This is a genomic window from Actinoallomurus rhizosphaericola (assembly GCF_024055675.1).
Lineage (GTDB): Bacteria > Actinomycetota > Actinomycetes > Streptosporangiales > Streptosporangiaceae > Actinoallomurus > Actinoallomurus soli.
The window spans coordinates 1-57,671 of record NZ_JAMXMW010000030.1 but is presented as its reverse complement, the minus strand read 5'-3'; the positions used below and the strand labels follow the sequence as shown (position 1 = coordinate 57,671).

At 68.4% G+C, this 57,671-nt stretch carries 57 protein-coding genes and 2 pseudogenes; 33 read left to right on the top strand and 26 right to left on the bottom strand.

Translation table 11 applies throughout. The features are described 5' to 3' along the window. Window positions 1–82: 82 nt before the first annotated feature. On the bottom strand, window positions 83–3,208 hold the full coding sequence (locus NE234_RS41210) for a CHAT domain-containing tetratricopeptide repeat protein (protein ID WP_252786600.1): 3,126 nt from the start codon (window positions 3,206–3,208) through the stop codon (window positions 83–85). 613 nt (window positions 3,209–3,821) lie between these two features. On the opposite strand from NE234_RS41210, the gene NE234_RS41205 reads away from it, so the two are divergent. The 3 genes and pseudogenes from NE234_RS41205 to NE234_RS46195 all read left to right on the top strand — a co-directional run bounded on the left by NE234_RS41205 (window position 3,822) and on the right by NE234_RS46195 (window position 5,365). Further along, the gene (locus NE234_RS41205; protein WP_252786599.1) at window positions 3,822–4,769 is read left to right on the top strand and encodes a hypothetical protein; all 948 of its coding nucleotides are present in this window, start codon (window positions 3,822–3,824) and stop codon (window positions 4,767–4,769) included. A gap of 89 nt (window positions 4,770–4,858) precedes the next feature. Beyond that, a pseudogene (locus NE234_RS41200) lies at window positions 4,859–5,089 on the top strand (transposase); the annotation flags it as partial. 81 nt (window positions 5,090–5,170) lie between these two features. Next, entirely contained in the window at window positions 5,171–5,365 is a 195-nt protein-coding gene (locus tag NE234_RS46195; RefSeq protein WP_406567137.1) for a tetratricopeptide repeat protein, read from the top strand. 31 nt (window positions 5,366–5,396) lie between these two features. Here the strand turns inward: NE234_RS46195 and NE234_RS41195 are convergent, their stop codons facing one another. Further along, a complete protein-coding gene (locus NE234_RS41195; RefSeq protein ID WP_252786598.1) occupies window positions 5,397–6,182 on the bottom strand; it encodes a hypothetical protein in 786 nt (261 codons plus the stop codon). Between the two features lie 119 nt (window positions 6,183–6,301). Here NE234_RS41195 and NE234_RS41190 point away from each other — a divergent pair, with 119 nt between their 5' ends. Together NE234_RS41190 and NE234_RS41185 are read left to right on the top strand one after the other, a co-directional pair. Next, on the top strand, window positions 6,302–6,541 hold the full coding sequence (locus NE234_RS41190) for a winged helix-turn-helix domain-containing protein (protein ID WP_308206997.1): 240 nt from the start codon (window positions 6,302–6,304) through the stop codon (window positions 6,539–6,541). Between the two features lie 83 nt (window positions 6,542–6,624). After that, the gene (locus NE234_RS41185) at window positions 6,625–7,167 is read left to right on the top strand and encodes a kinase (protein WP_252786597.1); all 543 of its coding nucleotides are present in this window, start codon (window positions 6,625–6,627) and stop codon (window positions 7,165–7,167) included. 58 nt (window positions 7,168–7,225) lie between these two features. Here NE234_RS41185 and NE234_RS41180 read toward each other — a convergent pair whose 3' ends face one another. From NE234_RS41180 to NE234_RS41165, 4 genes and pseudogenes are all read right to left on the bottom strand, one after another. Next, a complete protein-coding gene (locus tag NE234_RS41180) occupies window positions 7,226–8,083 on the bottom strand; it encodes a thermonuclease family protein (protein WP_252786596.1) in 858 nt (285 codons plus the stop codon). 511 nt (window positions 8,084–8,594) lie between these two features. Further along, entirely contained in the window at window positions 8,595–9,104 is a 510-nt protein-coding gene (locus tag NE234_RS41175; protein WP_252786595.1) for an NUDIX domain-containing protein, read from the bottom strand. Window positions 9,105–9,535: 431 nt separating this feature from the next. Beyond that, window positions 9,536–10,275, bottom strand: a pseudogene (locus tag NE234_RS41170) (IS5 family transposase). 181 nt (window positions 10,276–10,456) lie between these two features. After that, a complete protein-coding gene (locus NE234_RS41165; RefSeq protein WP_252786594.1) occupies window positions 10,457–10,783 on the bottom strand; it encodes a histone-like nucleoid-structuring protein Lsr2 in 327 nt (108 codons plus the stop codon). 335 nt (window positions 10,784–11,118) lie between these two features. Here NE234_RS41165 and NE234_RS41160 point away from each other — a divergent pair, with 335 nt between their 5' ends. The 17 genes from NE234_RS41160 to NE234_RS41080 all read left to right on the top strand — a co-directional run bounded on the left by NE234_RS41160 (window position 11,119) and on the right by NE234_RS41080 (window position 26,894). Then, window positions 11,119–11,739, top strand: coding sequence for an ATP-binding protein (locus NE234_RS41160; protein WP_252786593.1), 621 nt, complete (start codon window positions 11,119–11,121; stop codon window positions 11,737–11,739). Window positions 11,740–12,507: 768 nt separating this feature from the next. Continuing rightward, entirely contained in the window at window positions 12,508–13,740 is a 1,233-nt protein-coding gene (locus NE234_RS41155; protein ID WP_252786592.1) for a helix-turn-helix domain-containing protein, read from the top strand. 135 nt (window positions 13,741–13,875) lie between these two features. Beyond that, window positions 13,876–14,676 (top strand): SAM-dependent methyltransferase, encoded by an 801-nt coding sequence (locus tag NE234_RS41150; RefSeq protein WP_406567139.1) that lies wholly within the window; start codon window positions 13,876–13,878, stop codon window positions 14,674–14,676. Further along, on the top strand, window positions 14,669–14,992 hold the full coding sequence (locus NE234_RS41145) for a hypothetical protein (protein ID WP_252786590.1): 324 nt from the start codon (window positions 14,669–14,671) through the stop codon (window positions 14,990–14,992). Before NE234_RS41150 ends, NE234_RS41145 begins: the two co-directional genes overlap by 8 nt. A gap of 7 nt (window positions 14,993–14,999) precedes the next feature. Further along, window positions 15,000–15,203 (top strand): hypothetical protein, encoded by a 204-nt coding sequence (locus tag NE234_RS41140; RefSeq protein WP_252786589.1) that lies wholly within the window; start codon window positions 15,000–15,002, stop codon window positions 15,201–15,203. A 182-nt stretch (window positions 15,204–15,385) separates the two neighbouring features. Next, window positions 15,386–16,327 (top strand): CPBP family intramembrane glutamic endopeptidase, encoded by a 942-nt coding sequence (locus NE234_RS41135; protein ID WP_252786588.1) that lies wholly within the window; start codon window positions 15,386–15,388, stop codon window positions 16,325–16,327. Continuing rightward, complete coding sequence (locus tag NE234_RS41130) at window positions 16,324–18,468, top strand: tetratricopeptide repeat protein (RefSeq protein WP_252786587.1); 2,145 nt, start codon at window positions 16,324–16,326, stop codon at window positions 18,466–18,468. The genes NE234_RS41135 and NE234_RS41130 overlap by 4 nt, the downstream gene beginning before the upstream one ends. 336 nt (window positions 18,469–18,804) lie before the next feature. After that, a complete protein-coding gene (locus tag NE234_RS41125; protein ID WP_252786586.1) occupies window positions 18,805–19,863 on the top strand; it encodes a glycosyltransferase in 1,059 nt (352 codons plus the stop codon). A 2-nt stretch (window positions 19,864–19,865) separates the two neighbouring features. Beyond that, complete coding sequence (locus NE234_RS41120) at window positions 19,866–20,912, top strand: thymidylate synthase (protein WP_252786585.1); 1,047 nt, start codon at window positions 19,866–19,868, stop codon at window positions 20,910–20,912. Then, on the top strand, window positions 20,909–21,457 hold the full coding sequence (locus NE234_RS41115) for a nucleoside-diphosphate kinase (protein ID WP_252786584.1): 549 nt from the start codon (window positions 20,909–20,911) through the stop codon (window positions 21,455–21,457). Before NE234_RS41120 ends, NE234_RS41115 begins: the two co-directional genes overlap by 4 nt. Beyond that, entirely contained in the window at window positions 21,454–22,692 is a 1,239-nt protein-coding gene (locus tag NE234_RS41110; protein ID WP_252786583.1) for a radical SAM protein, read from the top strand. The genes NE234_RS41115 and NE234_RS41110 overlap by 4 nt, the downstream gene beginning before the upstream one ends. Window positions 22,693–22,721: 29 nt before the next feature. Beyond that, complete coding sequence (locus tag NE234_RS41105; protein WP_252786582.1) at window positions 22,722–23,384, top strand: 3'-5' exonuclease; 663 nt, start codon at window positions 22,722–22,724, stop codon at window positions 23,382–23,384. A 1-nt stretch (window position 23,385) separates the two neighbouring features. Further along, a complete protein-coding gene (locus NE234_RS41100) occupies window positions 23,386–23,652 on the top strand; it encodes a hypothetical protein (RefSeq protein ID WP_252786581.1) in 267 nt (88 codons plus the stop codon). Between the two features lie 470 nt (window positions 23,653–24,122). After that, a complete protein-coding gene (locus tag NE234_RS41095; protein ID WP_252786580.1) occupies window positions 24,123–24,590 on the top strand; it encodes a hypothetical protein in 468 nt (155 codons plus the stop codon). Window positions 24,591–24,857: 267 nt separating this feature from the next. Beyond that, complete coding sequence (locus NE234_RS41090; RefSeq protein ID WP_252786579.1) at window positions 24,858–25,121, top strand: hypothetical protein; 264 nt, start codon at window positions 24,858–24,860, stop codon at window positions 25,119–25,121. Window positions 25,122–25,295: 174 nt separating this feature from the next. Continuing rightward, complete coding sequence (locus NE234_RS41085) at window positions 25,296–25,541, top strand: hypothetical protein (RefSeq protein WP_252786578.1); 246 nt, start codon at window positions 25,296–25,298, stop codon at window positions 25,539–25,541. 336 nt (window positions 25,542–25,877) lie between these two features. Continuing rightward, window positions 25,878–26,894: a hypothetical protein gene (locus NE234_RS41080; protein WP_252786577.1), complete on the top strand. Its 1,017-nt coding sequence runs from the start codon at window positions 25,878–25,880 to the stop codon at window positions 26,892–26,894. Between the two features lie 299 nt (window positions 26,895–27,193). Here NE234_RS41080 and NE234_RS41075 read toward each other — a convergent pair whose 3' ends face one another. From NE234_RS41075 to NE234_RS40985, 19 genes are all read right to left on the bottom strand, one after another. Then, entirely contained in the window at window positions 27,194–28,030 is an 837-nt protein-coding gene (locus NE234_RS41075) for a hypothetical protein (protein WP_252786576.1), read from the bottom strand. Window positions 28,031–28,088: 58 nt separating this feature from the next. Then, window positions 28,089–28,748, bottom strand: a complete 660-nt coding sequence (locus NE234_RS41070) for an HK97 family phage prohead protease (protein ID WP_252786575.1) — start codon at window positions 28,746–28,748, stop codon at window positions 28,089–28,091. Between the two features lie 214 nt (window positions 28,749–28,962). After that, on the bottom strand, window positions 28,963–30,270 hold the full coding sequence (locus NE234_RS41065; RefSeq protein ID WP_252786574.1) for a pentapeptide repeat-containing protein: 1,308 nt from the start codon (window positions 30,268–30,270) through the stop codon (window positions 28,963–28,965). 152 nt (window positions 30,271–30,422) lie between these two features. Continuing rightward, complete coding sequence (locus NE234_RS41060; RefSeq protein ID WP_252786573.1) at window positions 30,423–30,626, bottom strand: hypothetical protein; 204 nt, start codon at window positions 30,624–30,626, stop codon at window positions 30,423–30,425. After that, window positions 30,623–30,955, bottom strand: coding sequence for a hypothetical protein (locus NE234_RS41055; RefSeq protein WP_252786572.1), 333 nt, complete (start codon window positions 30,953–30,955; stop codon window positions 30,623–30,625). Before NE234_RS41055 ends, NE234_RS41060 begins: the two co-directional genes overlap by 4 nt. A 202-nt stretch (window positions 30,956–31,157) precedes the next feature. After that, window positions 31,158–31,685 (bottom strand): hypothetical protein, encoded by a 528-nt coding sequence (locus NE234_RS41050; RefSeq protein ID WP_252786571.1) that lies wholly within the window; start codon window positions 31,683–31,685, stop codon window positions 31,158–31,160. A 9-nt stretch (window positions 31,686–31,694) separates the two neighbouring features. After that, entirely contained in the window at window positions 31,695–31,931 is a 237-nt protein-coding gene (locus NE234_RS41045; protein ID WP_252786570.1) for a hypothetical protein, read from the bottom strand. Between the two features lie 765 nt (window positions 31,932–32,696). Continuing rightward, window positions 32,697–33,002 carry a phage terminase large subunit family protein gene (locus NE234_RS41040; protein ID WP_252786569.1) on the bottom strand — a complete coding sequence of 102 codons (306 nt, stop codon included), beginning with the start codon at window positions 33,000–33,002 and terminating at the stop codon, window positions 32,697–32,699. Beyond that, window positions 32,977–33,234: a hypothetical protein gene (locus tag NE234_RS41035; protein WP_252786568.1), complete on the bottom strand. Its 258-nt coding sequence runs from the start codon at window positions 33,232–33,234 to the stop codon at window positions 32,977–32,979. The genes NE234_RS41040 and NE234_RS41035 overlap by 26 nt, the downstream gene beginning before the upstream one ends. 199 nt (window positions 33,235–33,433) lie before the next feature. Then, entirely contained in the window at window positions 33,434–36,469 is a 3,036-nt protein-coding gene (locus NE234_RS41030) for a BTAD domain-containing putative transcriptional regulator (protein ID WP_252786567.1), read from the bottom strand. Further along, entirely contained in the window at window positions 36,466–36,918 is a 453-nt protein-coding gene (locus NE234_RS41025) for a pilus assembly protein TadG-related protein (RefSeq protein ID WP_252786566.1), read from the bottom strand. The genes NE234_RS41030 and NE234_RS41025 overlap by 4 nt, the downstream gene beginning before the upstream one ends. Window positions 36,919–36,924: 6 nt before the next feature. Continuing rightward, window positions 36,925–37,386: a TadE/TadG family type IV pilus assembly protein gene (locus NE234_RS41020; protein WP_252786565.1), complete on the bottom strand. Its 462-nt coding sequence runs from the start codon at window positions 37,384–37,386 to the stop codon at window positions 36,925–36,927. After that, window positions 37,383–37,727 carry a hypothetical protein gene (locus tag NE234_RS41015; RefSeq protein ID WP_252786564.1) on the bottom strand — a complete coding sequence of 115 codons (345 nt, stop codon included), beginning with the start codon at window positions 37,725–37,727 and terminating at the stop codon, window positions 37,383–37,385. Before NE234_RS41015 ends, NE234_RS41020 begins: the two co-directional genes overlap by 4 nt. 66 nt (window positions 37,728–37,793) lie before the next feature. Then, window positions 37,794–38,018, bottom strand: coding sequence for a hypothetical protein (locus NE234_RS41010; RefSeq protein ID WP_252786563.1), 225 nt, complete (start codon window positions 38,016–38,018; stop codon window positions 37,794–37,796). A gap of 30 nt (window positions 38,019–38,048) precedes the next feature. Beyond that, window positions 38,049–38,942, bottom strand: coding sequence for a hypothetical protein (locus NE234_RS41005; protein ID WP_252786562.1), 894 nt, complete (start codon window positions 38,940–38,942; stop codon window positions 38,049–38,051). Further along, window positions 38,939–39,844 (bottom strand): type II secretion system F family protein, encoded by a 906-nt coding sequence (locus NE234_RS41000; protein ID WP_252786561.1) that lies wholly within the window; start codon window positions 39,842–39,844, stop codon window positions 38,939–38,941. The genes NE234_RS41005 and NE234_RS41000 overlap by 4 nt, the downstream gene beginning before the upstream one ends. Beyond that, complete coding sequence (locus NE234_RS40995) at window positions 39,832–41,259, bottom strand: CpaF family protein (RefSeq protein ID WP_252786560.1); 1,428 nt, start codon at window positions 41,257–41,259, stop codon at window positions 39,832–39,834. Before NE234_RS40995 ends, NE234_RS41000 begins: the two co-directional genes overlap by 13 nt. Next, window positions 41,256–42,002 carry a hypothetical protein gene (locus NE234_RS40990; protein WP_252786559.1) on the bottom strand — a complete coding sequence of 249 codons (747 nt, stop codon included), beginning with the start codon at window positions 42,000–42,002 and terminating at the stop codon, window positions 41,256–41,258. The genes NE234_RS40995 and NE234_RS40990 overlap by 4 nt, the downstream gene beginning before the upstream one ends. Before the next feature lie 41 nt (window positions 42,003–42,043). Then, the gene (locus NE234_RS40985; RefSeq protein WP_252786558.1) at window positions 42,044–42,634 is read right to left on the bottom strand and encodes an SAF domain-containing protein; all 591 of its coding nucleotides are present in this window, start codon (window positions 42,632–42,634) and stop codon (window positions 42,044–42,046) included. Window positions 42,635–44,480: 1,846 nt separating this feature from the next. Here NE234_RS40985 and NE234_RS40980 point away from each other — a divergent pair. Both NE234_RS40980 and NE234_RS40975 read left to right on the top strand, forming a co-directional pair. Further along, on the top strand, window positions 44,481–47,405 hold the full coding sequence (locus NE234_RS40980; protein WP_252786557.1) for an AfsR/SARP family transcriptional regulator: 2,925 nt from the start codon (window positions 44,481–44,483) through the stop codon (window positions 47,403–47,405). Window positions 47,406–48,237: 832 nt separating this feature from the next. Next, on the top strand, window positions 48,238–48,558 hold the full coding sequence (locus NE234_RS40975) for a hypothetical protein (RefSeq protein ID WP_252786556.1): 321 nt from the start codon (window positions 48,238–48,240) through the stop codon (window positions 48,556–48,558). A gap of 620 nt (window positions 48,559–49,178) precedes the next feature. Here NE234_RS40975 and NE234_RS40970 read toward each other — a convergent pair. Next, the gene (locus NE234_RS40970) at window positions 49,179–49,370 is read right to left on the bottom strand and encodes a hypothetical protein (protein ID WP_252786555.1); all 192 of its coding nucleotides are present in this window, start codon (window positions 49,368–49,370) and stop codon (window positions 49,179–49,181) included. A 402-nt stretch (window positions 49,371–49,772) separates the two neighbouring features. Here NE234_RS40970 and NE234_RS40965 point away from each other — a divergent pair, with 402 nt between their 5' ends. From NE234_RS40965 to NE234_RS40920, 9 genes are all read left to right on the top strand, one after another. Beyond that, entirely contained in the window at window positions 49,773–50,858 is a 1,086-nt protein-coding gene (locus NE234_RS40965) for a DeoR family transcriptional regulator (protein WP_252786554.1), read from the top strand. 96 nt (window positions 50,859–50,954) lie between these two features. Continuing rightward, window positions 50,955–52,217, top strand: a complete 1,263-nt coding sequence (locus NE234_RS40960; RefSeq protein ID WP_252786553.1) for an AAA family ATPase — start codon at window positions 50,955–50,957, stop codon at window positions 52,215–52,217. A gap of 56 nt (window positions 52,218–52,273) precedes the next feature. Further along, the gene (locus NE234_RS44890) at window positions 52,274–54,103 is read left to right on the top strand and encodes a VWA domain-containing protein (protein ID WP_256530218.1); all 1,830 of its coding nucleotides are present in this window, start codon (window positions 52,274–52,276) and stop codon (window positions 54,101–54,103) included. A gap of 112 nt (window positions 54,104–54,215) precedes the next feature. Further along, on the top strand, window positions 54,216–54,611 hold the full coding sequence (locus tag NE234_RS40945) for a hypothetical protein (protein ID WP_252786552.1): 396 nt from the start codon (window positions 54,216–54,218) through the stop codon (window positions 54,609–54,611). Window positions 54,612–54,758: 147 nt separating this feature from the next. Continuing rightward, window positions 54,759–55,241 (top strand): hypothetical protein, encoded by a 483-nt coding sequence (locus tag NE234_RS40940; RefSeq protein WP_252786551.1) that lies wholly within the window; start codon window positions 54,759–54,761, stop codon window positions 55,239–55,241. Further along, entirely contained in the window at window positions 55,238–55,627 is a 390-nt protein-coding gene (locus NE234_RS40935; RefSeq protein ID WP_252786550.1) for a hypothetical protein, read from the top strand. The genes NE234_RS40940 and NE234_RS40935 overlap by 4 nt, the downstream gene beginning before the upstream one ends. A gap of 244 nt (window positions 55,628–55,871) precedes the next feature. Continuing rightward, the gene (locus NE234_RS40930) at window positions 55,872–56,237 is read left to right on the top strand and encodes a helix-turn-helix domain-containing protein (RefSeq protein ID WP_252786549.1); all 366 of its coding nucleotides are present in this window, start codon (window positions 55,872–55,874) and stop codon (window positions 56,235–56,237) included. A gap of 461 nt (window positions 56,238–56,698) precedes the next feature. Next, complete coding sequence (locus NE234_RS40925; protein ID WP_252786548.1) at window positions 56,699–57,058, top strand: DUF317 domain-containing protein; 360 nt, start codon at window positions 56,699–56,701, stop codon at window positions 57,056–57,058. 274 nt (window positions 57,059–57,332) lie between these two features. Beyond that, window positions 57,333–57,671: helix-turn-helix domain-containing protein (locus NE234_RS40920; RefSeq protein WP_252786547.1), on the top strand; the 339-nt coding region annotated here is incomplete at its 3' end.

Here is a 57,671-nt window from a genome sequence, read left to right as displayed (position 1 = left end):
AAGATCATCCCAATGTCGGTTTTGGGCTTGCTTGGGCTGGACCTCGTATTCGTTGGACTGGGTTGCCTGGGCTTCACCTGGTCTATGCGCCCGCGTGCAGATGGGCGGCCCACAGTGAGGGGGTGGCGGGGAATTTGGCGCGTATGGACCGGACGGCGTGGTGCAGGGCGTGGGCTGCCTGGCCCAACTCGATGATGGGGCCGTGCGCGGTGCTGGTCGTGAGGGCGGTGTAGAAGGCTTTGGTGATCTGGGCGGCGATGGTGTCGTTGATGGCCCACAGGGTGCCGATGACGTGGGGGTATCCGGCGAGTTGGAATGCTGAGGTCAGATGGATTGCCTCGTCGATGAGCTCGGTGTTGGTGGTCAGGGCGGTTTCGCAGGCGGACAGGTAGGCGAGTTGCGCGTGGTCGAGGCGGACGGGGGCGAGGGCGGCGACGGTGAGCGGGGCGGTGTGGTGGTCGTGCAGGAGCAGACGGCTACGGGAGGGGTCTTCGGGGTCGTTGACGCCGTGGCAGGCGAAGTGCGCGATCGAGCAGGCCGGCAGCAGGTCCAAAACGTTGGCCTTGGTCGGCAAAGTGGTCGCGGCGACTGCGCCGGTAGCGGTCTGGGGCGGGGTGCCGGAGGAGCCGAGGTCGGGTTCGATAAGGGTGGCCGAGCCGGGCAGACGGGTGGCGAGCATGCGGGCCTCCTCCGGCACGTAGTCCAAGCGGCCGGGGACGCCGGGTGTGGTGGGCATCGCGACGATCAGCGCTCGCCCTGCGACGGCCGGGCCGGCGGTGGAGAAGTGTCGGCGGGCGTGGCGCAGGGCGCTGATGGTGGGGGTGTAGGAGGAGATGACCCGGTCCATCACGGCGCGGGCGGCGGGATCGGGCGTGGTGGTGTGGTGGCCGGCGGCGTGCAGGGGCAGCAGGCCCAGTAGTCCCCCGGGAGCCCACCACACCCTCCGCCAGGATTGGTGCGGTGCTGGCGGGTGGTGGTGGCCCAGCGCGTCCAGGACGGGGCCGGCGGCGTTATCCCATAGCCACCCCAGGACCTGATTCAACTGCAGTTGTGCCGCTTGGCGGTCCTGTGAGGTGCGCCCGTGGCCGGTGGCGTGCAGAGCTCGGTGGAAGGTGTTGATCTGGTCGATCAGCGTGTCGATCGGCAGGCCGGGCAGGGGCAGGTGGGTGATGCCGTCCTGGGTGAGTAGAAGAGCGTCGCTGCGGTAGCGGCTCACGTTGAACGCCACAATCGGGCCGTGGCTGGCCTGGGCCAGGAGTTCGCTGGTGGCAGGGGGCAGGGCGAAGGAGGCGAACCCCTCCAGGGCCCGGATCCGGGTCAGCAGGCCGGTGAATTCCTCGGCCAACTGCCGCCGGTCATTCGCTGCACGGTCAGACCCCGTACCGGCACCGGTACCGCCGATGGCTGGGGCGAGAGCGGGGGCGTCGGAGACCTGATCGAGCAGGTCACGCAATTGGGTGAAGCGTGCGGCCAGGTTGGGATGGTGTTCGGTGAGATCGCTCAGATCGCCGCGGGTGTGCAACGCCTGGCTGAGCAGCACCGCACGGCCGGCCTCCAGCAGCCGCAGCGCCACTGCTGCGCGCTGGGATGCGGGTGTAGTGGGATCGTTCAGTGCCAGCGCGGCGGCGTCCGCGGCCAGCCCGGCGAACCTGCCGATCGCATGCTGCTGGTCACCACGCTCCAGCCGACGCGGGGCCACTTCGGGCAGTAGCCATACCGCGCGTTCCAGCAGCTTGGCCGCCCGACCGGGTTCGGATCGTGCAGACAACGCCGCAGCCGCACGTGCCGCACGTATACGCAATGACGGCGGCGCCGAATCAACCTCAGCTGCGAGCGAATGAGCGGACAACGCCGCCTCTAGATCGTCCTGCGCGCCTGTCCGCTCAAACCGGCTCCGCAGCGCGTTCCCCAGGTTGTTCAGGCGCCTCGCCCGGTTGGGGTGGTCGGTGGGGGTGGCGGCCACCGCCTCCTGCCCGACCTGGATCGCGGCATCCAGGTCCGCTAGTGCTTCCGTCCGCTCGAACCGGACCTGCAGCGCACCCCCCAGGCCATTCAGGTACATCGCGCGGTTGGGGTGGTCGGTGGGGGTAGCGGCCACCGCCTCGCGAAAGGAGTCGATCGCGGTGTCCAAGTCCGCTAGCGCCCCCGTCCGCTCAAACCGGCGCTTCAGCGCACCCCCCAGGCCATTCAGGTGCGCCGCGCGGTCGGGGTGGTCGGTGGGGGTAGCGGCCACCGCCTCGCGAAAGGAGTCGATCGCGGCCTCCAGGTCCGCTAGCGCCCCCATCCGCGCAAACCGGACCTGCAGCGCACCTCCCAGGTTGCTCAGGTGCACCGCGCGACCGGGGTGGTCGGTGGGGGTGGCGGCCACCGCCTCCTGCCCGACCTGGATCGCGGCCTCCAGGTCCGCTAGCGCCCCCGTCCGCTCAAACCGGACCCCCAGCGCGTTCCCCAGGTTGTTCAGGCGTCCGGCCCGGTTGGGGTGGTCGGTGGGGGTAGCGGCCACGGCTTCGCGAAAGGTGTCGATCGCGGTGTCCAGATCCGCTAGCGCCCCCGCCCGCTCAAACCGGGCCCGCAGCAGGGCCCCCAGGTTGCTCAGGTGCGCCGCGCGGTCGGGGTGGTCGGTGGGGGTGGCGGCCACCGCCTCCTGCCCGACCTGGATCGCGGCCTCCAGGTCCGCTAGCGCCCCCGTCCGCTCAAACCGAACCCCCAGCCCGAACCCTAGGTTGCTCAGGTACATCGCCCGGTCGGGGTGGTCGGTGGGGGTAGCGGCAAGAATGCGTTGCCACAGTTCTACGCTGGCCGAAAGCAGAACTTGATCAGCGCGGCCGAGCGTCGACTGGAGCGCCGCGGCGATGGGGGCGGCTCGGTCGGCGAGGAGAGCCAGGAGCGGCGCGGGTAGCTGCTCAGGTTCAACGCCGGCGGCGAAGCAATGGGTGAGCAGATCAACTGCGGCGTGCAGATCGTGCTGGTCTTGGCCTTCGGGAAGTGCCTGGTAGCGGTACCAGTGGAGCCAGCCGAGCAGATATCGAGACTGCAGGTCACTATCGTTCTCTGAGAGCAGGCTGGTGAGCCTGTGCGCGTCTTGGACGGCCTCGGGTTCCAGAACCGGTGTCGGGTCCTGGGATTCCTCGACCCGGGCCAACCGGGCCGCCACCGCGGCCTGCAGCGCAGCACGCGGTTCACGGGCGTGTTCCTGTTCTGCCTCCACATGCCTCTCCCCGTGCCCGCCGGGCCGACCCGGCGCCCTTTCCGCCTCCGGTGAGGCTAGTCACCCCATTGCCGATCCTGGGGCGTGTTGCCGGGGATAAGGTCACGATGGCCGCACGTGGCCGAATCGCTGCCCGGCGAAGGGCCTCACAATGCCGGTTCGCCTGAACGTCACTGGTGCTTGGAGGTCGGATTGACATCACCATCACGAGCCGCTCGAACCGCAACCGGCCTGGGATATGTGTGCCGGCACCTGGAGGAGCTACGCGCCATACTCGGCGATGACGGCACCGACCCGTCCTCCCCGTTGCAGCGACTCCTGACAGCACTCGCCTCCCCGCATGGGCAACCCCGCCAGGAGGCCCTCCAGCAGATCGCTGAACTGCTGGAGGAGGTTCACTCGGCCGTTCAAGGTGCCGGTGACCCACTCGGGGTCTACGGGTACGGCCAAGGCCGCGGTGGCGAGCCGACCGGGCTGGAAAGCCTGGAAATCGTCTACCGGTGCCCGATGGGATGGTGCGCGGGACGGCCCAGCAGCGAGGTGACCGAAACCCGGCCGACCTGCTCGGTCAGCCCAGACCACCGCCAACTCGTCCGAGAACGGCTGCCCTGACATGGGCGGACTACTGAGCGAGCTCGGAAAGAAACTCGCCGAACGGTGGCTGTCACTGCTCGTGCTACCCGGGGTGCTATATCTGGCCGTGGCCGCCGCCGCCCGCACCCTCGGGTGGCGCCACGCCCTGGACATCGGCCTGCTCACCCGGCAGATCACCGCTCACGCCAAGACACCCGCCGCGACCAGCACCGGCGGGCAGGTCATGCTGCTGGCCACCATCGTGATCGCAGCCGCCGCAGCCGGCGTCGCCGCCCAAGCGGCCGGCGCCTTCCTCGAACGCCTCATCCTGGCCGCACGATGGCTCACCTGGCCGGCTCCCGCACCCGCCCTGATCGGCTGGTGGGTCCGCCACCGACGTCAACGCTGGGACGAAGCAGACCGCATCCACCACGCCCAGTACCAGCTGGCCCTGGCTCCCGACCCCGCCGACCGTCCCGACCCCGCGATCCGGCACACCGCCGCCGGCATCCGGGCACGCATCGCGGTCGAGCGGCCAGAACGACCCACCTGGAGCGGAGACCGGATCCAGGCCGCCGCACTACGCCTGGACCGCGACCACCACCTCGACCTGGCCACCTGCTGGCCCTACCTGGAACTCACCCTCCCCGACACCGTACGCACCCAGATCACCGACGCCCGCACCGCGCTCAGCCGCGCCACCACCCTGGCCGGCTGGGCGATGCTCTACGCGCCGCTGACCTGGTGGTGGTGGCCCGCCATCCCCCTGACCACCATCATCGCGGCCAGCGCCCGCCACCGCATCCGCACCTGCGCCGACACCTACGCCCGCCTCATCGAGACCGCCACCCGCCTGCACACCCCCGCGCTCGCGACCCAGCTTGGCATCGACCACACCGGACCCCTCACCCCCGAACTCGGCGCCGCCCTCACCCGACATCTACGCACCCAACTCCCACCCCCCACCACCCCGACCGACACCAACTGAACCGCCATCACCAGGCCGGTCCACCGGACAGCTACCTCACGGCGACGTCTCCACGCCGGGCCGACCGGGAATCCGGGGCGTTTTTTGGGCCCCCGGAACGGCTGAACAAGGAGATCCGCCGACGCACCGATGTGGTCGGGATCTTCCCCGACCGGGCAGCGATCATCCGGCTGGTCGGCGCGGTCCTGATGGAACAAACCGACGAATGGACCGAAGCCCGCCGCTACATGGGCCTGGAATTCCTCGCCAAAGCCCGCCTACGACTCGTGGGTGGCGAAACACCGGACGAGAACCCGGCTCCGCAGGCGATCACCGCTTAACCTGCAGAAACAGGATCACGCGAAGGCCGACTCATACACCACCCGCGTGGACGTGACCCGATCCTTGCCGCCCGAGCGCGAGTGCTGGGCGAAGATCCCCCCGACACGTTGACCTCGCGGATCACCCTGGCGATCGCACTTCGAGCGGCGGGTGATCTGAGGCGGGCGGTCCCGCTGTTCGAGGTGGCCCTGGCGGACTGCGTGCGGGTGCTGGGCAATGATCATCCGATCACCAGGACACTCCACAGCCACCTGAAGTCGGTGGCCGGGCGATAGGCGTGACTCGATCTACCGCAAGAAGATCGAGTCAGTTGTGCCCGCTCAGTTCGTCCGGATCGCTGGTAATTCGGAAAACGCCCGGACGAATCTCCTGAGACTGCTCGCGAACCCGCTCGGCGATACCGGATGGCCACACCGTATCCGCGTCCCATATCACATTGGACAGTGCCTCCTCTTCCTGCAGGGCTAGTTGCGACATATCGACGCCGGATACATCGATGTGGGCTAACTCAAGATAGGCGATGACGTCAGATACGCTATGAAGGTTCTCCCGGAGTTTCTGGCCAAGGGAGCGGAAGGAATCGCAGGCGCGCTCGAATGAGCTGCCGAGGGGGTAAGGTTCACGAGCGATCCTGTTGGCGCCCTCGCTGATTATTGCCATGGCGAGAGCGCGGCCGAGGACGCGGCCGACGTCACCATCGAGTGCACGGCTGAGATCATTGTCGATGTCACCGGCGAGCCTATGGGCGCGGCTCAGAGCGCGTTCGAGGCCGAAGGCGTGCTCGCGGACGACGATGATGTCGATGGCACGGTCGAAGTCGGCATCAAGGGCGGTGCGAATGTGCTGGGCGAGCTCATGGCCGCGGGCCAGAGGGCTGACCAGGCGACGGATGTTGGTGAACGCGTAGAGGAGCTTAGCGGCGCTCGAGGCGTCGATGCCGGCAGTGCGGAGGGTGCGAGTGTCGATGGCCCTAGCAGTACGCTCGAAGCAGTTCTCGAGGAACATGGCGCTGGCAAGGACGGTATCGAGACCGTCGGTGAGCTCGTGGGCGCGGCTGCGAGCGTAGGTAAAGATGGAGTCAGGACGGTCCATGTATCGATCTTAGGATAACGAGTCGGCCACCTGCCCTGCCGGGAATGCAGGTCCGACTGAGCTTTCGTAGACGGCGTAGTCGGCGCACAAGCCTTCTCCCGCCGTTTACTGTGCTGCATGTGACCGAGGCAATACAGTACGAGTACATGCGGGTCGCTGACGTCGTCGCCGCCCAGATCACCGAGGGGACGCTGCAGCCGGGCGTTCGGCTGCCCGGCGAGCGGGAGATGGCCGCCGCGCATGGAGTGGCGCTAGGGACAGCGCGTCGAGCTCTACGAGAGCTACGCGACCGCGGACTGGTGAAAACGTTGCCGGCGAAAGGCACCTACGTCACGGCGACCGCTGAACCAGCGCGCTGATCGGGCGGGGATGGGCTGTTAGCGTCAGCGGCGTGCTTGGCCACGGAGCAGGGCCGCCCTCGGACGACCGAGATTCGACGGTCTTGCCAGCGCTGATCGTCCTGCGGGGGAACTCAGGGGCAGGCAAGACGAGCGTCGCCCATGCGGTGCGGGCGGCTTATGGCCGCGGTCTGGCGATCGTCAGCCAGGACGTGATACGGCGCCAGATACTGCGCGAGCATGATGTGCCCGGCGGGGTGAACATCGGGCTGATCGACACGATCACCCGCCATGCGCTCGGAGCCGGCTATCACGTGATCCTCGAAGGGATCCTGGCCGCCGAGCGCTACGGGCCCATGCTGCAGGAGCTGCGACGCGACCACCCGCGCAGCGCCTGGTACTACCTGGACGTCTCCTGGCCAGAGACACTCCGCCGGCACGCAGGACGGCCGCAGCGAGCAGACTTCGGGGCCGAGCAGATGCGGGACTGGTACCGGCCGCTGGACCTGCTGCCCGACCGGTGCGAGACGGTGATCGCCGAGACCAGCACTCTTGAGGTCACGGTCCGGCAGATCATGCGCGAAGCGAGCCTGACGCCGTCCTACGCCACACCGCCCGACGACGGCCCCGCAGAATCCCGCGAATAGGGGGACGCTCGCGGAAACGGCCCCCCTTTGTGGCGGCTAAGGACTGCGCGGCTGCGCCTCATGCCTCGATGAACACGAGCTCCTCCGGCGGATGGGTGAGCCGCACGGTCTGGCCGGTCACCTCGACGACCGTGTCGAATCCCGTGGCGTGGGTGTCGGGGATGATGATGAGCCGGTCACCGCGGCTGGCGAGGAAGTTCGTGAAGCCGTCGAGAGACATGCTCCCCGCACCGAGGGCGAGGTAGTCGACGAGGCGGCGGAACAGCTTCGGCAAGATCACGAGCTGGTCGTCCAGGTCGGTGATGCTGGAGATGGTCGCGCCACTCGTCGTCGCGTCCTTCTGCCAGATGCCGGTGCCGGCGGCGCGGGCGGTCTGGGCGGCGCTCATCAGTTCGGCGCGCAGGTCTGGGTACAGCTGGCTGTAGAACGTCGGATATACCAGCCCCTCGGCGAGGAGCTGATGATTCACGCTGCCCTGGAGGATCTCCGTGGTCACGTACACCGAGCTCAAGTCGGCCTGGTCGGATTCCCCCGCGTAGACGAAACAGACCGGCCGGCCGTACTTGTCGGCGAACCGCGTGAGGATGTAGCCCGGCGTCTGGTCCGGGGTAGCGCTGGTGATCGTCTCGCCGTCGCGCTGGATGCCGGTGAAGCCGAGCAGGCCAAGCAGCCGGTCGGCGGCGGCGTGCGCGAGGTCGAGGGGCTGGTGCTGGGTCGTCCCGCTCCGCGGGGTGTAGTGGGTCTCCAGTGCGTCGATGGCGTCCAGGCGCAGCTGCACACTGCCGACGGCGGACAGATGGGCACTCAGGTGCAGCGTGGTGAACGCTTCCTTATCGTCGGGGTAGAAGTGGATGGAGTCCCCGTCGGGCTGGCTGTGCAGGATCTTGAACTGGCCCTTGACCAGACTCAGCGACATCGGTGCCCCCTCTTTCGTCTCGTCACCGCCTCCGGTGACGAGAGGTGCGTCCAGGCTGGACTCTTCTGAGTCAAGCAGGGCACCGTAGTAAACGCCGCTATCTCAGCTGGCGTGCCGTGGCCGGAAACGGTCCAGGATGCCGCGGCGAACATCCGACAGCTTTGGCCGCATCGACGATCGGCCCGCTGCGGCCGCGCGGGCAGTGCCTTAATCGATGAACTGCGGCCCGTGGCATCCTCGACGTCCCAGGGTCGTTGCCACGCCAGCCCTGTGCCCTCGTCCGCCGCGGCGAACAGGCGATCGCCTGCCGCTTGAGGTCGCCCCAGAGGGCGCGACCGCAATTCGAGCCGTGCAGCGGACGCCCTCGGGGTTCCGCTCGAGAACACCTTCGTGAGAGCCAAGACCAAGCGCCTCCGATCGGTGGAGGTGACTCGCTGGGTCGGCCGCGCGGGCCGGAACTACCGCGCGCAGGTGGAGGCCACCTTCGCAGGTGTGTCGGAAGGGTCGTGCGTCAATCGACGTAGCCGGTCGGTTCCGACGAGCCGACCTGCACGCCCCAGGCCTCCTCGGCGATACGAGCCGCCAGCTTGACCTGGGCGACCGCAGGCTCACCCCAGCCCAGCACCTCGGGGGCCTCCGCCAGCGACGTCATCAGCCGGCGGTACGTCCGGCCGCTGGCCGGGTCGGGTTGGCGTTCTTCGAACGCGCCGATCAGCCCGACCATCCGGACCTGCGCGTAGGGCGCGCGGCGTGACCGGTGGACCTCCTGATACCCCAGGTAGACCGCATCGCTGACGACGACCTGGTTCTCTTCGAACGCCTCGCGGACCAGCGTGTCCACCAGGTCGCCGTCGAACGATTCGGGCGTGCCGCCTGGCAGGTTGAACTTCCCCTGATCGTTTTGGATCAAGACGCGGCCGGTCTTCGGGCAGATCAGATACCCATAGACCTGGGTGATCTCCAGCCCTTCAGCGACAGGGGCCTCGTGCCAGAAGTACTTCGCGGCGGCGTCGGGAGTCATTCCCCGCACATTAGCCAGCAGCAGGCCGGGCCGTCCGCTCAACGCACCGTGCGGCAGCAAGCGGCCGAGCCCAGCGCCACTCGACGTTCACAGCGCCGCTCGACGCCGACTCGGCAAGGTCCCGGCCGCCCGACGTCCTGAATTGCCAGACCTACGAGACAGTGGGCAACCAAAAGGATCATCCGCCCGGCAAGCCGCCGCTCACCAAGACCTGCACGCCGGGCGGAACCTGCCGGAAGAACCGTCCTGTCGCTTCGCGTCCCCCCTACACGCCTCCAGTACATCGGCCACCAGCACCATCTGGCATGCGTCTGAGGACCTGCGTCGGCAAATTCGGCTCCCTAACGGCGCCGCGTCCTCCAGCGCCGCCTGGTTTTTTCACCGAGGAGACGGCCGCAGCAGGAGTGGGCTAAGAGGTACTAACAAAAAGATCAGCGGACCAGGCGCCGCCAGCAGATGATGGCGGCGGCCAGGGTCATGAACGCCTCGTGGATGTCATCGCGGATCTCCCAGCGGATACGCAGGCGACGGAACCAGTGCAGCAGGCCGATCGTGCGTTCCACGACGTAGCGGTGGACGCCCAGCCCAGAGCCGTGGGCGGTGCCGCGCCGGGCGATCACGGGTTTGATGCCCTTCTTCCAGACCTTGCGCCGGTATTTGTCGTGGTCGTAGCCGCGGTCGGCGTACAGGCGCTCGGGCCGGCGGCGGGGCCGTCCGACGCGCCCGCGTACCGGTGGGATCGCCTCGATCAGCGGCATGAGCTGGGTGACGTCGTTGCGGTTGCCGCCGGTCAGGCTGAGGGCCAGCGGGATGCCGCCGGCTTCGGTGATGACGTGGTGTTTCGAGCCCGTCCGTGCGCGGTCGACCGGGCTCGGTCCGGTTTTGGGCCGCCCTTGAGCGCGCGCACGTGCGAGCTGTCGATCACCGCCCGGGACCAGTCCAGCTTCCCGGCGGCGTGCAGTTCGGCCAGCAGCACCTGGTGCAGGCGATCCCACACCCCAGCCTCGTGCCATTCGGCCAGGCGGCGCCAGCAGGTCATCCCCGACCCGAACCCCAGCTCCTGGGGCAAGAACTCCCACGCGATCCCGGTATGCAGCACGAACAAGATCCCGCACAGCACCTTGCGGTCATCCAGCCGCTTGCGGCCCGGGTGGCGGGTACGCCGCTCCACCTTCGGCAACAACGGCTCGATCCGCTCCCACAGGCTGTCCCGCACGATCCACGGCGGCTGCTCGCCCTTCCTCACGGAAGATGATCAAAGCTGTCCAGCAGCAGCCGTGGGACCGAAGTGATCATTTTGTTAGGACCTCTAAGGGCGCCAAGAGCCGCCCTCGTGCGGACGTCCTCGGGTGTCAGTGGGCTCGCTCGTACTCTTCGACGACCGTCGCCGGAATACGACCGCGTTTGCTGACCTCGATCCCATGAGCCTTCGCCCACGCGCGGATGTCCGCGCTGCGCTGGCGGCTGGAGGCGGCACGGCCTCGAGGACGCCGGACACCACCGCCACCGGCCCGCCGCCCGTTCTCCATGAACGGCGACAGGCGATCACGCAGTATTCCCGCGTTCTCGGCGCTGAGGTCGATCTCGTAGACGATTCCGTCGATAGCGAATGAGACCGTTTCTTCCGCTTCACTGCCATCCAGATCGTCGATAAGTCGTTTAAAGACCTGCTCGGCCATGCTCATTCCCTCCTTGCACGGGTTTCCGTTAATGATTGTAGCCAATGTAGTAGCGCAGGTTGTATCCGGGGCGTGGATAAGAACCACCGATCATACTTCGGAGGCGCGACCCCACTTGCGCACTGTACGCGATCAGAGTAACTCAGCAACTAAAGCAAGAGTGACGACTTCCCGGTTCAAGGCCACACCATAGAAGAAGAGGTAACCGATGCCTGGGAACAGGAGTCAGTGCGACTGGCGATTTCCCGGCGTCGGAGCGACGGTCTATTCGTGCGCCATTGCAGGTAGCGGATGGCGCTCCACGAAACCTTCGCCAGCAAAGGAACCGATCAACGATGGCCGTCACGAACTCCTCAAGCCCTGAGCCAGAACCGGAGCACCCCTCGTCCCGGGACAGCGTCCGCAAGCCCGGCAATGGCGACCGGTCCGAACGAAAGACCCTGCCACCGGCCGCTACGACGATATGGCGGCGCAAGTGGATCCCCTTGAGTGGCCGGGTGACGCCTCGACAGCCCGGCGTGCTGTGCTGGCGACGCACGTTCGCCGGCATCCCACAGCAGGTGAGCGCCGCACGCCGGTTCACTCACTCGCTGCTCGCCGATACGTCCGCAGCCGACGATGCGGCCTGGGTGACCGGGGAGCTGGCCACCAACGCGATCAAGTACTCACGCTCAGGCAGCGAAGGCGGGGTGTTCACCGTGGAGGTCCTACGGTGGCGCCATCGCGTCCAGATCCAGGTCACCGACGCCGGAGGCGACAACGAACCCATCCTGCCCACCACCGCCCCATCCGCTCTCTTTACCGAGCGCCGGCTCCTACGCGAAGGCAGACGCGGCCTCTACGGCATCGGTGCCCTAGCGCACGAGTTCGGCACCTACCAGCACACCGACGGCAGCCGTGTCATCTGGGTCCGCCTCAAGACCGACCCAGCCGCCGTCATCGGAGCCGACCAATGAACGCCGCTCCATTCGGCCCCCACCCCGCCGGTGACTACCCCGACGACACCCCTGAGGGAACGTGCCCTGTCTGTTGCGAGCCGACCGGACCGGGATCGGAGTCGGAGCTGGCTCGACTCCTGCGGGAGATACCGGCGTTCGGGTTCCTGTTCGACGGCCGCCAATGGTGGGGCGTTTACGGATCCCTGGTCATCGTGTGCGCCAGCGACCTAGAACTACTCCGCGAACGCTTCCCCGAAGCCGTACGGACGGCTCTTCACGACGCCTGCCGCAACCGGCATGGCCGTCACTAGGGGCTCGACGGAGAAGCGCACGAGTGTCTGGTGCCGTCGCTATAGGACGTGCGCTGAGGTATCCCGTTCCGCGGTGTGGCTGGGCCGCGATTCTAGAACTGCTCGGTACACGGCATGGGTACCGCCGGACGCGCTGTCTATCGCGTCCGGCGGTGGCTCAAATCCGGTCGACGGGCCCGTCGAACATGGGTCTTACGCTCATTACGTGGTCGAGATGAAAGAAGGTCCCCCCCGCCAGGCCTCGCAGCTGGTGGCCGAGCGCCGAATTGCCGAAGCTAACGACCCATCAGCGACATCCGGGAGTGCCCGGCGTAGAAGGTGCGCGCCAGTCCCTGGCCTTACGGGAATATCGGGACTCTTCAGGACAAGAGCCGCTTGGGCGGAACTCCAGCTGACTCAATCTGCACTGAGGGTCCAAGCGCGAACCTTCACGCCGTAGCCTGAGATTGTCGACACCCCAGGAGGTGCAGGGCTTATGCCCGAATCTAAGGTGGACTCAGTCGGGGCAGACCTCACTTTCGGCGAGCGCGTCAAGCTGCTGCGGAGCCGGCGCGGCCTGACCCGAGAGGTGCTGGGGGCTCTCATCGGGAAGTCCGGAAGCTGGGTCAAGGCCATCGAGACTGGACGTCTGCAACAGCCGAAACTCCCCGTCCTGCTACGGCTGGCGGAGGCACTTCGTGTCCGAGACATCGCAGAGCTGACAGGCGATCAGTCCATGCCTGTCCACCAGTTCGCCGGTCCGGGGCATCCCGCTCTGCCTGCTGTCCGTGACGCCCTTAACGCCTTGGTCCTTCCTGATGCACCTCCTCCCCCGCTCAATCATTTGCGGGCTCGCATCGATGCTGCCTGGCGGGCCCGTCATGCAGCGCCCGACCATCGAACCGTTCTCGGACGCCTACTCCCCGACCTGATCAAGGACACCCAACATGCCGTGAGGCTCTATGAAAGTGATGATCGGCGGCGAGCTTGGGCGATGCTCGCGGATGTTTACAACCTGGCGCAGTTCTTCCTTGCCTACCAACCTGCTGCAGATTTGCTCTGGCGCGTCGCGGAGCGAGCGATGGTGGCCGCGCAGGAAGCTGACGCCCCAGGCGCGATCGGCGGCGCAGCATGGCTTCTCGTTGAGGCACACCGGGACGCCGGCGACTTCGAGATCGCCGAAGGTGTCAATCAACAGGCCCTAGATCTGATTCGCCCCTACATGGGCAATGCTGATCACCACCTCCGCGCTAGGTGGGGAGCGCTGCTGTTCGCGTACGCCTACACGGCCGCACGGGCGGGCGAGAACGGTACGGCGTGGCGTATGTGGGATGAGGCGAACGACGTCGCGCAGCGACTGCCCTGGGACTACTACGACCCGATGACGTCGTTCAGCCGCGCCGTCATGGGCGCCCACGCGGTCACTACGGCAGTTGAACTGCGCCAGGGCGGCGAGAGCAGGCAGCAGGCGCGCCGCGCCGCGCACCTGATGATCCCGTCTCAGCCCAGGCGGGGCCGGCACCTCATTGAGGTCGCGCGTGCATATCACCTCAACAATGACAAACGGAGTGCGCTCGGGAGCCTGAACGAAGCTTACGTTGCCGCGCCAGAGACCATTCGCTACAACGGCCACGCACGCCGCATCCTGCTCGAGTTCACGACCGAAGGGCCACGAGAACTCCGACGCGAGGCCAACGACCTCGCGGACCGGGTCGGCCTCTTGGTCTAAACATAGGGGTACGAACTGTGCCCCTCGGCTCTGACCGGCTGTCATACCGTCGCTGCCGCAACGGATTGTCGTTGACCGAACACGGCAGGCGGATAGGACACCATGGGTCAAAGACGAGCTCCAGCACGCACGGCAATTACACAGGGCCGTCCGGCCCCGCGCATATATCACCTGCGCCAGCCGAATGTCGCTCGGATGTACGACTACCTCCTCGGCGGCAAGAACCACATCCTGGTCGATCGAGAGGCCGTGCAGGAAGCCATCAGGCGAGTACCCAACCTGCGCCTGATGGCCAGGGAGAACCGGAGATTTCTTAAACGGGCAGTCCGATACGCCCAGAATCTTGGGGTTCAGCAGTTCGTTGACATCGGCGCAGGGTTCCCCACCCGGGACAACACCCACGAGGTCGTGCAGCAACGAGACCCAAGCGCCCGCGTGGTGTACGTCGACAATGATCCGGTCGTCGTGGCGCACGGCCGCGCCTTACTGGCGGAGAACGCGGACACGGCCGTCGTCCAGGCAGACCTTCGCGATCCGGACGCCGTCATCGGCCACCCCGGACTGAGCGCGATGATCGACTGGACCAAGCCGGTCGGCGTCATCCTGGTCGCGGTCCTGCATTTCATCCCCGACAGCGAGGACCCTCACGGCATCGTCACGAGGTTCCGTTCGGTGATGGCACCGGGCAGCTGCCTGGTACTGAGCCACGCGAAGCGGAATGCGGAGACGACGCATGCGGCCGAGGTGTGGCAGCAGGCGAACGCACCGGGCGTACCCCGCACGGTGAAGGACATCGCGCGATTCTTCAGCGGCTTCCAACTCGTGCACCCCGGTCTGGTTCCGGTGTCGAAGTGGAGACACGACTCGCAGCGGGCCCAGCAGATCCCCTTCCTCGGCGGCGTCGGCCTAAAGCATCCGGAGGCGTCCCATGGCTGATCCTCAGCGCGTAGGCGACTACGTCACTCTGCTGTCCGCAGCACTGTCCCGACGAGGCCTGGAGGTCAGGGTCACCGGCGACCGTGTGACGGCGACCAACGAGGACGTGAACCTTTCCCAGGGCGTCCTGCTTCGAGAGGTCGACGGCGAGCTGATGTGGTGCTGGCTGTGGGTCGGCCCGCGTCCCGTCATACGCGGCGCGCCCAGACCGGAGCCGGACGTCGAGCCGTTCTCCCCCGCCGATGGGATCGAGTATGCGGCGCTGCGAATAGCGAACGTCGTGGCCGGCCGTGTCGAGGGGGCGGCCGATGTGTGAGGAGCCGATGGCGGCGGTGGTCGCGCAGGTGCAGCGTCGTCTGCCCGGCTGGGTCATCGTACGGGCGCCGTATCACGGCGGTCTGAGCGCGTTCGGGGCGTGCACGCGTCAGACCACGGTCATCGACGCGTCTGACCCGGACACTCTCGTCGCCTTGTGTCGCGCCGCCGAACTCGCCGCCGCATCCAGTGCTCGCACCGCCGCCCCTTGAACGTGGGTGCGCAGCTCAGGCAGTCGACGCCCGATCTTCCCCCCGGGGGCGTCGCCAGGAACCGGGCTGCGCACCCACCACCCATCGAGCCCATCACCGACCTCTCTAGAAAGCTGCCTGTGAAACAGCGACTCCTGCGGTGGCTACCCCAGCCCGCCCCGGCCCCGCTCCCGCGCCCTACGGTGGCCTGGCGCGGATACGGCCAGGCTCTGGCGTTCTTCGCCTTGCTGTTCGGTGTCTACGCGTCGAATGCGGTCCTGCACTGGGCCGCCCAGGGTGACGTGCTGCGAGGCTGGGCGGTACGCGCCGATGACTGGTTCATGCCCGGCCTGTGGGCAACGCTGACAGCTCTAGCCCTCTGGCTCATCGCGACCGGCGTCTGGTACGGCCCGATCTGGGCGATCGGGCTATCTTGCACCGCTACCGGCGAGGCCCTGGTCACGTGGGGCCGGATGACCGGGCTGCGCTCGCTGTATGACGTGCTGGCCACGATCACCGCTGTCTTGATAGCGGTCACGCTCGCCCGCCAGCACGGCCTCACCCTGACCGGCTTCGGGCTCACCCGTCCTCGTGGAGGCCGCAGTACGCGCCGTCAGGCCATCGTTGTGTTCTACGGCGGCATCATCGGCTGTCTGGCCGCCTCCCTGACGGCGACCGTCAGCGCCGTGCTGAAGCTTGCCGGGCTGACCAGCCCGATCGAGCAATACGACAGCGCCTCCGCGCTGGCCATCCACATCATCGCCGCAGGGGTGTGCGAAGAACTGCTGATGGCGGTCGTGGTGGTGGCGTTGACGGCGGCCAGGCGACCGGCGTGGGAGCTGTACGCCCTCAGCATGCTGATGCGGATGAGCTATCACGTGTACTACTACCAGGCGGCGGCTGCGGCGCTCCTGATCATGGGCGCCATCAATGTCTGGTTGTACCGGCGGACCGGCCGCCTGACCCCGATCATCGTCTCCCACATCGTGTGGGACCTGTGGGGCTGGTCCCTCGGCGGCGGCGCCGTCTGGGCGATCGGCAGCACCGTGACGGTCCTGCTCGTGCCCGTGCTGATTTACCACGTCTGGGCCTGGAGATCCGCACCGGACACCGAACACGCCTATGCTTCGGCGGTGGCCCGATGATGCCCCCGGCCCCCGGTCACCGCGCCGGCCACAAGCGGCTCGGGCGCGGGCCCGGCGACGACGCGGCCAGCGCTGCCACAGGCCGCTCGGCGTCGACCAGCAACTATCTCAGCGACGCGACCGCGGGCGCAGTGGTGCAGGCCCGCAGCATCCGTGACATCCACCTGCACCTGCGGTCCGCTGTCCGCGTCACCCCACGCCAGCTCCCCCGCGGCCCCCGGCTGCTGGTCGACCGCAATGACGAGCGCAAGGCCCTCGACGACGCGCCGGCCGATGCGGTGATTCTGCTCGCCGGTCCGGGTGGTGCCGGGAAGACGGCCCTTGCGCTGTCCTGGCTCCATCACAACGCCGGCCGCTATTCAGACGGTCAGCTCTTCGCCGACCTGCGCGCCTACTCCAGCGGCGGCCCTACGCCACCGGAACGGGTGCTCGGGGAATGGTTGCGTGCCCTCGGCGTCGCGCCTGAGCGAATCCCGGCTTGCCTGGACGAACGCTCGGCTTTGTTCCGCTCGCTCACCGCCGGGAACCGATTCGCGGTTCTGGCCGACAACGCCGCCTCCACCACCCAGGTCATGCCGCTGCTGCCGGGACCCGGCTGCCTGATGGTCGTGACGGCCCGCCGCCTGCTCGGCGGCCTGCTGGTCAACGGCGCCCGCCCTCTGACGTTGGGACCGCTCGACGAGCCGGCCTGCCTGGAACTGCTCGATTCACTGATCGGTCCTGAACGACGCGGCGCCCAAACCGCCGCTGCTCGCACGCTGGTACACGCCTGCGGCCGGCTGCCCCTGGCCGTCTGCCTCACCGGCGCAACCCTCGCCACCCACCCTGACTGGCCGATCGCCCGCCTGGCGCACGGCTTCACACTTCCCGCATTCGACACCGACGACGGAGCCATGACCGAGATCTTCGACAGCGCCTACAACGCCCTGCCCGATGATGAAACACGCCGCCTGTACCGGCTGCTGAGCCACCACCCCGGCCCCGACATCACGCCCGAGGCCGCCGCCATCCTCGCCGAAACGACCGTTGAGGCCGTGATCCCCCGGCTGGAACAACTCGCCCAAGCCAACCTCATTAACGAGACGCGCGGCCGTTTCTCCTTCCACGACCTGGCACACGATCACGCCTACACCGCGCGAAAGTACGAAGCCGGCGATGATGCGGCCGGGGCGTTCGTCCGCTGCGCCTACTGGTACCTGCGCACGGCGGCCGCCGCCCAGAAGGTGCTGATCCCCGGCCGCTGGTACCTCGGACGGGTCTTCACCGAAGCACCCGCCATCCAGCTCACCGACAAAACCGCACTGGAGTGGCTCGCGGCCGAACGCCTCAACCTGCTGGCCATCGCCAACGCCGCCCACCAGCGCGGCCTGCACACGCTCGCCTGGCAGATCGCCGAAGCGTGCTGGGGGCTGTTCGTCCGCCGCCGTTACTACGACACCTGGATCACCCTGTACGAAATCGGCCTCAAAGCCGCTCGGGCGGCCGGGGACCTCGAAGCACAAGCCCGGATGCTGCAAGGCCAAGCCAGCGCCTACCTCGCCATGCGCTGCTACGACAACGCAGAAGCTCTCGCCACCCAAGCTCTGGGCCTCGCCGTCGACAGCAGCCACCGCCATGCCGAAGCGACCTCACTGGAACTGATCGGCCTGGCCGAACTCGGCTGGGGCGATCACGCCGACGCCCACGAGCATTTCGACGCCGCCCGCGAGATCTACCTCGACCTCGACGATGAACGCGGGGCCATGCTCATGACCCGCCACGAGGCCGAAGCCGACCTGGCAGCCAAGAACTACGGCCGGGCGGTCGAGCTGCTGACCGAGGCTGAGGCGTGGTGCGAGGTCCGGCCGGAGGAAAGCTACCTGCGATCACGCTGCCTGGTTCGGCTCGGGCGCGCCCACCGTCTCCTCGGCCACCACCAAGCCGCGCTGGACGCCCTGGAGAGGGCCCTAGAAGTCAGCCGGGCTATCGAGGCCCACCAGCAGCAGGCCGAAGTGCTCGTGGAGTTCGCCGACCTCGCGCATGACATGAGCAAGACCGATCTCGAACAGCGGCACTTGCGCGAGGCCCACGCCATCTACGCGGAGCTGGGGGCCCCGGAGGCAGCGATGGTCGCCGACCGGCTCTTCCAGGAGACCGAATGAGGCGCTCCCCTCAGAACGATGGCATGACCGCTGGCGCTTGCTCGCAGTACTCGTCCCGCCCGAGTTCGCATGGCTGGCCGGCCAATGGGAGTTGGTGGCCAGAGCCCGCACCATCGTCGCAGGCGTCAGCCTCGGGAAGGCGCGGAGGATCCGGCACCGCCTGCCGAAAGGAGATCGCTCGTGGAGGTTCCAGGCATCAGCTGGATCAGAAGGCATCAGCTCGGGAAACCGCGCGGCGGCCGCCGACCGGCCGGTCCGGAAGGCGGATGAAGCAAGACGGAGCACGACATCGCTCCTGAATGGCCGGGCCGGGCACGTGCTCACCTGCTATGTCGAGTGAAGGAAAGGACAGGACTGACGATGCGGATCGGGTTAAGTTTCTGGGGGTTCCTCGGCTCAGGTGTTCTCGACACGCCTGACGGGGGCCGGTTCTGGCGCCGCCCCATCGTGGATGAGCTGCTCGCTCTCGGCCACGATGTGGTGCTCCTGCAGAACGACCGAGACCGGTTGGAAGCCGGTGACGTCCTGCCGTACCGGTGGCATTCCGGGTTGCCGCCGGTCGACGTGCTGTTCTGTGAATGGCGGTGGCCGCTCCCCGGCCGTAACACGACCCCCTGCGGGACGGAGGGGCACACCTGCGACCTGCACCGCCAAACCGACCTGCTCGTCCATTACACGATCACCTCAGGCACGCCCACCGTCATCTGGGACACCGACCGGCAACTCCCCGCCGACTCCCCTCTCCACGATCGCGGCAACGTCATCGTCTGCGAACCGGGACTCGCGCCCCCTGCCGGAATCACTAGCCTTGTCCACCCCGTCCCCGACAAGCTCCTCGATGACGCTGGCCCCGAAGCGCTTGCGGCCGTCCACCGCTCGTTGCCGTTGATCTACGTCGGGAATCAGTACAACCGCGACGAGGAGTTCGACGCGTTCTTCGCTCCGGCGGCTGCGCGTTTCCCTCACAGGGTCGCCGGCAAGTGGACGCAGATCGAGCGATGGCCGCACGTCAACTTCACCGGCCGCTGCCCGTTCCCAGAGGTACAGCACCTTCACCGCGCAGCCCTGGCGACGGTGCTCCTCAACCCGGCCCGCTACTCCAGGGTCGGCCACGTCAGCCAGCGCCTGTTCGAAGCCGCGCTAGCCGGCTGCCTGCCGATCACCCCAGACGTCATCGCCGGCGCGGAAGTATTCACCCCGCCTGTTCTCCACGTACGCGACGGCTGTGAGGTCATCGACCGCGTGGAATGGGCGCTCGGCATCGCAGGCAGCAAAGAACACGCCGACTTGATTGGGGCGTGCCTTTCTCACCTGGAGCCGTTCCGGCTGTCGGCCTGGACCGCACGTCTCATACAGCTGATCGAATCGCTCATCCATACGACGGGAGCAGCGTAGTGATGCACCCACCACAATTCGCGACCTTCCACGACGCCTACCGGACCGTGCTCCGGCAGGTCCACACCCATCCACATTTCACGACCGAGTCCCGGGGCAACAGGTCACGCGAATGCCTGAACGTGGCCTTCACCCTCACCGGCCCCCGCCAGCGCACTCCCTACCTGGCCGCCCGCCGCACGAACATCGTCTTCAACTACGCCGAGACGCTGTGGTACCTGTCCGGACGCGACGACCTCGTTATGATCGGCCACTACGCTCCCCGCCTGCGTGCCCTGTCTGCCGACGGTGAGCGGCTCACCGGCTCGGCGTACGGTCCGCGGCTGTTCACACCGCTCAGCTCAACCGAAGCCGGCCAATGGGACCAGGTCGTCGACCTGCTGCGCCACGACCCCGATTCCAAGCGTGCGGTGATGACCGTGATGCGGCCCGGCGAGCCGGCCGAGTTCGATAACCCGGACGTGGCCTGCACCCTGGCGCTGCAGTTTCTGCTCCGAGACGGCCACCTGCACATGGTGTCGACCATGCGCGGCAACGACGCCGTTGTCGGCCTGGTCTGCGATGTCTTCGCCTTTACCTTCATCCACGAGTTCACGGCCATACAGCTTGGAGCGGAGCTCGGCGGCTACACCCACCAGGTCTCCTCCATGCACATCAACGAAGCCGACCTGGCCCGAGTGGACGCCAGCCTCGCCGAAGGCCAGCCGCCTGGTGTCACGGACGCTTTCCCCGCAGCGACCATGCCTGCAGACACCAGCTGGCGCACGATCGAGCATGTTCTGCGCTGGGAGGAAGGACTGCGGACCAACCGGCGTCGTTTTCGCCCCGGCCAGGACGCGATTGGCGGAAACGCTGCGCTCGCCCCGTACTGGCGGCAAGTAGTGCTGCTGTTCGAGGTGTACCGGCAGGTCGTACACCAGCCCGACCAGCTGATCGAAGCTGCCGTGGTGGCCGCGCTGACACCGGCACATCGCTGGCTGGTGGCGCATCGCTGGCCCGAACGGTTCCCAGGCTCACCGGCCACCGCGGTGCTCGCGGAACAGCCATGACCCAGATCAAAGGCGATCCGGGCGGCGTCGGCGCGCCTCTCGCGGTGGACTGGACCCGCTGGACAGTGATTCTTCTCAAGCCGGACTGCGTACGCCGCGGCCTGGTCGACGCGGTCCTTGAGCACGTCAGCCGCTACGTCCGCGTGTTAGCGGTCCGCCGCGTGACGGTCTCCCGCGAACAGATCCTCGCGCACTACGCCGACATGCTCAGCCCGGAAGTCTCCCAGAACCTGGGCATCGATGTCCCCGCCGAGCTCGTGCGGATGTTCGTCGGCCACCAAGTCGTCGTCGCCCTCGGCTATGGAACCGACGCCGCCGCGCGGCTCCGGGCCGTCATCGGTGACACCAACCCAGACCTTGCCGGACCGGACACGATCCGCGGCCGGTTCGTCATCGACACCTTCGCCGCCGCCCGCGCACAAGGGCGACTGCTCGAAACCGTGATCCACACCTCTGACCACGCCGAAGTCGTCGAACGCGACTTCGCAATCTGGTTCGGCGCCCGCAACGGGCACCTACTCACCGCACCGGAAGGATCGCAATGACCGAGATCCAATCAGGCCCTCGCACGCTGCGACTGATGCCGGCCGACCAGCAGAAGACGCTGGACCCGTACATGGCGCAGATCGTGACCTACCGCAAGTCCGGCCTCTCGCTGAACCACATCATCGGCTGCCCGCTGGACTGCGGCTACTGCGTCCGGCACTTCTGGGGCGACTTCGAGCACAAGACCCCGAACCTACTGTGTTCCACCGAAGACGCGATCGGCATGCTGATCGGTCATGAGGCGTTCCGGCCCTCCACCACCCCGATCCAGCTGTTCAACAAGGCCACCGACCCGTTCCTGCCCGGCGTCAAACCGCACCTGTTCGGAGTCCTGCGGGCGCTGGACGAGCGGGGCCTGGACAACCTCGTCCTGATCATCACCCGATTCAAGGTCACCGCCGAGGACATGGCCGCCCTCGAACAGCTCCGACACGTCCGTGTCACGCTGCTGTTCACCTACTCCGGCATCACCGACCCTCGCATCGAGCCGGTCGCCAAAAGCGACATCACGGTCTCCTCCATCACCCGCGCGTGCGCAGAGAAGAACCGCACGAAAGTCGTGCTGTACTGGCGGCCGATCGTGCCCGGATGGAACGACGCCCCCGAGACCATGCGGCACGTCCTGGACGTCGGGAACCAGGCGGACGCGATCGTGTTCACCGGCTACTACCACAAGCCCGAGAACGCCACCTACCTGCAAGACCAAGGGGTGCCGCTTCCGTACGGCGACGCTGAGTTCCATCGCCGTAAGGTCCTGCCGGCCGAGCTCGACGCCCGCGTCATCGCCGCCTGGCGTGAGTCGGGGATCAGCACACCGCTGTACCGCAAGACCTCCTGCGGCGTCTCGGCCGCACACAACGTCCCCGACTACAACGGTCACTGGGGCGTACGCGAGCTGTGCGACATCTGCCCCACCGCCCAACAAGAACTGTGCGCCGCCGACCACACCGCCCCCACGCCCGAGCAGTTCGAGCAGGTCCTCGACCAGCTCGGCTACACCACTCCCTACCTCGTCGACGGCGGCCACGTGTGGACCCACGGCCTCGGCGAGCAACGCCGCTACGCGATCCAGCACACCCTCCGCTACCAGATATGGGAGATGGACCAGCCGCATTACCTGCACGCCCACGGCCGGTCTCTCACCGGCCATCAGCCCGACCAACAGGAACAGGAGCGGTTTTCCGCGCTTCACCGCGAGCTCACCGCCGCGACCCGCTTTGATGAAGAGGACTAGGCACTGACGACACCGAGACGGGCGGCTCCATGACGACAACCGCGGACACGCCGTGGACAGATGCTCCACTCGTCGCACTGGATCTGGAAGGCACCGGCGCCCAAGACCGCGAGGACGAGCGCATTCTTGAGATCGCCGTCATTCCGATCACCGGGGGCCGCCCGTCTCTCCCCGATGCCTACACGACGCTGCTCAACCCCGGCCGGCGCATCCAGCGACACCCGTGGATATCGCCCGGCCTGACCAACGCCACGCTCGCCGACGCCCCACCGCTGGCCGACGTGGAACCCGAACTCGCACGCCGTCTCAACGGGCAACTGATCATCGGCCACAACGTGGGAGTGGACTGGCGGCTGCTGCACCGCTGCTGCCCCACCGTCCGCCCATCCGGCCTGATCGACACCCTTCGACTCGCCCGCCATCTGTACCCCGGCGATAAGCGAAAGAGCCTCACCGCGCTCCTCGAACACCATGCGCTCACCGAACAGGTCACCTGTTCCGCACCCAACAGCCAGCCGCACCGTGCCCTGTGGGACACCCTCGGTACCGCGTTGCTGCTGTCCACGCTCATTGACCGCCTGGCGACCCGCCGCGTGCTTCGGCTCGGCGATCTCCAGCGACTCGCGGGAATCCCCATCGCCAATGACGCGGAGGGGCGCGGAAGGCCGGAGCAGACTCCGCTTCTGTGGTGACGTGTCGGGCGACTCGTCCCGGCTTAGTGCTGCCGCCCGCCTTCTCGGACTCGCGCTGACCGACGGCGTCATCGTCGACGGCCACACCGACGCGATCACACGCATCTGCCAGTGTGCGCCTTGGGGCTACGGCAACGACCCGAACCAGTCAAACTCCACGGCTTTGATCGCATTGGTCACCAGCTCGCTGACGAGCAGTTCGACGGTGTCGCTCATCGATCCCAACTGCCACGTACCGAGCAACCAATGCGCATACGAACGCGCTTGACCGACCGTGCGGGGCAAGGCCGGCATTAGCATGCAGTCTGACCGTGGGAGTTGGGTCATCGTCCGCCTCGTAACCTGCGACTCCTGGCAACTGAACGATCCGTCACCTGCCCAGACAGCATCGTGTGTCCCCAAGGACCTCTCACGGGCACGCAAGGGACGTCTAAGGACGTCTTCATCTGATGTCGGCCAAGACCCCTGCGACTCGGAGGATCGCGGTGAGCGAAATCTTGGAACGCGTCCTCCCCAAGACCGGCATTACGAGCGCGACTCCGCGTCGCCTGAGATTGGCCTGCGGCGCGAAGGAGTCGCCACCGATGGCGACGCGACGAGGGGCCTGGCTTGCGGTCTTGTCTACGGGGTCCCCGGCAACGAGATCGGCCACTGCGCTCACTGCGACAGATGGATCCGACGCTTCGGCCCCCCAGGCAGAACCCTCCGCGACAGCTGCGCCCAGAGCACGGAGACGTCATGAAGCAGCGATGGAGAACCGAACAGCACTTAACACCACGACCTGAAAGCATGACGGAATGGTGGGGAGCAACTCCCATAAACGACACGCCCACCCGAAATCCTCACACTGAGCAATGGAGCGAATACATGAGCGAGCACCACGCCACCGGCGACGAGCGGTTCAAGAACGAGATCGTTTCCATCAGCACCGCCGAGCCGGGCTGGCAGGTGAAGGTGCGGCACGTTGAGCACACCGTCGAGCCTCGGCAGAGGACCATCGTGGAAGAACACACGTTCCCGATCGTCGCCTGGGCGCTTGTGGCCAGCCAGTACGCGGACGGGGGATCCACCCGCAACGTCGAACCCGTCTTCTATGACGGAGTGAGCCTCGTCAACTCCATGGAATACCGGCGGATGCACTCCGAGATCGATGTCGAGCCCGGCGGAACGAAGACCGTGATCAGCATCGACCTGGAGCGGTCATGAAGCAGCGGTGGAGGGACGGACAGACCTACGTCACGCGCCCCGGGCACTGGCCGCCGGCACCCGATGCACCTGCGGAGCCACCTTCTGCCCTCGCTGTAAAAGCGCACCACCTGCTACGGCGACTGCATCGACTGGGGCGGTGTCCTGACGCTATGGGCTGTGCATGCTCATCTGTCGCGCGGAAGCCGCGGACGCCCCGCGCGGTGGGGAGCTGGCGGTCATCGGTAAGACGTCAGAGACACTCGCCCGGAACGTGTTCTACCGCTGATGAACCACGACATCTTCGGGCCGTTCGCCCGGTACGTCGAGCACACGCCCGGTGCGACATCGGCGATGATGCTTGGCGGCAAAGTGCACGCCATCGGCGCGAACGATGTGAAGGCAGAGTCGAAGATCCGAGGCCTCACCGCGGCGGGCTTCTACGTGGACGAGCTGACGCTCCTACCCGGCAGATTTTTGGAACCAGCTGATCGGCCGTATGCGCGTGCCGGGAGCACACCTGTACGGGACGACGAACCCGGACTCCCGTAGCCACGGGTTCTCCGAAGTCACTTGCTGGTAAGCCAGTGCGTCCGGTCGCCGTGCGGGGCCGCTGCCTGAGTGACAAAACTGGTGATGCGACACCGGTTGACACAAGACTGCGGAGCCGAGAGCGTTCTTCTAGAGGTGCCCCTACATCTTCCCAATGGAAAGGTGTGTGGGGCGATGCCGCCTTTGCCAGTCTCGACGGTGGTCCACTGCGCGGACGCACTCGTGCGCGGTGCCGTACAGGTGCTCGGCCTGACGCTCGTCGTCGCAGCCTTCCTGCCGGTCGCGCCGGCCCTGATCTTTTGGCCGCTGATGCCTGCGGGGAAGTTGTTCCGGCTGCTGGAACTGTACAAAGGCTGGGCGGTGACCATCATCACCTGGGGCGGCCCAGCGGTCGATCCGGCGGAGGGGGAGCCAGCTTGACGAGGCAGCATCAAATGGTTCCGCTCCCCTGCCAGAAGAGCGAGGCCGTCGCGTCGTCATCCACGGCTCACCGTGGCGCGTCCAGCTCCGCAGCAGGTCGCCGCATGACGCCTAGCGGAGATCTGTTCTACGGTCATCCACAGTAGCCCTCAGCGTCCCAGTGCGCGCCGGCGATCTCTTGCTCCTGCATCCGAACACACCCCTGGGACGGAACGCGAGATCGACCGGACGCGACCTTCGAGATCATCGAGATCGAAGCCTGGTGGCGGTGACAGTCCTCAGGAACATGGGAAATCCTGGTGCGATCACTAGGCGCGGATCTCTACCGTCAGCAGGGTGAGCAGCCCAGCCCTCAGCCTTGGTCAGTTCGTCGCTGGCGCAAAGCGCTTCTTCGACATCGCGCTCCAGACCTACACCAGAGGCGATTTCGACTTGGTCCTCATGAACGCTGCCGTCGCCGTGGAGAACTTGAGTAAGGCACTGCTGTTCAGCCTGAACCCGGCGTACCTCGTGGAACTGCACGCCAAGCAGTTCGACGCCTTGCTGCACCTCACAGGGCGCAGCGAGAAGGCAGCCAAGCTCAAGGCACCCAGGACGATCGGCGCGAAGGAAGCCCTGGCCCGGGTCCGGCAAATTATGGAGGTCAAGACACCCAAGGATCCACTCGACCAGCTCATTGAAATCCGAGATGGCGCGCTACACACCGGCTACTTCGATCAAAAGAGCACCCGGAAGCTACTGACAATCGCCCTGAGGTACGCCGATGAGATCTACGACGGCCTCGAAAGCCTCCAGGCGTGTGGTGATGACCGCTGGGGCGATCACAGCGACATGGTGGACCTCCTCGTCGAGGAGTCCCTGACTGACGTCCAGCACGAGGTTAATCGGAAGGTCGCGGCGGCCAGGCAGCGTCTCCATGTATGGCTGGACGCGGTACCCGAGGCCGAGCAGACGGCCGTAGCCGAAGCTCGCCAACTGACCCTGTCGCACCTAGCGGGTCATCCACTTGGAAAGAATAACGAGGGGCTGGAGATCGCTGGCGAGCTGATGCATTGTCCTGTCTGTAACTACCCGGGGGCGCTGTGTCTCGGGGTCGTTCAGCAGGAGTACGAGTTTCCAGACACGATTGGTCCGATGGACATGATCGAGGAAGTAGCCTCCCTCGTTGACGTCTACATCGAACCTAAGACGCTGACGTGCCGAGTGTGTGACGTCGCCCTCGCGGGGATGGACGAGTTGCGGGTCGCGGGTATTCCGGATCGCCTGGAGATCGAGGAGAACATTCGGCGGTTCTTCTTCGCTCGCCCGGTGGGAGGATTGAATGAACTCCGACTGGATCTAGACCTCTTCTGACTGGATCCCCACCGCCCGCCACCCTTGAGGATTCACCGATTGCCCGCGACACCCACGTGATCGGTACTAGCGTCGTCTCCGTTGCCCTCGGGCACACCTCGCTGTCAGCACTCGATCACGTCGTCGAGGCAGCGGAAGGAGGTGTTCGGGATGAGCGTTCGACAGACCGTCCGCTGGCGGCGGCGCTGTACGACGACGGCGACCCTCGCTGTGGTCCTCGCGTTCAGTTCGGCCGGCGTTGCTGTCGGTATCGGATACGCGTTGACGACGGCGAGGAACGGTCGACCGGGTCCGCGGGTCTAGACGAGGACCCGGCCGCCGCATCCAACAGGGCGGGGCGCTTTCCATGCGGAGGCGCCCCGTCCCTGTTTCCCGCGTCCACAACGAGCGCGGGAACCTAGAGAGGTAGAGGAACTTTCTCCATACCGTTCGGCATCGAATGTTTGTCTCTCTACCTTCGCCAACAGTAACCACGACCGGCCGCCTGTGGCGGCTATTAGTGCAACTCCTAAAAGCTCGCCTGCGGAGACTTCGATGCCCCGGCCAAGGCTGTAGGCGGCGCAGAGGGCGTCGTGGAGGCGTCCGAGGCCGTAGTCGAGGGCTTTGCCCCATGTCGGGGTGGCCTCGCCGGTGCCTTCGGTTTTGGCGTCGCCGTCCTCCATGTGCGCGGACTGCTCGAACACCTCGGCCTGCGGGCCGTCCGGCTCACGGTGCGCCGGCACGGGCTGGGTCTTCTTGCCCTGCACACCGTCGCCGGGGGTCGCGCCCTTCTCCGCGCCGTCGCTGCCGCCGTCGGCGCCGGCGAGCTTGGTGCCGCACTTCGCGCAGCACCGCGCGCCCTCGCCGTGGCCTTTCATGCCGCACTTCGAGCACGCCATCTGGCCCTTGTCAGTCTCGTCGTCGGCCGCCTTGCCGTTGTCGCTGTCGGCCAAGGGCAGCTTGTGGCCGCAGTCCTCGCACGACCGCTGCTTGGAGTCGGAGTGGTAGGTCCGGCCGCAGTTCCCGCAGTCCTTGCTGCCCTTCGCGACCGGGTCGTCCTCGGCCGGGGCCTCGCCGAGAGCCGGTCCCCCGCTGGTGTCCTGCTTGCCAGCCGGGGCCGGGGGCTCCTCCTTCAGTACCGCGGCGAGGCGGTCCACGACCGCATCGGTGAACTTGCCCGCGCACTGGACGTCGCCGACGGGATCCGTGGGGGCGTCACCGGCCTTTCTTCTCGACGATCCGCGCCATGTCGGCCGGGCTGAACGGCTTGTCGGCCGCGTCGTCCTGGCCGTCGCCGGTCTTGGTGACGTTGCCGGTGGCGGCCTTCAGCGCGGCGTCGGTGTCGCCCCAGACGTCTCCGGTGACCTCGGCGCTGCCGTCCTTCGCGGCCTTCACGAGCGAGATGCCGCAGTTCCGGTTAGCGGGCCGGTCGACGAGGCTGATCTCGCCGAGCTCGCCGTCCACGATCCGGCCGCCGCGGGCCTTGTTGTCGGAGACGACCTTCGGGCGCATGATGCCGACGCTGTAGGCCCGCAGCACGCCCTCTTGGACGAGGGACTTCACGACGGGCTCCACCACCAGGGATTTCACCCAGTGGCCGCCGTCGCCGTCCCGGTCGATGTCCACCTGGACGCCACGGCCGGCCGGGTCCCGGTGGGCGTTGTGCTGCACGCGGACGTTCCCGCCCGACGACAGCCATTCCTCCAGGGCCTTGCCGGACCAGTCCGGGTCGACGATCTGCTCATCGGAGTCCACGCTGCCGTCGGTCGCCTTGCCGTACACCAGGAGATGGCCCTCCGGCGTGGTCTCGGTCTTCACGATCGGGAAGGAGACGTACGTCGTGTCGGTGTTGTCGGTGGTCAGGGTTGCTGCCACACACCTCCCAGGGTGCGGTCGGGATGGGTGCCCGCAGGGCGGGCGTGTGGAATCGGTGAACAGAGTTAGCGGGGGCTCCGCGCGATGTTGGATGGGCCACCTGTTGCCTTTCGCCGCGCGCTTGCCGCACAATGCGGGCGATCTCGTTCCAGCAAGGGCAGTTGGCACACACGGCCGCTCCGGAGTCTGTCGCGCGGTTATCTCGAATGGTGTCTCACGACAGATGCAGTGCCAGGCCGTCTGGAAGGTCCGACGGGCGCTTACCAGTGGCGTTGCTGAAGCTAACCTCGCTGCCGTCGAACTGGGTGTCAGGGAAGCCGACCACACATCCTTCGAACGACACACGGTCGAAGCTGAGCGTGCCGCCTTCGAGCTGCGCGCCCTGGAAGCTGAGCGTGCCGCCTTTGAGCTGCGCGCCCTGGAAGCTGAGCGTGCCGCTTTTGAGCTGCGCGTCGTCGAAACTGACTATGCCGTCTCCGAGCAGTGCGTCTTCGAAGCTGACGGTCCCGCCTTCGACCCGCGCGCCAGTCAAATCGACCCAGCCTTTCTTGAGCCGCGCGCCATGGAGGTCGACGATGCCGCCTTCGATCCGCGCGCCAGCCAAGCTGATCGCGCCACGTTCGAACCAGATGTATCGAAAGTCGACCATCCCGCCTCCGAACCGTGCGCCATCGAAGGCGACGATGCCGTCTCCGAAATGCGCGCCGCGGAAGGCAACCGTGCCGCCTTCGAACTGCGCGTCCCCGAAGATGACCCGGCCACCTTTGAACTCCGCGGCCCCGAAGCGCACCGCGCCATTGACGAATCGTGCGCCGCCGAAGGTGACGATGCCGCCTTCGAAATGCGCGCCTTGAAAGTCGACGGTACCGCCTTCGAACCGCGCATTGTTGAAACTGACCGTGCCGCCGATAAAGCGTGCGTGGCCGAAATCGCCATAGTCGAAGACGACGTCGGTGAAATCGAAGTCGTGCCCTTGCCAGGAGACGACGGAGCCATCGCGCAGATGGCTACCGATCAAGCGGAGGATGGTGTGGCGCACTTCACGGATCGCGCGGAACGCCTTGAGGGCCTCGGCGTGCTCCGGGGCGTCACCGGGATAGGGGTCAGAGGGCAGGCGAAGGTAGGCACAAAGCACGTCGATGCAGGTCTGGCGGAGATGGGAGGTGGGGGCGTCGTCGGCCAAGCCGGCGAGGGCGTGCACGCCTCCCAGCTGCACGGCAGGGGACGTGTTCCCCAGTTGGGCAACGGCGGCGGTGAATCGGTCGCTGTGCAGCTTGGTGTTCTCCCGCAGCGCGGAGTTCTCTTCGGTGCGTTGCTTGCGGTAGGCCACCACCAGAGCCACCAAGCCACCCAGGCCGGCGACCACGGCGAACGACAACTTCACCAGATCGAACAGAACCTTCGAACTGATCTGCTGCTTGTGCCTAATGCCGTGCACGTGGAGTAGGTCCAGGCCCAGCCACATCACGGCCCCGGCGACCGTGACGGCAGTGGTGAACGTGCCAACGAGGGCAACCGGCATCCGCACTAACCGAACAGGCCGCCACGACCTGCCTTTTTCCACTTTCCGTCTGAGCTGCTTCTTACCCATGCTGCTCAGACGCGCCTACCCGATCCGCGGTTCACTGGCTCAGCGGCCTGTTCCTGGACCTGGGCGGCAGTCTCGGTGCTCGGTCACCAGCCGTCCTCTGCGACACCGGCCAGCTTCGGATCCCGGCGCCGGGTCGGGTCGCGCCACCGGTACGGCTTGAAGGGGTGCTTCTCGCGGCGCGGTCCGGCGTCGCGCAGATGCACGGCGGCGAGCGTGGGGACGGCCCGCCCGGTCGGATCGTCGGTCTCGCCAGCCGACAGCAGTTCCTCGATCCGGGTGGCCGTCACCGGGACGACTCCTCGGGCAGCAGCCACGGCGGGGCGTCCTCCCGTACGGCCAAGACCACCTGGCGGGGCTGGCCGGGGACCTCGCAGCGGTCTTCGTAGAACAGCGCCTCCGGGTGAAGGCAGTGCGGGCCGAGGCGGTGCCGGCCATAGAACACCCACTGCTTCTCGGCGTCCGCCATGTGCTCGTCGCAGTCCAGCGAGTTCGTGCCATCGACGGTCCACAGCACATGCCACGTCGCGGGCTTCCCGCAGTGGTTCTCGGACGTGCCGTATCCGCAGGTGCGGTCGTGCCCGGAACGTTCGCCGTTGAACTGTGGGGTGAGCCTCACATCCTCCCCTCCCATGGTCGGGCCGGGATGACAGCGCACCGGCAGCGCGGGTGAACAGGCGGGTTCCCGCTCGGCCAGGTGTCGCCGAGCCGGATCGGACTGGCGGCCTCGTTGTCCAGGCAGACCCGGCACGCGCCGGGTACCGCCTGCCATTTGATGGACGTGACGCCTGCAGCGGCGTAGGCCGCGAGCGCGCCCGCCATCATGGCCCGCAGGACCTCCGTCCAGGCGATCGTGTCGGCGGCCGGGTTATCGTCGCCCTGCTCGTTGCCCGCGAGGTCGTCGCCCAGCTCGTCCGGTGACTCGTTGTCCTCGGCGGCCTGCTCCAGCGGTCGGCGAGGTCACGGAGCCGGGTGTCAGCCATGGCGTCGACGCCGGGCATCTGGCCGTGCGGCCACTGCTCGAATCCGTCGTCATGGCCTGGCCCGGGCGGCGCCGGTGTGTGGTGCGGCAGCAGCTCGTGGGCCGCGGACTTCCCCGCGTTCCATGCCGCCCGCCACAGGTTGACCAGGACGGCCCGTAGCGCTGCTGCGAAGCGTGCCGGCAGGTCCGGTTCGGTCATGCGGATGAACGCCTGGGCGGTGCTGCCGCGCCGCGCGAACCGGAGCCATGCGGCCGCGAGCCTGCGCGCGGCCACGGTCGTGATCGCCCCGGCGAGAGCCTGCCGGATCCGTGCCGCGTACGCGCGGGCCAGTTCCTCGTCGGGTCCCCAGCCGGGCCAGGCGGTCACCGGGCCCTGTTAGTCGCCCTCCTGGTCGAGGTCCGGGTCGCTGGGCGGCAGGGTGGAGCGGGCGACGTCCACCGCCTGGCTGACCGTCATGCCCTTCGCACGGTTCTCAGCGATCGCCGCGAGGGTGCGGGCGGACAGGTGCCGCGCCTCCCATGTCGAGATGAGGCGGCCCTTGCGGAGGTGCCGGCCGAGGGCGTCGAGTTCGGCCAGCGCGGCGCGGTGCTTGTTCAGCTTGGCGTCGTGCATGGCCCGGTCCACACTGGTCCTCGTCCGTGGTGACGGTGCCGATGGGTCATCGGCTACAACAACAGCGCCGACGCCTGGTTCGTCCGCTGACCGACGGCTTCCACGCGACTTCACCGAGTCGATGCCGGTGGCCTACGCTCATGGCATGGTCTTAGCGGTCGTTGTCGCCCTTGGCAGCCTGTTCGGCGGAGCTTCCGGGTTGTACCTCGCCTGGGTGCGACTGCGTCAGGCAGGGTTGGGCAAGCGTCCCGTCTGGGAAGCTGTTCGGCAGGTCGGTCCAGTCCCCGTGGTTTGCGGTGCCCTTCTTCTCGTGTTGGTCCCCGTAGGCTTCGTCGCCTTGATCGATTTCTTCGTACGCTCTACAGCTGGCCCGCGCGAGCATCCGGTGGTGACCGCCACCGTGACGGTTACGGCAACCGCGACTCCCCAGACGGTTACGGTAACCGCGACTCCGCAGACCGCGTCCGGCACGAGCACGAGCTCAGGATTCGGAGAAGGCGCAGCGATGATCGCGGCCGTCGGAGGAGCTCTTGCCGGTATTGGCACCGCGGCGTCAGGAGCGGCTGCCGTCGCGACGTGGCGACGCAAGAAGGAGTAGCACATCAGGTTATGGGCGCCACCGCGTGTCGGGTGCGCCCGCCTCGGCAAAGGTCGCGCCGCAGTGCGGGCAGGTGATCCGGCCCGGGACGAACGCGGACAGCTTCTTGCAGCCCTCGCACTCGATGACCCCGTAAGCCTCGCTCCAATCGCCCGCTGAGAGGCCTCTCAGCTCCGTGCAGCCCCACACGAGGGCGTCGACACGGTCCGGGGAGTCCGGGTCGAGCGGCACCCGGTGGTCATCTGGTCTTCCAACTCGGGGAAGACGCCGACGTGGTGGACGCGACCCTGCTCGTAGAGCGCGGACGCCGGTTCGGCGCGGACCGCCTTGCCCCGGGAGGCGCGGACCACCCGGCACGGCACGTTCGGGTCGACGGTGCGCAGCAGCGATGCGATGTAGTCGCCGCCGTTGTTGACCTCGGCCACGACACAGTCGGCGTGGTACTGCTCATACGCGTTGACGGCCGCGCGCATGCAGGCGTCCGGGGGTGCCGCGCATCGACAGGTCGGCGAGGACGTAGCCGTGGCCGTCGTGCTCGCCGACGACCACGATGCCGGTCTCGTCGGAGTCCTCCCCGGAGGTGACGGCCGGGTCGATGGTGACGACCACCCGCGTCAGGCCCGGCCCCTCCGCAGCCTTTATGCGGGTCCGGTCGATATCCGCCAGGGGACTACAGCGCGCCTTCGACGGCGGTGAGGAGGTCACCCTCCAGCTCTTGCCGGCCAAAGCGAGTGCCTTCGTACCGGCACCAGAACCCGTCGAGCGCGGCGGCCGACAGGTTCTTGCGGTTCTCCCGTGTCGCTCCCCGTGTGGACGTGGATCGAGCCGACTTACGCGGAGGGATGCCGTTGCGGAGCGTGGTGACGCGCGGCGTGGTTGAGACGATGATTCGGTCTCCCAGCACTCATGGCCGATTACGCGGACGTAGCCGTCGGGCGGGAGTAGTCGTCATGTCTTGGGCCTGACCCGCCTTGCGCGCTCCAGGCGGTCCGGATCTGACGGGATTCTTCGCGGATTCAGGTGTGGGTCGGAGGAGTTCCAGGTGGAGGCGGTGGGTTTCGGCGGTGGGTTCGACGTCGAGGTCGGCGAGGCGGTTGGTCAGGAGTTGGTAGGTGCGGCGTACGGCGTCAGGGCGGCCAAGGTGTGCTTGCAAGCGCATGAGGTCTTGGTAAAGGGGTTCGGCGTAGGGGTCGTGGTCGATGGCGTGCTCGAGGACGGTCAGGGCTTGGTCGGGGTGGTCGTCTTTGAGGAGGTGGGCGAGGTGGGCCAGGGCGTCGGTGGCGTGGCGGCGGAGGCGTTCGCGTTCGGTTTCGGCCCACTCGTAGGTCAGGTCGTCGGCGAGTTCGCCTGTGTACAGGTCGGGGATCTGCTGGAGGGCTGTGATGCGGTCGGTGTTGCTGGTGGCCTTGTGGGCCTGGTGCAGGACGGCTTGTAGGCGCCATAGGTCGACGTCGATGAGGGTCGGGTCGAGGCGGTAGCGGCCGGCTTCGTGGTTGATGAACATCGGCTGGCGTAGGCCGGTGGCGGCGCGGAGTGTTTTGCGGACGTTGTTGATCGCGGTGTGGAGCATGGTGGTTCCGGTGTCGGGGTCGCGGTCGGGCATGAGGGCGTCGATGCCTTGGTCGCGGGTGATGCCGTCCGGGTGGAGTGCGAGGTAGGCGAGCAGGTCTCGGGCGATGCGCCGTAGCCCGGTGGCGATGAGCTCGCCGTCTGCTTCGACGCGGACCGCGCCCAGCAGCCGCAGCTGGACCGGGCGAGCGGCCGGTACATCGTCCTGCGCCTGTTGGGACGGTGTGGTGGTGGCTGTCGGCTCGCCGTGGACGTCCTGCGGTGCCTGGATGGTGCCGGCCTCGGTTCGACTTGTGGTCGGTGGCGTGGTGCCCGGCGGGGGTGGCGTGTCGGGTTCGGGTGCGCCGTTGGCGGTTTGGAGGACGCTGAGCATGGCCCCGGCGTCAAGAGCAGGCAGGTGGAAGAGTCGGGCTTCGGACCAGGTGTCGGCTTCGGGTCCGGTGGCGCGGGTGATGGTGCCGTCGGTGGCGAGGGTGAGGGTGCTGCTGGCCGCCTGGTCTCCGAGCAGGAGGCCGCCGACATCGTAGGGGCGGCCGAGTTGCAGGATGGTCTGCAGCGCTTCACCTGCGGTGGCGGGGGCTGTGGCGATGAGGATGATGGCGGGCAGGGGTTCGCCGGGGTCGGCCGTTCGGAGGGCGGGCACGTCGGGTGCGTCGGTGGTTTCCATCAGCCGGGCCCGGTGGATGATTTCGGCTTCCAGGTGGGTGATGGCTGCGGTGAGGGATGCGGTGACGATAAGCCCGGGGATGGTCGCGGGCAGGCTCGTGAGGTCGATGCCGGTTCCGGCGAAGAGTGCTGCGGCGTCGGGTTCGGGGATGAGGAGTTCGACGCGGTAGCGGCGGGCTTTGGCGAGCAGTTCGGTCACGATCGCCCGGGCCGCATCGAGGTTGCCGGGACCGGTCAGGGCGAGGTTGAGCGCGGCCAGGCTGATGGTGAGGTCTCGGCCCTGGCGGGTTCCGATGGTGAGCCGGCCCGGGGGTGGGGTGGTGGCGTCGTGGGCGAGGAGTTCGGCGTCCGACGGGATCGGCTGGCCGCGGTCGCTGAGGGTGTCCAGGTGGGCTTTGCGGGCGTGGGCGACCGGTGCGGGCGGTGGCGGGGCCGGGTCGGTGGGGGCGGGGTCCGGCCATTCGTCGAGGTGGGGGCGGCGGCGTCGGCGGTGCAGGCGGGTGGCGGCCACTGCCAGACTGATTGCCCCGGCCAGTCCCAAGCTGACGTACGCGCCCGACGGCAGTCGCACCGTGACCGGTGCCCCATGCGGCTCGTCGTGGGGGTGCGTCGGTCCGCTCGGTGTGGTTCCCGGTCCAGGGTGTGAGGACCGTGCTGGCGCGGTGGTGGGTCGAGGTATGGGGGCGGGGTGTGTGGGCGTCGCTGACGCGTTTCCGGTGGTGGGCTGGGGTGCTCGGCCAGGTTGTGCGGTCGGGGCCGGTGTCGTTGCCGTCGGTGACGCTGACGGCATCGCCGGGAACGAGGCCGGCGGGGAAGGGGTTCCGGTGGGCGGTGCAGGCATGACGTCTTGTGCTGGCGTCGGGGTGGAGGATCCGCCCGGGGCTTGGGATGACGGCGCCGATCGGACGGGGTGGTGCGGGGCGGGGTGGTGCGGTCGCGTCCGGGGTGTGCCGGAGGTGCCGTGGCCGGTGGTTGGGACTTTGATGCGCTGGCCGGGGTAGATGCGGTCCGGGTCGGTCAAGCGCGGCAGGCCGTGGGGCTGGGTGAGGTGCTTGCTGGCGTTGAAGATCCGCAGGTACTTGATGCCGGAGCCGTATTCGTGCCGGGCGATCGCCCACAACGTGTCGCCGCGTGTAATGACGTGTGTCTTCCAGGGGCGTGCCTTGGTCATCGATGTCTCATGCGCGGCCAGCTGGGCACGACCGTCGATCGCGGTCGCGGGCGTCAGGGCGTTCATCGTGGATGCGGTTGGGGCCGCTGCGGGCTTGTCGGCGGCGGCAGCGGTCTGGTGGGTGAGGGACGTGGTGGTCGAACCGGCGAGGGGAGCCCCGGTGCTGAGTATGAGGGCGACCGTGGCCACCAGGTCGCGGGCCAGATGCTGCATCGGCCGGATCGGCCGCGGCAACCGCCGGGCTGGGCACCCGCGCAGGTAAGCGATCGTCTCGGCGAGGGTCGCGATCGTGAACAGGAGCCAGGCGATCCAGCCGACGCCCTTGATGATGGTCAGGAAGAGGGTGTTGCCGGTGTCGGGTCGAGCCAGCGTCGCGGTGATCTGCGTCCAACTCGGCACCGCGTGTGGAATCGGTGAGCCGCCGACTGCGGTCAGGGCGGCCGGGAGCCCGGCCAGTAGGAGCACCAAGACGGCGAGTGCGCTCAGACCGCGCATGATCTCGGTGGTTCGTGACCTGCCGGGCTGGTGTGTCATCGGTTTTCCCCCTTGACGCCGGTGGCCAGGTCGGCGTCGGCCACGGCCTCCACGTGCAGGCTCGAGATTCCAATCACGGGCAGGAAGATCGCTGGCCGCGTGACCGCGACCCGGACGCGGATCCGGCGGGCCCCGACCGGGATGACCGACCCCTGATAGCCGCCGAGGCGCAGATACTGCTGGGCCGCGTTGATGGCTTCCTGGCGGTCCACGCGGAAGGATCCGTGGGTGTAGGCGTGGTCGCGGTCGACCTGGCCGGCGCCGGCGCGGGCGGCTTCTTCGGCGGCGATGTTCGCGTCGTGGCGGGCTTCCAGCTTCTGTTCGAAGTCCACGATCGCGCCGAAGAACACGATGACGACCATCGTGATGATCACGGTAAAGATGCTCAGTGCACCCCGCTCGCGCTTGGAGCGCTCCCCTGGCTCGGTCGGGGGCCGGATGCTGGTCATGACCGGTCACCGGGCCCGGAACGGGTCCAGCATGGACCGATGAGTCTTAGTCACGGTCCGCGAGCCCGGCATTCCCAGGCCTGCGACCTCGGCGAGGTGCACGGTGCAGGTCACGCGTGCGGTGACGCTGCCGGGCCGGCCGACCGGCAGAGCGAAGGCGGCCAGGTCGAGGCTGATGCGCGGCGTGCAGTGCAGTCCTTTGTCGTGCAGGGTGGCCAGCGCGCTGGTGGTGGCGGCGGTGCGGGCTTGGGCGGGGGTGCGGGCGATCGATGCCTGCCGCGCGGCATCAGCGGCCGCCTGGTCCACGGCCGCGCCTGCGCCCCGGATCCGTGCGGCGACCAGCAGGGCCGCCAGAAAGATGATGAACAGCGGGGCGAGGATGGCCGCTTCGACTACGGCATTACCCGCATCCCCGTTCCCTGCCGGTACGCGGCGCCGGCGGCGCATGGGGTGTTCCGCGCGGGTCATGGTGTCTGTCCCGTGGTGAAGACTTCGCGCGCGCCGCGGGCTGTCGCTGTGACGGCCAGGTGAACCCCGGGCACGAGTGAGGGCGCGCGTCCGTGGACGGTCACAGTGATCACGTTGGTTCCTGCCACCGCAGCCTGGGGAGCCAGCAGGACCGGCTCTTGGCGGGCGAAGGCGATGGCAGCGGTTCGGCCGCCGGCCAGGGTGCCGTGGTGAGCGCGGGCGAGGCGTAGTCCGTCCTCGGCGGCGGCGAGAGCGACCTGGTGGGCGGCGGCGACCATGACGGCCTGGGCCAAGGCGAGAAACAACAGCGCGATCGCGGGGAAGACGATCGCGATGGACACCGAGGCCGAGCCCTCATCACTCCGACCGTCGCGCCGTGCCGGTGGTGTCGTGTGCATGACAGGTGGTCAGGGAATCTTGGCGATCCAGGCGTGGACCTTGCCCGACACGGCCGCGTAGATCGCGGCGGCCAGGATCGCGAATCCGGCCACGATGATGATCGTCTCCACCACGTTCGCGCCCCGATCCCAGCGGCCGGCGCTGCGGGCGCGAATCGTCTCGCCGATACGGGTGGCCTGACCGGCCAGCCCGCTCACCAGGAGCAGGCTCGCCTGCAGAAGTCGATGTCGCATCAGTGTCCTTCCATCGGTGGTGGCTGCCGGTCAGCCGGGGCCGATCAGGCGGGCGAAGAACGGGAAGCCGACCAGGACGACGAACCCGAGCATCAGCAGGGAGGTCGGCACCCACATCGCGGTGGTCCGGGCGTTGGCTTCGGCGCGGGTCGCGGCGGCTGCCTCGTGCCGCATCGCGGTGATCTTGGCGGCCAGGACGTCGTGCATCTTGGCGCCCTCGGCCCCGGCGATCTGCGCGCTGTAGGCCAGATCCACCAGGTCGGCGACCCCGATCTGCTCGCCGAGGTCGGCCAGCGCCCGCCAGGGTTGCTGCTGGCCACGCCGCGCGGACTCCAGCGCGGCGGCGATCCGGCGGAACGGCCAGGCGTCAGCGGCGCTCACCGGGCCCTCAAGCGCGGCGTCCAGGGCCGCACCGGCGGCGCGCTCGAGCAACACCAGCTGCAGGTAACAGGCGAAGGCGTAGCGGAACTCGCTGCGGCGGCGACGCGCCTCGGCCCGCACCCAGACATCCGGCAGGAACGACAACCCGGCCGCCAGCAGCACCGTCACCGCAACCGGCAGCGCCCACGGCAACGCAGTGCCCACTGCGGCCAGCGCGCCGAGCAGCACGGATGGGATGACGATGCCGGCGAGGAACAGGGCGAGTTTGTCGAGCATGAACCGTTCTGCGGTCCGGTCCAGCAACGCCAGGTCCGTGCGTGGGACCGCGAGCATTCCGGCCGGGCGGGCCAGATGAGCGGCGAGCCAGGCCCCGACCCGCTGCCCCGGCTCGGGCGGGGCCGTCGGTTCGGCGGGGCTGAGGCGGGTGGCCTGGATTCGGGCCAGTGCCATATCGAGGCGGGGTGGTGCGGGGCGCAGTTCCCGGGCGATGAGCAGTAGGCCTAGGACGGTGAGAGCAGCGGCCACGACGGCGAGCGCGGTCACGACGCACCACCGTTTCCTCGGCGGCGTGAACCATCGTCTTCGGCGTCGTCATCGATGAGTCTGCTGCCGGTAGTGATCGCGGCGAGGCGGCGCATCCATCCCAGCCCGAACGCGTACAAGGCGGCGACCGCCGCCAGCACCAACTGGCCGAAGGGCGTGGCGTAGGGGGCGGCCAGGGTGCCGGACGCGGCGAAGAGCGCGGTCAGCGTCCCGACCGAGATAATGATGACCAGCAGCGTGGTCCGCAGCGAGGCACGTTCGGCCTCGACCTCCCGGCGCACCCGCACCTCTTGGGCGACCGCGTCAGCCAGGGCGGTCAGAGCGTGACGGGTGCCGGGTCCACGACGCCGGGCCGCCAGGATCAACGCGGTGGCGATCAGGTCCCCGACCGGGTCGGCCAGCTCGGCGGCGAAGGCCCGCAGGGCCTGCTCAGTGCCAGCCCGGTTGTTCAACCGCTCGGCCAGCAACCCAACCGGTCCACGGATCGGGGTAGGGGCCACGCGCAGGCTGTCGGTGAGGGTCTGTTCCAGGCCGCGGCTGGCCCCCATCACCTCGGCCAGCCGCCGCGCCCACGCCTCCAGCGCCTCCAACCGGGCGATCCGATGCCGAGCCGGGCGGCCGGACAGCATCCGCGGCAGCACGTACACCCCGGCGGCGACCGCCACAGCGGCCACCGGCCACCCAAGCAGCAGCAAGACGACCAGCCCGGCCCCCAAAGCGGCCAGCAGCCGGTTACGACGGCTCGGCTCCCCCGCCGACCGCAGGACTTCGCGCCAGCGGGCCGGCGGCCGCCCCGCCGTCTCGGTCGGGGGGACGCCGGTGAGGCCACGGGCGGTCAACAAGATGCCGCCGCCCGTGCACAGCCCGGCCAGTCCGGCGAGCAGCCCCATCATCGAGACCACCCGCTCTCGTCACCGAACCCGGCCCGCTCGCCGTTCGCCCCGCAGGTGATGAGCGTCGGGTCCAGGCCGTAGGCGGCGAGTTCGTCCAGCAAGGTGGTACTGATGTGCCCGCCTGCCGGGGTGGCGCGGCCGTCCGGGCCGGGGACGAAGATGCGGTTGCGAGCCGGCTCCGGGCCGTCGGCGGGAGGGCCGGCCTCCATGATTTCGGCGACGAAGCGGGCGTTGGTATGCGGGTCGCGTTGCAGGTAGACGATCAAAGGTTCGGCCAGCCCGAACATCAGGTGCAGGTCTTCGGGGCTGAAGCCGAGCCCGGATCGGCGCCCCAGCTGGATGACGCGGTTGAACACGTGCTGGGGTCGGTGGACGTGGAGGGTGCACATGGAGCCGCGGGCCCCGGAATACATCACCTCCAGCATCGGCGCGAGCTCGCCCTGGCGGGCCTCACCGACGATGACGCGGTCGGGGTTGAGGCGCAGGCTGGCCGGGACCAGGTCTTGGAGGGTGACCTCACCGGCGCCCTCGGAGTTGGCGTGCCGGGCCTCGAGCGCGACCACGTCATGGTGGCGGTGCGCCAGCCGCGGATCATCCAGGAACAGCTCGTAGTCCGATTCCAGGGTGATGATGCGCTCGTCCGGGTCGATCTCGTTGGCAAGGGCGCGGATGAGGGTGGTCTTGCCGGTGTTGACCTCCCCGGCCACGATGATGTTCCGCCGGGCCCGCACCGCCGCCCGCAAGAACTCCTCCACAGCCCGGGTGAGGGTGCCGAGCTCGGTGAGCTGATTGAGGGTGACGTCGACGAGGCGGTGGATCCGGAAGGCCAGGTGCGGGCGGCGTGAGACCCAGTGCACGACCGCGAGGCGCACCCCATCCGACAGGGCCACATCAAGGAGTGGGGTGGCGTGGGAGAACTCCCTCGTTGAGTTCCCACGCCGGGCCAGCAGCTGGATCCACTCGATGAGCTCCTCGTCGCTGGCTGCGGCCGGTGGCCCGGGTGCTTTGGTGCCGTTGGTGTGGGTGACCCAGGTCTGGTCACAGCCGTTGATGACGATGTTCTCCACATCCGCGCGTTCCAAGAACGGCTGCAAGATCCCCAGGCCGTAGCGGCGGTCGAAGACCAGCCGGGCCAGGTACTGCTGTGCCCGTGCCGACGGCATCGCCTGGCCGACCGTGGCCTGCTCGTGCGCCCAGTCCTGCACCGCCCGCGCAATCACCTGCCGCGCTCGAGCGCGGTCGAGGTCGTCGCTGAGCACGTCGACCAGCTGCTCACTGATTCGCCGCGCCGCCGCCCACCACGCCTCGGTGTCCGAACCAGCCGCCTGCGTGCCGGGAGAACCGTTGAGCAGGCCGCCGGACGGCACCTCGGCGGTGGGTCGGATGGTGGCCGGGGTGAACGGGGACCAGCCGTAGCGCGTCACCCGGTACCTCCGGATGAAGCGGCGCGGGCGGACAGTGTCTCGGGGTGGAAGGCTCGTTCCTCCACGAGCTTGCGCATCTGATGACCGAGGCTGCCCGCCGTGCGTAGCAACAGGCAGGTGCGGAACGCCATCCGGGGCCGGGCGCCGTCGGACAACACGTTCGCATCGGCCGGCGCGTGGGGCAGCTCGGCCAGCACCGGCAGTTCGAACAACGCGCGGCTCACCGCAGCTGCGGAATAGCAGCCGGATTGAATCAGGCACAGCGCCACTGGCACCCGCCAGTTCAACGCACTCAGCAGGGCGTCCAGACGGGGCTGGGCGGCATCGACCTGCGCCAGCGTTCCGCGCAGCACCATCACCACGAGATTCGCGCCCGCCAACAGTCCCATCGGGGTGTCCGGGCTACCGACCCGACCGACATCGGCGATCACGTCAGCCTCTGATTCGGTAAGCAGGCCGGCCAGTGGCTGCCACAACCGGGCCAATCGTGAGGCGTGCCGGGGATCGCGGATACCGTGCAGCAGCCACGCCCTCCCCCGTTCGGCCAGGGGAATGGTGTAGTCCTCTACCCGCGTGCCCTGGCCGCCGAGTGCCGTCGCCAGGCCCAGCAGCCCAGGGCCAGGTGGCCCGTCGAGCCGCTCGGCGAGATACCCCGGCAGGATCCGCCGGCCAGCCGGATCGCACTCGGCCAGCACGACCTCGCGCGGCCAGCCCAGCGCCAGCGCCAGCGCGATCGTCGTCACCCCCGGTGACCCACCCGCAGAGCACACGCAATACAGCGCCATCACGACCCCGCCCGACTCGTCACCACGAGCGCCACCCGCCCCGCCGCGGCAAGACGCGCGACCGCGCTCGCATCACCATCAGCGACCAGCAGCGACACCGTCACCGCCCCGTCGGCGTCCGGGCCACCGACCGCATCAACGGCTCCGGCGACGTCTTTACCGGACGTCGGGCCGGACGAGCCGCCTTGACCGGCCGGGCTGGCGGCGTCGTCCTGGCCCCCGGAGGTGGCCACGATCCGGACCTGTGTACCCGGCTCCAACCCCCGCGGCGGCAGCTGGCTCGGCTTAAACGGCACCGCGACCAGCGCCTGCCCCGGACCAGGCGTCAGCTGCGCCGTCACCTGACTGGCCGTCAACAACGTCCCCGCCCGCAACCCCACCGCCGCACGCCGCCCGACCACCTCCCCCAGCTGACCGCCCGGGATCGCCCGCACCCCCGGGCCCAGCGCCACCACCGCGGTGTCCAGGTCCGCGCGGGTGATGGGCTGGCCGACCGCGACATCCCGCGCTACCCGCACCACCGAGGTCCGGTCACTCGAGGCCCGGAACAGATACACATTCGCCAGCACGCCCAGCGCCAGGATCGCCACTCCCGCCGCGATCCACGCCGGGCGCCGTTGCCGCGCCAGCCGCACCGGGCCACGGGCCGGGCTGCTCGCCGTCGGCGCCTGCGCGCGGGCCGGGGGGCTCTGCGGCCGCCCGCTCGTGCCAGCCGTCATCTCCCCGCCCCTCCCCCATACAGGCCCTGAGCCTCAGCCACCCTGAGACCGAACGTTGTCGACCGGCTGATGTCCGGCAACGCCCCGCCGACCCCGCCCGAGCCGACCCAGCTGCCGCCCCACACCACCGTCACCTTCACCCGATACACCCCACCCGGCTCCCCAGCCGAGGACCGGCCATAGGTGAAGGAACAATCCGTGTGCTGACCCGACGCCGGCTTGACCGGGTCATACGCCGCCCCCGGACCCGGGCATGCCACCGTGGGCAGACCAGAGCCAGGCTCGATGACCATCTGCTTAGGCGTCGCGGTGACCTCCGCCCACACCGCCCCCGCCGACGCTCTCCGCGACAAGGGCCGCCATTGACCGCGTGGCACCCACACCCACTCCGGCAGACCGACCAGCCCCTGAAATCCGCGTGGCGGTGCCGTATGCACGGTAGGAATCGGCAGGTTAAGGGCCTCCCACGCTGCTTTGGCCAGTTCATGCGGCGTTACGGAAGGGGCGTCAGTCCCGCAGATCACCGGTCTACCGCCGATGACCCCCAGCGCGCCTACGATTTGGCCAGCGGCAGCAGCCTCGGCGCAATACGGTGGAAGGCTGTGCTCAGGGTCTGCCTTCGACTGCGGGAGGCTGGCTCGAATCGTTCCGATGCCGTGACTGCCGGGATTCCTTGCATAGGGGTTGTAGGAGTGAGGACCGGCGATCACGCCACGATCACTCCCGCCCGGCGACGGGTCGGCAGGAGCGGGTACGGAGAGCCCGATGATGAGCATTCCCGTTGCGCCAACGATGGTCGTTATGCGTGACACGCGGCTTTGAGTTGCCTGAGCTCCGAGATTCGCCATCGACCGTCACCTCCTAGTGTCAGCTTCGCCGTGAGGTTCCGGTGCGCCGTACCACGTGTGTCCGATACCAACTGATGAGTCTGTGTGCTGGCTAGCCCAGCGTTCGAGGCGTCTTGGCAGTCGTGGATCGTGGCTGTTCCTTGCTGCACGTCGGCTTGGGTGACGTGAACGATCACATGGCCCCACGGTTCGAGATGCTCGGCCTGCTGTTCGACCGTCTGGCGGATCACAGAATCCAAATACCATCCCGTAGCAAACTCACCCAATATGGGACGAATACGTTCTGGGGGTGCCGTGAGGGCCGCGTCGGAGGCCGAGAAGAAACGCGTGTATGCGGCGACGGCCGCGTCTTGTGACGTGGCATCCGAAGCAGGAGCCGATGAGGGGGCCTTTGTGTCCGGAAGAACGGATCGCGGAGATTCGACCGGGAGAGCGACTCTTGAGTGTTCGTGGCCACAGCCCGTTAGAGAGATCAAGGCCCAGGCGGTATATAGCGCTCCCTGAAAGGGCCGGGATATCGAGGCGGGCCGATGATAACTCGGAGACGCTACCGACCAAGAGGTAGTCGTTGCGGTCTGTAGGTCAGCGCGGAGTTCACCCGATCGGCGCGCCCCCGACTTGATTGTCACCGATCCACCTCCTCGCCTTGGGCGGCGACCGTTCTCCACACCGAGCCGAGCCCGGATTGTGAGTGCCATGCGACCGACCGTAAACATGCCTGATCACCGTCCCGTCACCAAGAGGGCCGAACATCTTCACACTAAGTAGCGACTAGTGACTTATTGTGGCCGAACTTGGCCATGCTAGAGGGTTGAGGCTCGCTGTAGCGTGGTCGGTTCCGACGATGCGGGAGGCAAGGACGATCGGGGATGAAGTTCCGGATTCTGGGCTCCTTCGAGGTGGTCAGCGAGGGTGGGACGCGTGTTGTAACGCGGCCGCTGGCGCGCGGCGTGCTGTTCGTGTTGGTCCTGTACCGCAATCAAGCTCTGCCGCCAGACCGGCTGGTCGATCTGCTGTGGGGGCCGGCGGGGGACGATGACCGACTGCACTCGCTGCGTACCCGCATGTGGGACCTACGCCAAATCCTTACCGCCGAGCGGCTGGTCACCGATGACGTCGGCTACCGCCTGCGCATCGACCCCAACTGTGACGAGGTCGATGTGGACCGTTTCCGGAATCGGCACCATCAGGGGCGCGCAGCGCTGGCCGCCGATGACCCGGTCACCGCGGCGCGCCTGCTGGATGAGGCGATGGCCCAGTGGACCACCGATCAGCTCGCTGATCTGCTCCCGGATACTCCGGCGATGGCCGCGCTGGTCACTGGGCTGATCGAGGAACGCCGAGATGCCCGCAATGCGCTGGTGAGCGCTCGGCTGGCGTTGGGCCAGCATCGCGAACTGCTGCCTGAGCTGCGAACCCTGGTCGCCGTCGAGCCGGGCAACGAGCAGGCGTGGGCTGATCTGATGCTCACGCTCTACCGATGCGGTCTCCAGGCGGACGCGTTGCAGGCATTCACCGACGCCGAAGCCGCCTTGGCCGCGCACATCGGCGTCGAGCCCGGGCCGGCATTGCGTTCTTTGCGGCGCCGAATCCAGGGCAACGACCCGCAGTTGCGACCACCGGCAGCCACGGGCGCGAGGGGCGGTCACCAGCTAGGGCGAGGCGTGCCGCGTCAGCTGCCGGCGGACCTGGGGGACTTCACCGGCCGGGAAGAAGAGGCTGCAGAGATGATCGCGCTGCTGTCGCCGGCTTCGTCGACGACAGCACCCCGGGTCGTCGAAGTCAGTGGACCACCGGGAATCGGCAAGACGGCACTGGCCCTGCGGGTCGCACACGCCGTTGTTCATGACTACCCCGACGGCCAGCTCTACTTACGCCTGGCCGGAGCGTCACCCGCCTCACGCAAAGCGCCCGAGCTCTTGGGCGAGGTCCTGCACGCCCTGCGAGTCCCCACCTCGGACATCCCGCCTACGCTCGCCCAACGCGCCGCGCTGGTGCGCACCATGCTGGCGGACCAGCGCATGCTGATCGTGCTCGATGACGCCACCTGTCTGGAGCAAGTCCAGCCGCTACTGCCTGGGGCCGCCGGATGCGCCGTCATTATCACCAGCCGCACCCGGCTGGCCGGCATCGCCACCGGCCGCTCGATAGCCCTCGGCCCCCTCGACCATCGTGACGCGCTCCAGTTGCTGAGCCGCCTGGCCGGTCTCGAACGGGTGAATGCTGACCCCGCAGCCGCTGGCGCCGTCGTCGAGGCGTGCGGCAGGTTCCCCCTCGCGGTCCGGATCGCCGCCGAGCGCCTGGTGAGACGTCCGTCCTGGCCCATCGCCTACCTCGCTCACCGCTTGGCCGATGAAAAGACCCGACTCGATGAACTGGTCGTCGGGAACCTGGCCGTACGCGCCAGCATCGCCCTCAGCTACCAAGCCCTTAAGCCTGCGGCACAGCGGGCATTCCGATTGCTCGCACTCGCCGGGACTGGAGAGTTCTCCGCATGGGCTGGCGACGTCATCCTCGGCGAACCGAGCGGGGTCCTGATCGATGTCCTGGTCGACCATTCGCTGCTGGCCGCCATCGGTATCGATCCGCTCGGCCAGCCTCGCTACCGCTTCCACGACCTGGTGCGCGAATACGCCGTCGAGCTCCTCGCTTCCGCCCCTGACACCGACGTTGCGCGCGAGCGCGTGATGAAGGCGTGGCTGGAACTGGCCGACGTCGCCGACGCCCTCATCCCGCGTGGGCTGCACGCACCCCCACGGACCCGTCCTCCGCTCGCGGCGCGCGTCGTCCAGCCGAGCCTGGCGCAGCGGGTCGCCGACGTTGCGGAGGGCTGGTTCGCGGCCGAACGCCAGAACCTGCTGGCCACCGTTGAGACGGCCTGCGGTCTTCCCGGCGGGTACAGGCTGGCCCGGGAACTAGCGCTGCGGCTTGCCGCGTACTTGCGCCTGTACGGCTGCCACGACGATGCCGAGCACATGTGGACCACGATCGCGCAATCCGCCGAGGCCGTCGGGGAGACGGCGTTCGCCGCCCGGGCGTGGCTGCGGGCCGCCATCGTCCTCGCCGGCGACCGCACCGACCCGATCCCCGCACTGCCGTTGGTCGCACGATGCATCACCACCTTCGAACGGGCGAAGGACCATCAGCGGCTTGCTCGCGCCTATGGGCTGCGCGCCTACTGCACCATCGCCACGGGCGACTTGCACGCCTCCAGAGCCGACGCCGAACGCGGCCTGGCCCTGGCGCGCAAGAACGGCGACCCGCACGCGGAGTTCTTGTGCCTGCGGGTCCTGGGCGGAACACTGGTCCGGCTCGGCCGGCACGCTGAGGGAATCACCCGCTGCGAGGAAGCGCTCGAACTCGCCCACCACCAGGGCAACACCCGGTACGTCTGCGTGGCCCTGCACTCGCTCGCCAAAGCCCGTCTGCATGCCGGCCGACCCGATGCCGTCCTTGACCTATGCCGGCAAGGGCTCAGCCTCAGCATCGACGGCCGCGAACCGCTTCGCGCCTACTTCCATCGGCAAGCCGGGCTGGCCTACCAGCACCTGCATCTTCATGACGCCGCGATCGATGCCCTCACGATCGCCGCGGACCTCTTCGGCGCCCGGCACGCTGACTACGAATACGCCTGCTGCCTGCACGCACGCGCCAAAAGCCACCAAGCCACCGGCAACTACAATCAGGGAGCCAGCGACCTGGAGAAAGCCATCATCCTGTTCAACACCCTCGGCCGCCGAGATCTGGAGAAACAAGCACGAGAAGATCTCGCCAATTATCAGCCCATGGAATGAACTCCTTACGCGATTAGTCATGCACCTCACAGGGATGGCGGTCATATGCAGGCCGGCTTGCGCCCGATTCAGAGTCGATCGACGATGCATACCGGAACCCGTAGGCGGAACCGGAGAGCGATTATTGGATGAAGCCGAGCACCTCGAAGACAGCGGACTTGATGTCAGTGAGTTCCAGAAGCGCCACTCGGCGGCGATGCCGCCGGCCGCGTGGTCCACGCACTCGGCAAGATCGGTGAGCTGATCGAATTCGGACTCTTCTCGCTCCTCGGCCGCGCAAACCTACCCGCTCGCCGAGGCGCACCGAGTGAGCGAGCAGGGCCAAATCCGCGGGAAGCTCGTGCTGCTGATCGACTGGAGCGGTGCCGGCGAGGTTGACGGGCGCCGGCCGCAAGCCGCTTGTGCCGCAGGGATGCCAGCATGTCTACCGCTGGTCTGCCGACTTGCCCGCCGCCCAGGCCAGTAGAGCCTGTACACGATAACGCTGCAGGTCAAACGCGAGCTGTCTATGCCGATGCCCCACCCGACTCATACAAGGACTCCCCTCTATCGAATGACGGCCCCACGAGCCACAGCTCCTAGACACGGCACGGCCAACCGCGCCCGCCAGGAAAAATCCTCAGCAAATCCACTCACTGATAATCCACGCTTCTGGCCGGCAACTCCTATTCAGTGGCCATTAGAACCTTGGCCAGCGAGTCCGCCGAACTACATGGACGGCAACCTAAAGAAGAGTCTTCGAACCGAACACAGAATGGCGTTAGCGACCCGGCGAGACGGGGTATTAATGATTCAGCGAAGCAAAACGAGCCGATTCTCACGGGGGGACGCGATGACCGTCACGACGGATCACTTCGATGGCGAATTCATGCACGTCGATGCCGCCGACGTCCGGCAACACGACATCATTTTGGGCGGTGCCCGCCCGGTCATAACCCCGCCGGTCACCACCACCGACGGCCGTGTCACCGTGACCACCACGAACGGCCCGGAAACGTTCACCGCCACCGCACCCGTGCATGTGTTCCGGCCCGCCGCCGGAACGATCAGCGAAGAATGCCCCGAATGCTATTCCGCGCCCGGCGAACCATGCGCCCCGCATTGCCTGAGCTACGCCGCGCTCGACGACGCGGCCGGTACCAACATCGCGTGACCCCCGTGCCGGTGCGCCTCACCGCCCGGGTGTGGTGCACCGACACTGTCACGATCATCGCGACACCCGTAGCCCCATCGGGGGCAATGCGCCCGTACGGACGGCGTACCGCCCCCCGGGGGGATAGCGGGGGGGCGGTACGCCGTCCGTACGCATCGGCCCGGTCACACCTCGCCGCGCGCGGGGATGACCGGGCCGTTTGTCATTCCCCGGGGTGACGTGGCGAGGGTAGACCGCGTTCAGGGTGGGCTCGCCGAAAGCGGTCGGCGCGCCACCCCTGCCGGGGCTGAACGCGCCGGGGCTGGCGGGGTGGTCACGGTGGGGGCAGATGCCCGGCCCCCGGCAGTGATGAACCGATCCGCGCCGGACGTGACGAACTGATCCCGTCAGCGGACCACGCGCGCCCGGCGGTCGCCGTCTATCGCGTGACGCGTGACGGTGGCCGGTACGGCATGTCACCAGTCGAACGCGGTGCATACCGGCCCGCATTCACCGCGCGCGTGTGGGCCGTCGGGGGCGAAATGCGCCGCTATGGCGCGCCGGGTGTCATCCTCCCCCCGGGTGCGGTTTGCGGGGCGGCCGGTCGTGCGCGGGGGTGCACCGTCATGGAGTTGATCGCATCACGGGCACGCCCCGTAGGGCATGCGCCGTCCGAACGGCAGCGGCGCGTGGGTGTGGTCGATCAGGCCACGGGCGGCGCGGTCGGCGCGGCGGGCGTCGCATCGCGGGCATTGCCCGGGCGGGCGTAGCGGGTGGAACGGTTGGGCCGGGTGGTTGTGCTCGGCCGCTTCCCCGGTGCCGCTGGCGTTCATCGCATCCCCCGTTGATCGTTCGCACTTTTGGTGTGGCGCTAGGTCTATTGGACCTCGTAATCACGTGAAGTCAAGTCACCGAATCGAGTCGCTTACCGGCTGGACCTGATACCGGTCGGGTAAGGGACTCCAGCCGTTGAGGACTGGTCGCCGGCGCGGGCGGAAAAGGTGAGGTTGTTCAGTCCCCGGTGACATCCGGCCATCCTTGACTGTGGCGCGTTTACCGAGGTAGAGCGCGTGATCACGGGGTGGTGGAGGTGAGATGGTCCAGCCGTTCCGGTAACCGAGGAACCCGCGTTTTCCTGTTGCGCGGACACCGGGTGTCGAGAAATGGTCGAGCTCCACGCGACAGGAAACGGCACCAAATGAATGGCGCCGACACCACCTGAGAGGACCCGTCAAATGACCGCCATCGACACCCGCACCAACGCCACCGAAAAAAGCGCCGCCAATGACGCCGTAAACGGCGCTCAGACGGCCGGTGAGCCGACCGGTGCCACCACCGTGGCCGTTAGCCCGGTGGAACTGGCCGGGGCCGTGTGGGGCGCGCTGAACGCCAACCCCGGCGCGTCGGCCGCGACCATCGCCACGGCGGCGGGGGTGTCCCAGCCCACCGCCCGCCGTGCCCTGAACGAGTTGGAGGCTGCCGGGCACGCCGCCCGGGTCCTGGGCGGCTACCGCGACGGCAGGCGCGTCCCGGACGCATGGAACGCCACTCCGGCGACTGACGCCACCGGCACCCCCGACACCGAATCCGAGGCGACCACGGATACCGCCGACGACGCCACCGGCACCGATGTGCCGGAGGTGACCGTCACCGCGTCCGATGACGGCACCACCCCCGCCCCGTCCGCCGGGGTGCGCCCGGTAGACGAGGCCACCGGCGATGCCCTCACCACCGACACCGACGGCGAGGGCGGGCCGGGCGGTGAGGACACGGCCACGGATCCGGTGGACGCCGCCACCCCGGACACCGGTACCCCGCCGACCGAGGAGGCCGGTCCCGCGCAGGTCAATGACGACGGGGATGAGGGGATGGATTCGGCGGCGGTCAGCGATGCGCGCGAGGCCCTGACCGCGTTGGGCGAGGCGGTCACCGCTGCGTTGTCGGCCCTGCAGGCGGGTGACCGGGAGGCGGTGCTGGCGGCGGCCGAGACGTTCTACGCCGGTTCCGGTGCGGCCCGCCGCCGGGTCCGGGCCGCCGCGCACCGGCGGCGGCGCGGCGCGTCGGGGGCGGCGCATGCCGCGCCGGGGCAGCTGCGGGAGAAGGTCGCCGGGCATCTGGCGGCCCACCCGGGCAAGGAGTTCACCCCCCACGAGATCAGCAAGGTGATCGGGCATTCGGCCGGGGCCATCGCCAACGCCCTGGACCGGTTGGCCGCGCTCGGGCAGGCCATCGAGACCTGTGAGCGGCCCCGCCGGTTCGCCGCCACCGAAGACACGCCCACATCCGCAATCGGTGCGGCCACCGGCACCGCGACCGCCTGAACCCGCCCCGGGTGGGCGGCGGCCCGCGTTCGGGCCGGTCCGCCCGCCCCGCCCGGTCCCCCCGGAACCGACACCAACGCGTCGAGGGAGATCACGATGAGCACTACCACGCCCACGCCACCAGCGGGCGTCGCGACCACGGCCACATCACCGGGCACGCCATCGGCCACCTCAGCCATGGAGTTCGCGGTGCGGCGTACCCCGACCGGACGGCTGGGACAGGGCGAGTTGCGCCGTCAGGTCGCCGCGCACCTGCTGGCCAACCCCGCCGATCACTTCACGCCCGGGCAGATCGCCGGTGCGGTCGGTGCCCGATCGGCCGGTGCGGTCGCCAACGCGTTGGAGACGCTCGTGGCCGGTGGTCACGCGCAACTGACCACCGCCAAACCGCGCCGGTTCCGCGCCACCGCCACCACCGCCGAGGCCACCAAAAGCGGGCCGGTCCCGGCCCGCCCGCGCCCCGCCTCGCACCCGCCCACACCGGGCACGCCATACTCCCGCCCGGCGTCCCCCGGCACCGGCGCGCCGGGCGGGACGGGTCCGGACGCCTCGGCGGTGGAGGCGGGCGGGGGTGTGCGGCGGCCGAACGGACAGACCTACCATCCGCGCGCGCTGGCTGATCTGCCGGACGTCACCGCGTTGCGGAAACTCCGCGCGGCGGGCATCCCCGCCCTGTTGTACGGGCCGCCCGGCACCGGCAAGACCTCCCTGGTCGAGGCGGCCTTCCCCGACCTGATCACCGTGGCCGGGGACGGGGACACTGCGGTCGCCGATTTCGTCGGCGAATACACCCAGACCAGCGCGGGCGCGTATGAGTTCGTCTACGGGCCGCTGGTGACCGCGATGACCGAGGGGGCGTGCCTGTTCATCGACGACGCCACCCTCATCTCCCCCAAGGTGCTCGCGGTGGTGTATCCGGCGATGGACGGCCGCCGTCAGATCACCGTCAAAGCCCACACCGGCGAGACCATCACCGCCGCCGACGGCTTCTATGTGATCGCCGGGCACAACCCCGGCGTCCATGGCGCGGTCCTCACCGAGGCTCTCGCGTCCCGGTTCGCCGCGCAAATCCGGGTGTCGACCGACTATGACCTGGCCCGCACCCTCAAGATCGATCACCGCGTGGTCCGGGTGGCCCGCAACCTCGCCACGCAGGTCGAGTCGGGGCTGATCGGGTGGGCCCCGCAGCTACGTGAACTGATCGCCTTTCAGAAGATCACCCGCGTTCTGGGCACCGATGCGGCGGTGGCGAACCTGATCGGGATCGCCCCCGAAGAAGACCGGGATGAGGTCGCGAAGGTCATCGCCACCGTCTACGGCCGCACCGTCACCCCGCTGGCATTGGGCCGCCAACTCTGAACCGCCACCGGTCCCCCACCGCCGCCGCCTGCCATCCACAGATGAGAGGACCCGTCATGTCCACGCACCTGATCACTACCCGGCCCGAACCCACCACCCCGAGCGGCGCGTGGCTGAAACTGTCCGCCGCGTTCACCGACCAGATCACCCACCTGACCGGGCGCGAGGACCTGACCGTCACCTGCGCGCCCGGAGCCGGGCTCGGCTCACCGGGCTGTTTCATCCCCGCCCTGGCCACCATCGAGCTCGACGGCACACATTTGGGCCACAGCCCGGCCACCTGCGACCCGCGCCGCCCGTCGGACCGGGAACGCTACCCCGCGCTGTGGGGCGTGTTCGTTCACGAGGCCGCCCACGCCCGCCACTCGAGGTGGACCACCACCCCCGAGGAGGCGCCCACCGCCCACGCCGAGGCGGCCACCATCTTGGAGGAGTCCCGGATCGAAGCCGCGCAGGTACGGCGGCGGCCCGCTGACCGGCGATGGCTACGCGCCTCCGCCCGCCAACTCATCCTCGCCGACTTCACCACCCGACCCGGCACCGGCACGGCCACCACCTCCGCTGCCACCACGCCAGGAACGCCGGGCACCGACACCACGAGCACGGCCGCCCACGGTCCGGAAACGGCGGAGATTCCCCACGTGGCGATGACGCCGTGGCAGGCCGGGCGCGCCGCCGCGCTGTTGCTCGCCCGCGCCGACGCCGAGGTCCTGGACACCGATGAGGTCGCCGCGCTGAAGGCGACCATCACCGAGGTGATCGGGGCCAGCCGATTGAGCGCGCTGGCCGCCCTATGGCACCTCGCCCACGCCACCGCCGATGACGACGCCGCCACGATGCTGGAGCTGGGCCGCCGGTGGTGCACCATCCTCGGCACCGATCCCGACGCACCTCCCCCCTCACCCGAAGACGAGCGAGAAGAAGAGGGGGATGGGGAGTCGAGCCGGCCGTCACCCTTGGCCGCTGCGATCAGCGCCGCACTCGTCGCCATCGCCACCGCCGACGCCCCGCCCGCCCTACCGCCCCTCCCGGACAAGGCGAAAGAACGCCAAGAGAACAAGACCGCCCGGGAACGCGCGGAACGCGCCGCACGGGCGGTGTTCGGCGAACCCGGCGGACACGGGACCGGCGGTCGCGGTGACACCGCGATCAAGCGCACCCGCCAACCCACCCCCGGCGAACAAGGTGCCGCACGCCAACTCGCCCGCCATTTGAAGGCCGCCGCCCACCGCGAACGCGTCACCATCACCACCACCTCGGCCACCCCACCCGGACGGCTGCGCATGCGCGGCGCGCTGGCCGCCGACGCCCAGCGCGCCGCCGGGGCCACCCCCACCGCCGAACCCTTCACCCGCACCATCCGCCGACACATCCCCGCCCCGCCGCTACGGGTCGGCATCGCCTGCGACGTATCCGGATCCATGCACCGGTTCGCCGCACCGGTCGCCTCAGCCGCCTGGATCCTGGCCCGCGCCACCGCCCACATCCCCGACGCCCGCTCGGCCACCGTCATCTTCGGTGACCGCGTCCGCCCCATCACCCACCCCGGACGCGCCCCACGCCAGGTGAGTGAGTTCTCCGCCTCCGACGGAACCGAACGGTTCTGCCACGCCATCGACGCCCTGGAGGCCGCCGTCGACCTGGCCCGCCCCGGGGCCGCCCGCCTGCTGGTCATCGTCTCCGACGGCGTGTTCCGTGCCGAGGAGCTAACCGACGGGCAACAACGCATCACCCGCCTGACCCGCACCGGGTGCGCCGTGCTGTGGCTCACCCCCGACACAACGCACTACCCGATGCACGGGGCGCACACGGTCACCCTGACCGACCCCGCCGAGACCGCCGCCACCATCGGCCGCGCCGCCGCCCGCGCCCTGGCCACCACCTGACCACCCGCCGGGGCGGCGTACGTCACCACGCCGCCCCAGACGAGTCACCCCATCACCGCCCCAGCTACCGCACGGCCCAGGCAACGGGCCGCTGACGCAAAGGGAGTCACAGATGAACGAGTTCGCCCAGTACCTGTTCCGCCTCCGCGACGAGGCGCTGGAAGCCGCCGGTGACAAATGCGGCCGCCTGATCCGCCTTCTCGAGGAAGCCGAGAACGACATCGCCGACGCCATCGCCGACTTCACCGTCAAGCAGTCCTACGCCGACTGGTGGATGACCGTGACCGACCACATCGAACACGGCGGCCTCGACCCCGTCACCGCCCTGATCCGGGTCCGCGACGCCGCTCACAACGCTGTACTACGCGGCCCGGGCCCGCACCGCTCGATGTACCACCACGCGCAATCCCTGGCACGCACCGACGCCGCCCGCCGGTTCTACAACGACACCGCCGCATTGGACCTGATCGCTATCACCACCTCGGCCCCCACCGCACCCGCCGGGTGACCACCCCCGCCCGGGTGGCACACGGGTGCTGCCCAGGCGGATGCCGGGGCTCCCCGGGTCGACTTGTGTCGGCACATCGAGACACGCCACGCTCCCGCCCCCGCCCGGGTTCCCGGGCCGGGCCGATCACCCGACCAAGGAGAAGCGATGCAGCCTTTCGCCCAGCACCTGTTCGGCTTGCGCGACAACGCCAAAGACGCCGCCGAGGAGGCGTGCAACCGCCTCATCAGCCAGCTCCGCGTCGCCGCACCCGACCTCGGCCCCGCGATCGCCGAGGTCGCGCACCTGCAGGCCTACGCCCGCTGGTGGACCACCCTGACCAACCACATCGAACACGCCCACAGCGACGCCGTCACCGCCCTGGTCCGCACCCGCCAGGCCGCACACCGTCTCCTACTCGAAAACGTCATCCCGCGCAGCGAGTGCCCCTTCACCGACGCCCAGGCCATCGCCAACCTCGAGGCAGCCCGGCACTTCTACCACGACACCCAAGCCCTCGAAATCGTCCCGCTCCCCCCGGCCGGACCGGCAACACCCGCCACCGGGCCTGCCGCCCCGCCTCCTGGCCCCGGCCCGGCCATCCCGCCCACCGGCACCTACCCGGCCATCGATCCCCGGAGGTCAATGTGACCACCACACCGGGCCTGATCTGGCTTTTCCTCGGCGAGCCCGCACGCGCCGAACAGATAGCAAACCACCACCGCGCCCTGAACGAGGCACTCGAACGCCTCGACTCGGCCCGCGGTAAGGAGGCCGGCCAGGCAGTCATAGAACGCCTCACCTCCGAGGTCGTCGCCGCTTCCACCGGATTCGCGGCGGCGGCCGGGCCGCTGATCACCCACCTGCTCGTCATCACCGCCGCGCTACGAGATGCCGCCCACTACCGGCGTCTGAACGGCGAATGCTGCGCGCAGGACCCCGGCCACCTCGGAACCGACGTCCCATGCGATTTTCACGCTGTTCAGCGAAACCTGGCTGACGTCTACACCACCGCCCTGCACGCCATCACCGGGTGAACCGCACCCGTCGCAGGCGGGGGTGGGCCGGGCACCAGCACAGGAGGGGGCTGCTGGAGCCCGGCCCGCCACCCCCGAGTCTTGGTCACCAGCAACTCGGCCGACGTCCACTCCGGTCCACGCGGCACCGCGACAAAAGCAGCGACCGCTCGCGGTGGCCTACGCCTGCGCCACAACGGTTCATGCCGAACAGATAAACGCCTGCGGTGCATCCGGCTGCTACCGCAAGAAGGGATACACACCGATGTTTCGAACCATCCGTATTGACGATGAAGTCATGGCCTGCCTCGAACAACACGCCCGCCCCGGCGACACCCCCAACCAGATGGTGCGGCGGTTCCTGGGCATGGAGGACACCCCGTCCAAGCCGGATGCCGCCTGCGCGGTGCAGGCGGCGCTGCGGGCCAACCCTGGCCTAACCGCCGCCGAACTCGCCCACGCGGCAGGGGTCGGCTACTCCACCGCAGGCAAAGCCCTGGCCGCGCTCGCCGACAAGGGGGCGGCCACCCGTACCACCATCTACCGAACTGAAGGCGGTGGGCCCGGCAGAACCGGTTACCGATGGTGGCCCGCCGACTATGACCACACTTCTCAGCCACGGGGGGATTGACCGTGACCGCTCCAACCCGCCATCTCCCCCCAAGGCCGATGTGGCCGCCACCCTGGGCAGCACCGTCCCGACTCCCGGCAACGCCGGACCCGACGAGCCGCTGAGCCACCGGCACCGGACCACGACCGAAGCACTCCTCACGCCTCCACTGCGGCAGCCTCGCCGGCCGAGAGGCCGACCACACTCACCCGTGCGTCATTGCCACCGCCCGGCCGGTGGCATAACAGCCACGCTCGACGAAACGGGTCCCCGGTTGTCCGCCGGTTCGCGCTGTTCGCCCTCCCCGGACGTGCCGCCTCGTGCGCCTGGGGGCCTGCCGATCGGGGCATGTGGCCGTGCCTTGACGTGCGCCGGGGAGTCGAGCCTGAATCGACGCCCATCGTCACCGCACGCCCGGGCCCAATCCCCGGGGGCAGGGTCGGCGATCGGTGTCCATGCCGCTACGTGGAAGGAGAGGTGCCATGGCGCTGGTATCACGTCCGCTGGCCGGGCCCGGGCTGCCTGGGACCGCACTGGAATTGGTACGGGCCGCCGGGTGGACCGTCACATTGGACGACAAGGCGAACGCCTACGCGTTCGCCCCGGACCGCCGGGTCATCCTGGCGTTCTTGCCCGAGTCCAACGACTTCTCCCCCGGCGGGCCGCTGTGGGGCATCCGCGCCTACGGTGACCTGCACGACCTCATGTGGGAGGCCACCTTCACCGACAACACCCCGGTCGAGTTCATCACCGCGTTCCTGACTGACCTGATCAAGCCCGAACCCCTCGACACCGAACGCGAGGACGAGGCCTCCTGCCTGATCGCGTTCGAAGGCCTCTGACGGGGTAGTGGCGACCAGGCGCAACGTCCCCAGACGATGCCGGCCCATCCCATCCCGAGGCGCTCGGATCGTTGCGCCTGGCCCGACGAGACCGGGCCGCGCACCAGCGCGCCCGGCATGTCAAAGCCGCCGCTCCCCGCGAGCGCCTCACCACCACGACCACCTCGGCCACCCCGACGCGTTGGCATGCGCGGCGTGCTGGCCGCCAACGCCGCGCGTACACCACCGCCCTGCGGGCGGCACGGCGCCTGGATCTGGAAGGTGATGATCAGCGATGAAGTGGAACCTGCGCCTGGCCGCCGCTAAACGCGGCGTTTGGAAACCCAGCGAGTTGCAACGCCTGCTCGCTACCGAGGGGCTCGCCATCAGTGTCGCAAAGGCGCACTACCTATGGTCCGGGAGGGTGCAGAAGATCAATATTTCCGATCTGGATACCATCTGCACCGCTTTGGGCTGTGGAGTCGAAGAAATCCTGATCCCCAGCATGATGGAACGGATCGATGACCAGCGCGACCAGACGGCTCCGACGGCGTCGGTCGAGACAACCACGCCTGTCACGAATCACACCAGCGATCAGAACACGCCCGTCGATATACGGCTCCTGCGCGATCTA

Bases quoted from the DNA above. Each gene is read 5' to 3' on its own strand.
- NE234_RS41205 (WP_252786599.1), top strand. From the start codon at position 3,822: ATGGGCGGACTACTGAGCGAGCTCGGAAAGAAACTCGCCGAACGGTGG.
- NE234_RS41195 (WP_252786598.1), bottom strand. From the start codon at position 6,182: ATGGACCGTCCTGACTCCATCTTTACCTACGCTCGCAGCCGCGCCCAC.
- NE234_RS41180 (WP_252786596.1), bottom strand. From the start codon at position 8,083: ATGTCGCTGAGTCTGGTCAAGGGCCAGTTCAAGATCCTGCACAGCCAG.
- NE234_RS41175 (WP_252786595.1), bottom strand. From the start codon at position 9,104: ATGACTCCCGACGCCGCCGCGAAGTACTTCTGGCACGAGGCCCCTGTC.
- NE234_RS41165 (WP_252786594.1), bottom strand. From the start codon at position 10,783: ATGGCCGAGCAGGTCTTTAAACGACTTATCGACGATCTGGATGGCAGT.
- NE234_RS41160 (WP_252786593.1), top strand. From the start codon at position 11,119: ATGGCCGTCACGAACTCCTCAAGCCCTGAGCCAGAACCGGAGCACCCC.
- NE234_RS41155 (WP_252786592.1), top strand. From the start codon at position 12,508: ATGCCCGAATCTAAGGTGGACTCAGTCGGGGCAGACCTCACTTTCGGC.
- NE234_RS41145 (WP_252786590.1), top strand. From the start codon at position 14,669: ATGGCTGATCCTCAGCGCGTAGGCGACTACGTCACTCTGCTGTCCGCA.
- NE234_RS41140 (WP_252786589.1), top strand. From the start codon at position 15,000: ATGGCGGCGGTGGTCGCGCAGGTGCAGCGTCGTCTGCCCGGCTGGGTC.
- NE234_RS41130 (WP_252786587.1), top strand. From the start codon at position 16,324: ATGATGCCCCCGGCCCCCGGTCACCGCGCCGGCCACAAGCGGCTCGGG.
- NE234_RS41120 (WP_252786585.1), top strand. From the start codon at position 19,866: ATGCACCCACCACAATTCGCGACCTTCCACGACGCCTACCGGACCGTG.
- NE234_RS41115 (WP_252786584.1), top strand. From the start codon at position 20,909: ATGACCCAGATCAAAGGCGATCCGGGCGGCGTCGGCGCGCCTCTCGCG.
- NE234_RS41110 (WP_252786583.1), top strand. From the start codon at position 21,454: ATGACCGAGATCCAATCAGGCCCTCGCACGCTGCGACTGATGCCGGCC.
- NE234_RS41105 (WP_252786582.1), top strand. From the start codon at position 22,722: ATGACGACAACCGCGGACACGCCGTGGACAGATGCTCCACTCGTCGCA.
- NE234_RS41095 (WP_252786580.1), top strand. From the start codon at position 24,123: ATGAAGCAGCGATGGAGAACCGAACAGCACTTAACACCACGACCTGAA.
- NE234_RS41090 (WP_252786579.1), top strand. From the start codon at position 24,858: ATGAACCACGACATCTTCGGGCCGTTCGCCCGGTACGTCGAGCACACG.
- NE234_RS41085 (WP_252786578.1), top strand. From the start codon at position 25,296: ATGCCGCCTTTGCCAGTCTCGACGGTGGTCCACTGCGCGGACGCACTC.
- NE234_RS41065 (WP_252786574.1), bottom strand. From the start codon at position 30,270: ATGCCGGTTGCCCTCGTTGGCACGTTCACCACTGCCGTCACGGTCGCC.
- NE234_RS41045 (WP_252786570.1), bottom strand. From the start codon at position 31,931: ATGCACGACGCCAAGCTGAACAAGCACCGCGCCGCGCTGGCCGAACTC.
- NE234_RS41040 (WP_252786569.1), bottom strand. From the start codon at position 33,002: ATGCGCGCGGCCGTCAACGCGTATGAGCAGTACCACGCCGACTGTGTC.
- NE234_RS41030 (WP_252786567.1), bottom strand. From the start codon at position 36,469: ATGACACACCAGCCCGGCAGGTCACGAACCACCGAGATCATGCGCGGT.
- NE234_RS41025 (WP_252786566.1), bottom strand. From the start codon at position 36,918: ATGACCAGCATCCGGCCCCCGACCGAGCCAGGGGAGCGCTCCAAGCGC.
- NE234_RS41020 (WP_252786565.1), bottom strand. From the start codon at position 37,386: ATGACCCGCGCGGAACACCCCATGCGCCGCCGGCGCCGCGTACCGGCA.
- NE234_RS41010 (WP_252786563.1), bottom strand. From the start codon at position 38,018: ATGCGACATCGACTTCTGCAGGCGAGCCTGCTCCTGGTGAGCGGGCTG.
- NE234_RS40980 (WP_252786557.1), top strand. From the start codon at position 44,481: ATGAAGTTCCGGATTCTGGGCTCCTTCGAGGTGGTCAGCGAGGGTGGG.
- NE234_RS40975 (WP_252786556.1), top strand. From the start codon at position 48,238: ATGACCGTCACGACGGATCACTTCGATGGCGAATTCATGCACGTCGAT.
- NE234_RS40970 (WP_252786555.1), bottom strand. From the start codon at position 49,370: ATGAACGCCAGCGGCACCGGGGAAGCGGCCGAGCACAACCACCCGGCC.
- NE234_RS40965 (WP_252786554.1), top strand. From the start codon at position 49,773: ATGACCGCCATCGACACCCGCACCAACGCCACCGAAAAAAGCGCCGCC.
- NE234_RS40960 (WP_252786553.1), top strand. From the start codon at position 50,955: ATGAGCACTACCACGCCCACGCCACCAGCGGGCGTCGCGACCACGGCC.
- NE234_RS44890 (WP_256530218.1), top strand. From the start codon at position 52,274: ATGTCCACGCACCTGATCACTACCCGGCCCGAACCCACCACCCCGAGC.
- NE234_RS40945 (WP_252786552.1), top strand. From the start codon at position 54,216: ATGAACGAGTTCGCCCAGTACCTGTTCCGCCTCCGCGACGAGGCGCTG.
- NE234_RS40940 (WP_252786551.1), top strand. From the start codon at position 54,759: ATGCAGCCTTTCGCCCAGCACCTGTTCGGCTTGCGCGACAACGCCAAA.
- NE234_RS40930 (WP_252786549.1), top strand. From the start codon at position 55,872: ATGTTTCGAACCATCCGTATTGACGATGAAGTCATGGCCTGCCTCGAA.
- NE234_RS40925 (WP_252786548.1), top strand. From the start codon at position 56,699: ATGGCGCTGGTATCACGTCCGCTGGCCGGGCCCGGGCTGCCTGGGACC.